Raw genomic sequence first — 46,642 nt, 5'->3', positions numbered from 1 at the left:
GATATTTATAGCTTCAGAGGGCTTTTTCATAGTTTTGAAGGTTGCTATACTGGCACAAATTATTATACCTTAAAAAAACCTCAAATGATTGCTATGCAATCATTTGAGGTTTTGGCAATTCTCAATTTATTTGAATTTAAATCTGCTTGAATATCTGCGGAATGTGGGGTTAAACTTATATCTTGCACCATTCTCAATTAGCGTTTTAGGAACAGGCAAGATGCCTGTTTTACAAGAAAATCTACTCCTTGTGGAACGGGCATCTTGCCTGTTCTTGAGAATGGTGCAAGATGTGGGGTTAAACCTATCTATAGGATTGTTGCCTGAGTCCTAAGAATTTTCTTTGAGTATTATTAAAAAACTTTGCGATTTCAGGGTTGAAACTTTTTCCATAGATAAGATATACCTATTGAGCTGACCAGGAGCATCTGATGATGAGTAGTTCCAGCAGTGACGGTAATTTTTTAGATCTAACTCCCAATTCTGATTACTTCAGGCTAACCCCAGGACTTTTAAATCCCATCAGCGGAGGACTGCGGGCTTTACAAGGTAATGATACTGTGATTGGTTCGGTATCTCCAGAATCGAGCGATGGCGGTGGCGGTCAGAATTTCCTGTTAGGAGGTAGCGGTAACGATTCTCTATTGGGCGGGAACTTTGATGACTTCATCTCTGGCAACTTTGGGAACAATACCCTCGTTGGAGGTCAAGGAACAGACTCGCTGCACGGTAGTCAAGGCAGCGACATACTTACAGGTTCTGATGACCAAGATAGTTCGGTTAGCAATGTGGGTGGAGACACGCTAATTAGTGGTAGTGGCAATGACTCTTTTGTACCCCAAACCGAACGAAAAGCAGCAGTAGGATTAACAGACCTGGGTACTCTGAAAAATTCAATTAGGCTGAATGGCTTCGTAGGTGAAAACAACTTCCAAGATATTTACACTTTCACCACTGACACACCCAGTAGTATCACATTAGAACTCAATGGTTTAAGTGCGGACGCTGATTTACGGTTTGCGAGAGATGCTAATCAAGATGGTAGCCTGAGTCCAGAGGAAATCTATGACTCCCAGAATTTGGGAATTGAGCCAGAAGTAATGATAAGTAGGTTTTCTTTACCAAGTACATACTCTGTCTTAGTTCGACAAGGTGTACGGGGAGCTAACACCAGCTACAACCTGAATATAACTTTCAAGCCAATTCAGGTTTTGCTGAATCAAGTTACTTCTCTTGGTACATTCAGCAGCGGAGTCAAGGGTTCGGGGGATGGCTTTGTTGATGAGAACCAACCTGCGAAACTCTACAAATTTGATCTCCCACAGCCCAGCAACCTTCAAGTCAACTTGCGGGGAATGTGGACAGGTACAGATGCGGATTTAATGCTGTTTCAAGATGTCAACAATAACAACAAGGTTGATTTTGGTGAAATTCTTGGCGTTCCTCAACAGCAAGGCAACAATTCAGAGGAAATTTTCTTTAGGGGTTTATCAGCAGGTACTTATTATCTCGGCGTCAACCCTTTTGTAGGCAGCACACCCTACAACCTCAGCATCTTAGCTGCACCGGCAACAGATAAGTTCAACAGCTTGTTTGGCTACGGACTGGTGGATGCAGCAGCGGCAGTTGCGGCTGCCACTGGTAAACCGCAGTTGGATGCTGCTAACCCGCTCACCAGTGCTGCTAAATTGAATAACATAGGAGACTTAAACCTCCTCAATGTTGCCCCAGCCTGGAAAGCAGGATACACGGGTAAAGGTGTGGTGGTTGCGGTACTGGATAGTGGCGTTGACTTGAGTCATCCCGATTTACAGAGCAATATCTGGCGGAATCCTAAAGAAATTCCGGGGAATGGTATTGATGACGATCTCAACGAAAAAACTGATGATGTAAATGGGTGGGATTTTGTAGATGGCGATGCTACTGTCTCCCCAGATTCAAACGATCAGCTTGGGTTTCACGGAACTCACGTAGCAGGAATCATTGGGGCTAAAAGAAATGGAATTGACATCAATTCTCCCAATCCTACACTGGAAATGAATGGGGTCGCTTATGATGCTCAGATTATGCCGATTAGGGTGGGAAGTGTTGGAGGTGATGTATCTGGTCCAAATCTTATTGACGGCATTCGCTATGCGGTAAACAATGGCGCCGATGTGATTAATATGAGTTTGGCCGGAGCAAAGTTCCTCGATCCAAATCTACGGAAAGCCTTAGAAGATGCTAAGGAAAAAGGAGTTTTTGTGGTGATGTCAGCGGGAAATGACAGGGACAAGTTCAACCCTAGCGAACCAAATTTTCCAGCATTTTATGCTTTCGATAATTTGGGAATAGCTGTCGGAGCAGTAACAAGTTTTCCAGGCAAACAGGTAACAGTTTTTTCCAATCCTGCTGGTTCGATACCAACAAATTTTGTGGTTGCTCCGGGCCGTGAAGTCTTATCTACAATTCCGATTACGCTGGGAAACGTAGGTTATGGCTTTCTGCCGGGAACGTCTATGGCTGCTCCCTATGTTGCAGGTGTAGTTGCTCTAATGCTTCAGGCGAATCCAAACCTAACTCCTGACGAAATTTTGGAATTTCTGACTACAACAGCAAAACCTGAAGGAATTACCCCGGAAGTTCGTGAGACTAATTAACAACTACTGGGTAATTTATTGAACCCCGGTTTCTCCAAGAAACTGGGGTTTTGAAGATGTACATTATTTTTATGCAACTACTTACACTTTAGTTAAAGTTGAGTGAGAAATGCCGATCGCACTTTGAGTTTACCAGGGCGATCGCCTGACGGTCAAACTCACGTTACTACAAACAAGTTTTTATACTCTTCTTCCCGTTTATTCGAGCAATTCTACAGTGCCGAGATACCCATCTACTCTGACTTTTTGACCGTTTCGCAAGCGAGTTGTAGCTTCAGAAATATTCATGACTGCGGGAATTTTGTACTCGCGGGCGATAATTGCTCCGTGAGATAGTTGGCCGCCAACTTCGGCGATAATTGCTGTTGCTCCTAATAGCAGCGGCGCCCAACCTGCATCAGTGTAAGGAACTACTGCGATCGCATTTTCTCCTAAATCTGTGCTCGCGGTGCGGCAAATCTTGACAAAGCCTTCGACACGGCCAATACTCGCCGGAATTCCCTGGAGGATATTAGTTCCCGATGTTGCGGAGTCGATCGCCCTTGTCTGAGAATTGGGCAGCAAATTGCCGTAGACCACGGGGGGAATCGGGCGATCGCGATCGGCTACCAGGCGATCGCGCCTTTCCCTAATTGTATCCTTAAACGAAACACTCGCACCGCTACGAATCCACTCCTGAATTTCCCCAAATTCCAGATAAAAAATATCCCCGCTTTCCTGAAACACCTCCATTGCCAATCCGCAAGCTTCAATCTCCAAAAAAGTCCAGCGCAGGTGAGCCAACAACCGCGCGTAAATTTCGCTAATTTGGTTTTTGACAAGAGTTCTTTCTTGACATTTATCTAATCGCCACTTCTGCAAAAAACTCAATCCTATTTCACGTTTTTCCACTAAATTAGTTTCGGCTTTTTGAGCCATAGTTATTAGCAACTTTTGAAAAATTTCCGGTTGTTCTCGCCAAGTAGGAACAGCGATATCCGTTCCCACCTCGCTCAAATATCCGTAAGTATCAAGCCACTTTTCAAACTCTGCTTGTAAACCCGGAGTTTCTGCAAATGTCTGTGCTAAATCTGCGACTGAAATAGTTTCGTCAGGCTGCGAAAAAGCAGCTTGCCGCAATTTCTGAGCCAAATGCTGTAAAGCTCGCACCGAAGCAATTTCAGGAGCGCTGTCATTAGCCAGCCAGTCATCATTAACGCGAAAAATAGCCTTGCGAATAGCCAGCCCGATCGGCCCTAATATATTGTAGTAAGTAATCGGTTTCAGCCACTCCTGAATTTGCTCCGCTCTCTCCAACAATTCCGTTAAATATTGATAATCTGGCATTGGGCATTGGGCATTGGGCATTAATATTTCTTCTTCGCTCGAACCTCTTCCTTCTTCCTTCTTCCTTCTTCCCTCTTCCTTATCCAGACTTTGCAGTGCCGGGAGGAAAATAGAACTACGATCGACCTTAAATTCTGCATTGAGCGCCCTCTCTCGCTGCACCAGACGCCACAAACCAGGCAAATTGGGCAAAATCTTCCCCAAAGGCGGCTTGCCCATCTTTTGCCCTCTGAGCAAAAATTCCAAACCCTGTTCCGGCAATCCCATCATCCGAAAAATTTCGCCCAACAAAGTGGCATTAAAATAGGCGTGAGAACCCAGCAAAGTTGCCGTTTCATTAAAGTTTAAGCCGATCGCGCGATCGCCCAAAACCACCTTAAAAATCTCTCCCCAAACCCCGCAAGTTAGCGGCCGATTAATCGACCAAGTTAGGGGGCGAATTGCACCTGGAATCACTTCTGCTGCAATAGTGCGCGTCCAAAAAGGCTGTAAATTAGTAATTGGGCGGCTTTGCAAAATCCAAACTTTTTCCCCATCCCAACTCCACTCAATATCCTGCGGGATTCCGTGAAAAAATGCTTCAATCGCTTGGGCTTGTTTTACCAATTCTGCTAAAATGGGTTGAGCAATAATTGAATTACTTTGAAGTTCAGTTAATTTGTTTTCTAATGATTCAGGTTTACTAAAATCAATTTCTAAATGAACCGGAGTAATTTGTCCGCCGACAACAGCTTCTGCTCCTCCCGGTAAAGCTTCTATAATTACCTGGGAACCGCCATCTAAAGGATTGCGACTGAACATGACTCCCGCAAATTCGCTGTCAATATAAGGCTGAATTAATACAGCCATTTGGGTATCGGGGAGTTGTCGCTGGCGGCGGTAAGCAACAGCTTCGGAAGTCCAATAAGACTGGCGGCAGCGATTAATGCCGTCGAGTAATTCTGCTTCAGTGAAAACAGGGCCAATAGTTTGATATTGTCCGGCGGCTGAACTCGTATCGCCATCTTCTCCCGCAGCAGAAGAACGCACAATCATTCGATTTTGGATTTTGGATTTTAGATTTTGAATGAAAGCATTGGGAATTGACAAGTCATCACTATTTCCTCGATGCCCGGTGCCCGATGCCCGATGCCCGATGCCCGCTTCTTGTGATAATACCCAACCAGAAGGTACGTTAAACCCGGCTCGTTTCAGTTGAGACAATTTAGCCGCTTTATCGCCACAGATTGCAGCATCTAACGAGTCGTCAAGAGAAAACAATTGCTCTGATTTAGATAAAGCCATATCATCACCCTGACGAAGACTAATTGTGAAGAGTAAAAAGGCTAATCCTGCTGCTGCTAAAAATTCGGGCATTGATTGTCGCCACACCCAAACCCAGATTGGGGTACACAGACACCCGCAACGGGAAGCAAAGAGTCTCGCCCGATCGCCCTTACCCCACCACCGCTGTGCCAAAGCCCACACCAGCAGCCCCCAAATGCCCGATGATACAGCCACCGGCGGCGAAAATACCAAAAGACCCCAAACAGCGTTGGTCACGCCTCCACCTCGGGCGATCGCATATCTGCCCGCAACTAGAGGAATTAACAGGGCGATCGCGATCGCAGGTGCATCCGGGAAGCAAAATCGCCCCGCCAAAACCGGCAAAATTCCCCTGGCAATTTCCGCCAACACCGCAGCAATTCCCGCTAATTTCCCGCCGTGAATGAAAGCAGCCGACACGCCCACATTCCCCGTGCCCAGGGCCCTCAAATCTCGGCGACTAAACACTCGCACCGCCCATCCCGTTAGCGGTAAAGCACCTAGGCTGAAACTCGCAGCCAACAGCAATGCTATTGTCCCCAACGGCATAAAATCTGCTCTCCTATTTTCAACCTCTAAACATTATGACCTCAATTCAGTTTTTTTTCAGTCTTGAGATATATCTATAAAACGGCATTAGCACTTAAGATAATGTAAAAGTAGAGTAGATAAGGATTTAACTATCATGACAGATGTCAGCTTGACGACCCCAATATTAGTTCTTGTTGCTGGCTTTATTGCCGCAGTTACGATCGGCTCGATCGCCTGGTACAACTCCAAGCGCCCACCCGGTTGGGAATCCAAAGAACGCCCTGATTTTGTACCGAAAGTTGATAAAGACGATTTGATTGCTGATGTTTCTGATTCAAAGAAAAAATAGAACAAAGCTGTTTTAGAGCGAAAAAAGCTTTGAGAGTAATAGGACTTACCCTTGCATATCTATTTTGTAGGGTGCGCTTTGGCGCGCCTTACGCTATGTAGAAAGGCTTTGAGTGAATAGTTTTAATTGACCGAAAGCACTAATGTCAATAAAGGGAGCGCTCATCCCGCGATCGATCGCTTTCTTTAGATTGATGCAAGATATCATTAGATAGATTTAATCATAGAAATTTAGAAGTTGACTACAGGTTTGGAGTTCTCTTGAGATTCAGCCTCTTTTGGGGGGTGGCGTTTGAGATATCTCACCACCTCTTCGTAAATTTGACCGAAAGCATCCAAGATACAAGCCTCCACATTAATTTGTGGAGATATAAAAAGTTTTATCCGATAAATAAGCCCCCGAATTTATCCGTGGGGTCAATGCCTCAATCTAAAATCTAAAATCTAAAATCTAAAATCAATTGACTGCTAAGGCGATCGCCCCGGCGACAATTTTTCCGTTTGATGTCATCAGTTTATGGTTTCGAGGTATTGGCGATCGATCTCAACCAATGCGGCTGCTTGAGGCTGTGACTCTGTTTCGAGGCCTAATTCCGTCCGCTTCACAACCAACAGCGTAATATCATCAAATACTTTTTGATTGCCGATATGTCGCCGCACATCGTCAATCACCGCTTGCTTGATTTCCCCAGCCGATAAATGCCAGTTTTTGCTAATGACTTCACACATCGGCTCAACGCCATATTGTTTTTTGTTAATGTCTTTTGCTTCGGGAATACCATCGGTATATAGCACTATCCCCTCTCCTAGCTGTAGCTCAATTGAAATATGACTGATGAACTCAGCAATGTCATCGTGGAGGCCAATAGGAAAACCTAAATCCATCGTATCGATACGTTCAACCTGTCCACCGTTTCGCACAATAATTGTTTCTTCATGCTGACCGCTAATACTGACGAGTCCTTGGGAGTAATTTAAAATCCCTAGGGTGAGGCTTTTGTGAGATTTCATGCGCTGCACGTTTTTGTAAAGGGTGCGGTTGAGCGCATCTAGGAACCGAACGGGGTCTACTTCACGTATTTCCTTGAGGGTACGAACGGCGGTTTGCGCCATCAGCATCAAGATGGCACTTTCAAGTCCATGCCCCGTGACATCGCCGATGCCCAGAGTGACAACGCCATCGGTGTTTAAGACATCATAGTAGTCGCCGCCGACTTCATCGGCGGCCTCCATGTATGCGGCAATATCGAGTCCTTCAATTTTCAGTTCCTCAGCATTGGGCAGAATCATTTGCTGCATCTGACGCACGATATCCAATTCCGCACCCATGCGGAGATTGTCTTCCTTGAGTCTCTCGTTGAGGGCAATGATTTCTTCGTTAGCGGTTCCTAGTTCTGCGGTGCGTTCTTTAACTTTATCTTCAAGTGTTGCAAAAGACTCCTTTAATTGTCCGCTCATTTTGTTGAATGCAGTTGCTAGATCGTGCATTTCATCAGTCCCTTGGACATGAACAATTTGATCCCAGTTGCCAGTAGACAACGAAGATGCAGCCTCGCTTAATTGCAGCACAGGCTGAGTTAGTCGCCGCGATAACAGCAGGGCAACGATCGAACTGATTGTTAGCACCACGGCTGAAACTGTCAGCGACCATAACAGTTGATTCTGAAGCGCTGCCTGCACAGGTTTTGTGGAGAGTGAAACCAGAATTGCCCCTGTTATCTGTCCTGTCTCGTCAATTAAGGGCGTGGCAACTTTCAAAAAACCATCTTCTTGATAACTTTGGGTCAGTTTTTGAGCTATACTGTCCTTCAACCTTTGGGTATCTGTTGGACTCAGTTCTTGACTCAATCCCGAATTGTCTGCCACAGCCGTTGCATTGGTGGTGGCGTTGAGACCGACCACCCAGATCCCACCGATTTCTCCACTCGTTAACAATCGCTTGATCAAGCCATTGATTCCAACTTGTTGGCGCAACCGCTCAATAAACGAAGCGTTATACCCAACCTGCACAATCCGGGGACGATCGACCCCTGCTACTGCCACATATTTGTAGATTTGCTTATCGTACTCTCTCACCTGGGCATCCTGAACAACGGTAGATTTTGCTCCTGTTAGGAGGGGCCAAAACATAGACGCCTGGGGTTGTTTAGCCCGATCAGGACTAAACGTGAACGCGAAGGGAGCATTCTTCAAATAAGCCCGTCCAGTTTCATCCGTAATCCAGAACTCCTCCACGACGGATTTTTTGGCGATCGCACTTAACCGTTGATTGATTTGTTGGGGGCTGAGATTGGCTGCTTCAGCTATAGCAACCAGGTGAGCCGAGATCGTGGCTTGGGCAAGCATATGGTCTGCGATCGTATTTTCCACATCTTTGGGAACTTTCTCAACAAACTGAGCACTGCGAGCCAGGGATTGAGCGACTTGCTTACCTTGTGCTTCAGTCTGTGCCAGGAGAGCGTGTCGGGAAGTCCAGGTCAGCAGAGCAACGGTGGGAACCAGGGCAAGGGAAACCAGCCCGATCGTTGTTAAGAGGATTTGTCTTTGGAGTTTCATAAGATTTCCATGAGTGGGTGGGCTATTCAAAGGGTCAATGCTGGCTACAGAAAAATTTGCCCATTGCCGAAGGAAAGATAACCCACCAACGCCACCGCCGCGACGATTTGCAAAACGAAGGGAACGACGAGGGCAGTACGAAGCTGGAATTTACGAGAAGTATTTTTCCAAGATTTCACGGGTATAGCGATTAACTAAGAATAATTACGCCTTTAGCATCGCTTCCAGTTGTTGCGTGGCGTTATTAGAAGTTTCTACCTGTTGCTTCAAAACCCGCATTGTAATAAGCTGTTGTGCATTTAAATTGTATATTTCGAGTCCCGATCAAAAATCGTCAAATCCTCTCCCCCTCTCCCCTTCCCCCCCTCTTCCTCTCTAGTACCATAGGCAATCTAGATGCAACACAGCTTATCATCCCTGGCTTAGCGGGACAAAAACTGCGTTTTAAGCCCAAACAAAGCCTAAACAGGCTTTATATGAAGCTGTAGACATCCCTGTTTTCTTGCGACCCAGATTTCTGAGATTCGCTCTCAGCCGTTTACAGACAATATGCCCTGTACTATACAACTTTTTAGGTCGCATAGGAAAAAGTTTTCCCTCGCAAGCGACACCAATCTGTCGGGAGAGATACGGGCAAAACTTGTGATATAGAAATATTCAATAACACCCGGATGCCAATGAGTTCTCGCTATTGTAATAAAAACTCGGTCATTTTATAAAAAGCTTTCCAATCATGTGGGAGCTACCTGGTATTTTATCCATCATTACAATGCTTCTTTACGCCTAAAAGTGTTTAGGCTTTTTCCTGCATCGGTAAAATAATCTTAAAATTTAAGCTTTGTAACGGAACTTTCCTTGGCATCGTCAGCTAATTTACTCCGAACAAATGTCGAGTGTAGCACAGTTAGTCGCTGGAGGAGCTCACGAAATCAACAACCCAGTCAGTTTAATTTATAGTAAAATAGTTCATGTTAATTAATCGGTTTGAGAGTTCTTCAACCTGAGTGAAATTTACCAAAAATACTGTTGGGGATTCCAATCATAAATAACCTACAATGTAAAATATATTGCTCTGCATTATATCAAAAAAGCATAAAAACGTAAATATTGTTGAGCAGATGGCATATCTACAAGCGTTTATGTAGCTTCAATAAATTATATTATTTATGTAGGGGCTAATTTCAGACAGCCCCTACATCATTTTTGGTTCGGCTAGCTTATTTTTGCAACGGATTGAGTTTCGTAACCGAGCTTTCCTTGGCATCTTCAGCGCTATCTTTGAGGAAACCAGAAGCATCCTTAAAGGCGGCGCCTACTCTCTCTAAAATATTGGCATCGGGATCGCTGCGATCAAATACGGGTTGAGCCTTAGCCTGTTGTCCGTCTGGCGCTTCTAACAGACTTTTATCTCCGCCGAGTTCGAGGTCCAACTTGTCAGTTTCCATAGGTGCAGAACCCGGATAAAGCAGCTTTGAGGAATTAGATTCAGCGGTAGTCGAGGCCAGGAGACGATCGCCCACGATCGACAAATCAGCCCGATTCTTTTCTGCTTGAGCAGGCGACTGATTTACTTTAGGATCGGTGGATGTTTTATAATTCGTGTATCCATCACCGCCACCCTTGTGAGGGTTATTCATTCCTCCAGCTTGAACGGGAGGATTCTCAGGCCGAGCACCTCGAACATCGCCCGAATTGCAAGCGGTGCTGCTAAACAGCAACAAACCGGCCATACATACAGTCAAAAATTGAGTTAATAATTGACCGCTACGCAGTTTTTTCAAAAAAGAAGTTACAGTGTTCACAAAAAGTTTCCAATTTTTAACTACTACTTGTTAAGAGTAAAAGTAAACTACCCATGCCTGCCTCTAACGGCGGTGATATTTTGCTGCGGGTTGCTATCGACTTTTTTATAACTTTAGAGGGATTTCATAAACTGCGGAGATTTTTCCAAAGCAAAGCATAATGGTAGGGTTCGCCAGTGCCAATAGTTGCTGGAATTGAAGAGCTTTTTCGTTTCTGACACACCCTACAAGCTGCTAAGGAGCGCGAATTAAATAACTTACAATTTTAATTGTTATTGTGGGACGGGCGGGACGCCCATCCCACAAACTTGTGGAAGTTATTTAATTCTCATTCCTAATTAGGGAATTGTTCGACTTTCGCTTCAGCTTGCAAAGTCAGCACGCCCGGTTCCACATTTAGCTGCTGAATTCGCAGGGACATTCCCTCAATTTCAAAATTTCGCAAGTTTAAAACTTCACCAGCTTTGTCCGCCAAAGCTTCAGTTAACTCCGGCGAAAATTCCTTGTTTTCGGGATACTCGACATCCTGAAGAGAAATTGCCCAACCGCCCCCTGCGATCTGAGGTTTTGATGTAAAATAAATTTTTTCCGTGGAGGCAGTTTCCCGCACCAATACCTCAGCATTTAAAGCGATTTTTCCGGCTAGCAATTGGCACTCAATAGTTTTAACGTCTATTGTCTGCTGTTGTCCGTCAACAGTAACTTTTAAGTTTTTCAGTTTCCTGCTGATGTATTCGGAATTAAAAGCGCGGTTGATATCGCTTTCTGTTAAAACTGCGCGTGCCGCACCGAAGGCAGGCCCGTTCAGTTCAATTTTGCCAAACATAGCGGTCAGGGGATTGACAGCAATATCCTTGATATGAATTTGCAAATCTTCCACGCGCAAATCTTGTTGCATTACCAACCCTGTACCCTCAACCGCAACGGCCTCTACTGAACCCTGGGCTAACTGGATCGGATCGGTGTTAACTGTCACAGACAAAGTTTCGGATTCGTCTAATTTGCTCGAAATAGCAATCTCGGCCACTTTGTCGATCGCCTGTTCCCCTAAACTCCTATTTTCTTGAAGCACGCTCAGAATTCCTAATAATTATTGTTTTAAAAATAGTAGTTAATACTTAATTGAGTTAGCGTCTTCCTCTTGGCAGGTTTCTCGTCTTAAAAAAACTCAGCTAAAGACAGAGGGTTTCCAGAAAATTACTAAAATTAATCAGGTACTATTCGGCGCACTCTACATTGACTCGGTTGCGAAGCGGTGAAAACTCAAAAACTCGGATTTTTGCCAAAAGTCTTTTCTAGAAGTTCGATCGCCCGCTACAATAAGTAAGAGCCGGCACCGCTTTTTGCAATGAATTCAGAATCAACTCTCGCTAGACTACAAGCTACACTTCCCGACGGAAAACTGCCTTCTAGCTACGGGGTATACTTCAAAAACACCCTAGTAGCCCTATGTCACGCCCTAGAAGACCACATTTTGCAAACCAGTGGCGGGGACAAAAGTGAACTCCAACCCTTAGTTTTGGTAACGTTTCAGCAGGGTAAATGGTATTTACAGGAAGCCGATCGCTACCTAGATATTGCTAATGCCTCTCGGCGCGTTGTCATCGGTGCAGTAGCCGACAGCGGTTTCGCTACCCACAAAACGGGTCAATTAGAAAATGTATCTTTAATAAATCTCGATGAGAGCGACCCCCTAATCCAAGAATGGAATTTAATCATCGTCGCCCCCACATACAAAGCAATGGTGCTTTGCCGCGAACTTTCAGCCGAGGAATACTTGCCCGAGGGCAAACCAGAAGTCGATACAGAACGAAAGTTCTACGGTTTGTGGTCGTTTGACCAGTCTTTGGTGTCGGCCTCGGCAGAAATTTTTATAGAACAGACGCGACATTACAACTCTCCCCTAGCCGACAGTTTGCTGGAAATGTACCACGAAATCCTGGCAACCAAAGGCCCGCCCTTGGCAGATATTAGTGGCGTGGTATCACGGATAGTCACTTACCTGCAAAGTTCTCAGCAGCAAATGGTGGCAATTAACCGCCAAACCCGCGAATTGTGGGAATTGGAAGGTCAAGCTTTGCGTGTCAGCCGCAATTTGAACGCTAACAAACTTCAAGCTTTTCTGCGGATGGCGCAGCGCGTGGACGAACGCGATACCGCAAATCCCACAGCGTCTTTACAGGTGGCAGCTTTGTCGGAAACTTTGGGTCAACTGCTGGATTTGCCGGCTTTGCAGTTGCGGAGGCTGCGGCTAGCTGGATTGCTGTTTCGAGTTGGCTTAGTTTCTGCGCCGAATGAGGTGTTCGATCGCACTCCCGATGCTTTTGACCAAGCAACTTTCTCGTTTTGGCGCGATCGCAGTTTCATTGGTTCCCAACTGCTGCAAGCAATGCCGGAACTAGCACCGGTAGCGGAAATTGTCAAGCATAAACTCGAATATTGGGACGGCAGCGGCAGGCCAGAGGGTTTGCGAGCCGAAGCGATACCGATGACTTCGCGGATTTTGGGGCTGGTCGCTTATTTTCAAGAACTGACTCAACCGCGTGGCGATCGTGCGGCTTTGAGTTTGAGCGAAGCTTTGGAAGAGTGCCGCGAACTGTGCGGCACTCGCTTCGATCCGGCTTTGGTGGAAACTCTGGGTAACGTCGTCAGGCTGGCAGAAATGGGTTTGATGGAGTTACCAACTCGCCCGAGCCAACTGCCTAACGTGTGGTTGGAGGAGGGCGATCGAACGACCTCGGCCGCTCCGGCATTATAAAATAACTCGACTGTTGACTGTTGACTGTTGACTGTTGACTGTTGACTGTTGACTGTTGACTGTTGACTGTTAACCAACAACTGACAACCAACAACTGACAACTGACTAATGACTAATGACCTCGAAGCCATACGCAAAGGCAAAATTTTGATGTTGGCCGGCACTGATTTAGCCGGCAAAGACTTAGCGGGAGCCGATCTCGCCGGTGCTAACTTGTCTCAAGCCAACTTGAGTGGAGCTAATCTAGCGGGCGCTAACTTGCAGCGGGCCGTATTGCGAGCCAACCTCCGTGGCGCTGACTTGAGTGGCGCGGACTTGCGAGGCGCAGATTTTCGCAATGCCGATTTGCGGGGCGCTTCCTTCGCTAACGCTTTAGTCCGCGACGCAAGTTTTGGGGGTGCTTTTTTGACGGCGGCATCCATCGGCAATCTGGATTTGAGCGGTGTCGATTTGCGCGGTGCCGATTTGCGGGGCGCTGCTTTGGCTAGGGCAATTTTGCTTGGTGCCGATTTGAGCCATGCCAATTTGTCCGGCGCTGATTTATCGGGAGCTGACTTGGAAGAAGCGATCCTGAATGGAGCCGTACTGCGGGGCGCTAACCTGACGGGGGCTAATTTGCTTTGCGCCATGATGGAAAAAACCCTTTGGGATGGAGCTTTGCTCGATCGCGCCTGTCTCCAAGGCACCCCCCTGAGCCTTTAAATTTCAACAATGTTGTTTTGAAGACAGACAAAAAACAATATCTGCTTATGAGGTGAATAAGCACAAGCTATTTTTACATTTCTTAATATGAGGTTATAATGGCGACTGTAGATGAGCAAACGAATAAATGGTAGCAGCTTTGTTTAGCGGTACATCCTTTCAAGGTCAAAGTGGCGATCGCCTTGTTAGTAAAGTAGCAGGAGCTGCGATCGCAGCCTTATTCAAGCGTTCTGAAAAGGCCGAGGCCAACATCCGAGTCGAACCAGTAGCCAAACTCTTGCAGGGAAGCATCGACGGTTTCGACTTCGTTGGCAAAGGTATGTTGATGTACAACGGCCTTCGCATAGAAGTGATGGAACTCTATCTGCAAGCACTCTCCATTGATTTTGGGGCGATTTTTGCAGGTCAAGTCAAATTACGGCAGCCTACCCAGGCAAATATGCGAGTAGTCTTAAGTCGATCGGATTTAACCACCTCATTCAATACACCTTTTGTAGTTGAAAAACTCCAGAAGCTGAAGTACCAAGAGCAATCTCTGCACTTTCAAAACACTGAAGTCAGCTTCGGAACCGACAAATCAATTCGGCTTCAGTCCGAAATTACCGTAGGCGATGCCAGCGAACCGGTCAAAATAGATATTACTGCTCAATTGCAAGTTGAAGACAGACGCAAAATCCAATTTGTCAGCGTTACTTACGGCGGTGACGGGCAAGCAGTAGACTTGGGTCAAGCTATAATTGCCCACGTAAATAACTTGCTAGACTTAGACAAATTTGCCTTAGAAGGCACTCAACTGCGAGTAGACCGCTGCCGAGTTCAGAACGACGAGCTGGTTTTCTACGGTTGGGCTGGTATCGAACAGTTCCCCAAAGGCAAGCGCTAAACCTCAGCAGGCTGAGGTTTGCCCAGCCATCAAGTTTGGAAAAAGAGCATTTTTTAGTTAGCAAACAACCCGCACCGGCGGGTTTTGCTTTAGATTTTAGATGGCAAGAAAAATCTAAGATCTAAAATCTCGCATCTAAAGTCGATCCACGCAAAATCAGCACTGAGGTTGATTTGATTGGGCAAATTATTTTGATAGATTCAAATAATAAATTAAACCACTCTCAAGAATAAAGATGCTCGGATTTTATTTATTTTGTATCTACGTCGCAGTCTTGTCCGTGTTTGCCGGGCCGGGCCACCGCCGGTCTGAGAAATGGTGGGTAGAAATTGTCACCGATTTGCCCCACTGTACCTACTATTTTGGCCCCTTTGACACCGACAAAGAAGCTTCCAGCAATACTCCAGGCTACATAGAAGACTTGGAAAGCGAGGGAGCCAAAAGGCTTAGCATCCGCATTAAACGGTGTCAGCCTTCGCATCTGACCATTTGCGAAGAGGAAGTCTCAGAAAGTGTAGCGATTTAATGATTTTGAGTTTTGAATTAACTCAAATCTCAACAATAAGATAAAAAGGCTCTTTTTCTAGTCCTTGCCTTGCGGACTTTGTATGTCTAGCAGTGACTTACAGCCACCCAGCCTAAAACTCTTCTCCACCGAAATGCTGATTTTAGACAGCAGCTACTCTCAAAAACTACCTGCGTCAAATCAGCACTGAGGACGATCCGATCGATCCCCTGGCGTTGATAAATTGAGAAGAGTAAAAACTACTTAAGTATTCCCAGAGGTAAATATGTTTGAAATCTCTATGTTGGGTATGTTTTTCACGGCTTTTTGGCTACTAGCTCAACCTGCTAGCACTACTCGACGCGACGAATGGTGGGTAGAAGTTGATACAGATTCACCAAAGCGTACCTATTACTTTGGGCCCTATGACAGCAGAGAGGAAGCTTCTGACAGATCGACCGGCTACATCCGAGACCTGGAGAACAAAGGGGCTAAAAAAATTACCATCAACCTCAAACAAGGTAGCCAACCTACTCAGCTAAGAGCTAGCGAAGAGTCTTGAGAAGGTTGGAAAGTGCAAATTACGGGCGAAGAAAAGTTGACTTATTAACAGGGTTTTTTTCAAATGAGAGCGCGCTTGCATAAACTAGGGACACAAGAATGCTGTGTCCCGATGAAATAGTGAAGAAAGAATCTTATTTGCGTCCGAGAAATGCACGCTTTTTCAAAGCACCATCTGATTGAGATTACTGCGAGGATTAAAAGTGCGATTTGCTTTGAGTTTTTCATAGCATTCGCGTTCTACACTGCTAATTTCTTTCGGTGGCACGATCGCAATTTTGACCAACAAATCAGTCCGCTCGTTTTTCTTCGGTTTCGGCCATCCTTTGCCTCGCAACCGCAAAGACTGACCCGAACGAATCCCGGCTGGAAATTTCACAGTGATCATACCTTCAGGCGCCGGCACTTCAATTGAAGCTCCCAACACCGCTTCGTCAGGAGTTATCGGCACCTCGCAGACCAAATTCTCTCCCTCAAACTGGAAGAAAGCGTGAGGCAAAACTTCTAATTTTAGGTACAAATCTCCCTGCTGCTTCGTGTACGGGTCAACTTGACCTTTGCCTTTTATCCGGATTTTACTGCCGGTTTTCACTCCTGCTGGAATCGAAACTTCGCCCGTGGCGACTCGCTTAGAAGTTCCGCGAAATGCTTCCCCCAAAGTCAGGGAAACCACCACCTCGGTGTCGAGAGAGCTGACTGCGCTGCGGTTTTCGTACCCCGCGAAATCTTCAAATCCGCCAAAACCTGTGGGCCCGCCGCTGGTGGTGCGGTAGTTACTGTAATTCCATTTGGCGTTGCGGGCATTACCCGGACTACTACCTGCGCGACCTAGCAAGGCATTGATAAATTCGTCAAAACTGCCGTACTCGCTGAAGTCAACCCCGCCAAAGTCTACATTCGTACTGCCCCCGCCGGGCCATCCGCCTGGAGTTGTGGCAGCTTGCTTCCAGTATTGACCGTATTGATCGTATTTTTTTCGTTTTTCAGGGTCTGAGAGCACTTCGTAAGCTTCGTTTACTTCTTTAAAACGAGCTTCTGCTTCTTTGTTGCCGGGATTCATGTCCGGGTGATATTTGCGGGCTAGTTTGCGGAAAGTTTTTTTAATTTCGTCAGAACTGGCAGTTTTGTTGAGTCCCAAAATAGCGTAATAGTCTTTAAAATCTGTTGCAGCCATTAAGCAATCCCCTCTTTATTAGTTGTTATTTGTTAGTTGTTAGTTGTTAGAAAGAATAAATCCCAAATTACCCGCAGGATGGCGCATTAGTATAATGCCAGGAGCCGAAGTGCCTGCGGCATCTCATTCAAATTATAGGTTATCAAAGGTTTGGACTCGATCGAGTTCGGTTGTTGCTTGGCATTCGATCGCAATTTCCGCACTCCGCTGCTGTTTAAGATTTTATAGCATTCAGCTCTCTCGTGCCCAAGGGAGCTGAAGCACCAGCCTCTAGAAATGCTTTTGGCATTCGACAACACAAACAATAGCTTTCATCAATTAAGAACGTCCTTACCCTCTAGGGCGTTGCTATACCTGTGAGCTTTAAGACGGTGAAACTCCTGCGGCGAATACTTTTGGGCAGTTATGAGGCTTACGACTTTCGGGAGGCTGCAGCCCCGTTGAGGTGAGGGGGGAAAGCTGCTGCTGTTGCGGGTGCGAGCCTAGGAGGGTTGACTGGCGTGGACGATCAATCTTTTTTTGGTCTTTTTTTCCGGGGCGCGGTGCGATGGCTACGCCCCGGCTTACGCCTACGAACTTCTCGATATGAGCTTGATCACCCAATCCAAATCTTAGCAGGTTTCCATCAGCAAGTTCTGTCAAATCTGGTTTATGAATTGTGACTATATAATACCCTAAATTGCGCCGTTTTTACACAAAATTTCTAGATATTTTTTATTCACCGCACACCCCTGCTAGAGAATTTTATTTTTACAACCTCTGAATACATTTAAGTCAAAGTAATATAACATAATTTCTCCGCTGTCTGTTAGCTAAATCACACATTTTTATAAAACATTAAGATAGGATAGTAGAGCGATAAGCTTTTAACGCTACTAGGGTGCTAACATTATGAATTATTTGCTAAGTTGGCCTTGTGGCTGCTGCGACGATTGGAAAGATAGTTCCGAGAGTGCTGTGGTACTAAGAAACGGGCAGCGCATTTGTCAGTCGTGCTACCAGCGCAAATACAAGAATCAGAAGCTATTCGCCAGACGCAGGCGAGCGGACATATCTGTATCGCGGCAGACAGTAACAGAGACTGTCGCTTATTAATAATGCGCGAGCCTTTGAATAAAGCCAAGTATTTCGACAAACTCGCATTAGCGGTGGGAATTAATAATCAACAAAAAAAAGAATGAATTTCGTCATCAGTCATCAGTCATCGGTCATTGGTTATCTGTCACTAATTTCATTATTTATCATCAGTCACTTGAAAAGCAGGTAACAGATTTTAACTTAAAAAACTAATGACTGACGACTAATGACTAATGACTAATAACTAAATGATAGTTCCATCAGGAATCGTGGCATTTTTCAGAACTACGATAATGCCACTGCGGATGTAAAAACCTTGGTTTTCGCGGTTGGCTTCTTCCACTCGGTCTTTATTAATTATTTGAACATTGCGGCCGATGCGAGCATTTTTATCCACAATCGCGCGGCGAATTGTAGTATCTGCACCGATACCAAGGGCGACGCCGCCGTTGTCCAAACTCGAATGCCGTTCTGCGTCGGGTTCGTAGAAGTCAGCACCCAAGACCAGGGTGTCTTGAATCGTACATCCAGCTTCAATGCGCGATCGAACTCCCAACACAGAATGGTCGATCCGGCACTCTTTGAGAATGCAGCCTTCAGCAATAATCGATTCAGTCACGTGAGTATTTAAAAGCTTAGTCGGCGGCAAGAAACGCGGGCGAGTGTAAATTGGCGCCTTTTCATCGTAGAAACTGAAAGGCGGCTGAGGCTGTTTTGTCAGAGCCAAGTTAGCATCGTAAAAAGCCTCAATGGTTCCGATATCTTCCCAATAATCGTCAAACAAATAAGCTTGAACGTTGTGGTCTTTTGCAGAATTCGGAATTATCTCTTTACCAAAATCAGTTTGGTTTGGAGATTCTTTCAGGAGTTTAATCAGAACTTCTCTTTTGAAGACGTAAATCCCCATCGAAGCAATGTAAGGACTTTCCTGAGCCTGCTGCGCTGTCAATCCCAGTGTAGTAGTATCCACCTGCATTTGTTTGAGCGCATCGCCTTTTGGCTTTTCGCTGAAAGAAACAATGCGGCCGGTGTCGTCGATTTTCATCAAACCAAAATCCGACGCCCGCTTCTCGTCCATAGGCAAAACCGAGAGGGTGATATCCGCGTTGGTTTCGCGGTGTCTCTGCACAAACTTCTGGTAGTCCATGCGATAGAGGTGATCGCCCGAAAGAATCAAGTATTCATCAACGTCCCACTGTTCTAGCAGCGAGAGATATTGGCGAACTGCATCGGCTGTCCCTTGAAACCAGTTGGGGTTTTCCTGAGTTTGCTGGGCGGCGAGCACCTCGACAAATCCCTCGGTGAAGCCGGAAAACTGGTAGGTGCGAGAGATGTGACGGTTGAGGGATGCCGAGTTGAATTGGGTGAGGACGTAGATTTTGACTATTTCCGAGTTTATGCAGTTGCTGACAGGAATATCGATGAGGCGATATTTGCCTGCGAGGGGAACTGCGGGTTTGGCTCGCAGTTTGGTTAGGGGGTAAAGGCGGGTGCCTACACCGCCACCGAGGATGATGGCTAAAACTTTTTTCAAGGAACTTTCTCCCTAGGGTCGATTAACTCTCCAAGTACAGTGTCGGATGGTGAGGGCTTCTTGACAAGGGGGGGGAGCAAGGAAGTTTTGAGTTTTGAGTTAGGAGTTGAGTCGTTTACACAAAAACCAGGTTGTTTAATCCAAATACTTCTTCAAACTCTCAATAAGAGTTAAAAAACCCGGTTGATCAGAGTTGGAGTACGTCCTGGATTGGAGTTAGGAGTTTTGAGTTGTGAGTTAAAATACCCATCAATCCATAATGGATATTTAAAAAAGTTTTGAGTTGTTAGTTAAAATACCTTTCAATAAATAAAGGCAGTTTAAGGAAAGAATAAGGTTCGGGGTTTTGGCTGTTAATAACAAGTTTTTTGGGTAAATTCCCCGTTTTCACAATTTCTCGATCGAGGCTCATGGTGCTGTTGTTCTTTTTCAAGGCAGGTCGATCGCACCACCACGGGCGCTGACACTCTGTGTGAGCCCTTCCTCACATGGTTCTGCTTGCGATCCGGTTCTTTTTGCTGGCGTTCCTGTTATTCAGAGTATGTGCGACTCCACAGCACTCAGGAAGCGTCGCCCATCGGGACGATAAATTGCTAGGTAGAGTCTGTTTTCCATCTTAGATTGACTGCAAATTTGTGTAATATTTTACAATTTGTCGATCGATCAAATGGGATAAAAGATCTATTCTCTACCAAAAGCTAGATCCGCAACAAACATCTGCTACTGTAGCCTAAGCCGTAAAATCTAGAAAAAGTGTATGCAAATTCAAACGCCGGACTGGGTTAAACACGCGGTATTCTACCAAATATTCCCCGATCGCTTCGCCAAAAGCAAACAGCCCCGCAAACGCATGCTGCAAAACTTCATGTGGGAAGAATGGCACGCAATCCCCACCCTGCAAGGCTACAAAGGCGGCGACTTGTGGGGCGTGATGGAAGAGCTAGACTACTTGGAAGACTTAGGCATTAACGCAATTTATTTCACCCCCATATTTCAGTCGGCCAGCAATCACCGCTACCACACCCACGACTACTATCAAGTCGATCCGATGTTGGGTGGCAATCCGGCTTTTAAAGAGCTTCTAGACGCCGCCCACGATCGCAATATCAAAGTTGTCCTCGACGGCGTATTCAACCACGCCAGCCGCGGCTTTTTCTTCTTCCACGACATCCTCGAAAACGGCCCGCATTCTCCTTGGGTAGATTGGTTTAAAATTGAAGGCTGGCCGCTATCTGCCTACGACGGCAATTTTCCTGCTAATTATGCCGGTTGGGATGGGAATCGAGCCCTTCCTGTATTCAATCATGACAATCCAGAAGTGCGAGAATACATCATGGAAATCGCCGAATATTGGATTAAATTCGGCGTTGATGGCTGGCGGCTGGACGTTCCTTTTGAAATTAAAACTCCGGGATTTTGGCAAGAATTTCGAGAACGAGTTAAAGCAGTTAATCCCGAAGCTTACATTGTGGGCGAAGTTTGGGAAGATGCGACAGAATGGCTCGACGGTACTCAATTTGACGGGGTGATGAATTATCTTTTTGCTGCACCGACTATTGCTTTTGCAGCGGGGGACAGGGTTGATTTAACTCAAATTGAAGGCCGTGCTTACCATCCCTATCCGCCGCTTTTTGCTAAAGAGTACGGCGACAAAATTCAGCAGGTTTTGGAAATGTACCCGTGGCCCATACAGCTAACTCAACTTAATTTGTTGGCCAGTCACGATACTGCGAGGTTGTTAACAATTGCAGGAGGCGATAAAGCTAGTGTCGAACTCGCAACTTTGCTGCTGTTAACTTTTCCCGGAGCTCCTAGCATTTACTACGGCGATGAAGTTGGTTTGCCCGGTGCTCTCGATCCCGATTCTCGCCGCGGTTTCCCCTTACAAGCTCGCTGGGAACTTGATGTTTTAGATTATCACAAGCAGTTGATAGCTTTGCGGCACAAATACGCTGCCCTCCGCACTGGTTCGTACCAAGTTCTGTTTGCTGAGGGAACGGTTTACGTTTTTGCCAGAATTTTGGGGGATGAGGAAATAGTTGTTGCTGTCAATGTCGCGACCGAAGAAGCTAATATTAGCTTTGAGCCAGCTAGTTTGAAATCTCCTCACGATAAATTGCTGTTCGGTAAAGGCGAGTTTGTTTGGAAAGGTGACGGGGAAACTCGCCTTTTAGAATTGATGCTGCCGGCGCGATCGGGATTGATTTTAGGTTCTGATAATTAGTTCAGCAATTACGTAAGTGTCACGATCCAATCGACTTGTAGGGTGCGTCAGACCGAGTTATGGAGGGATGAGCGATGGCTGGGATCTGACCCACCTTACTAAGTGTGACACTTGCGTAAGTTCTCTAGTTTAAAATGTAAGGTGCGCCCATAAGCACCCTACTAAATTTAGAGAGGCCGCAAGTTTGATTATGCTGCAACCAATGCTGGTATTAGCACCGCATCAATGATATGGATGACGCCATTGTCGGCAAGAATATTGGAAGTGAGAACTTTAGCATCATTCACTTTAAGTCCGTCAGAAGTATCAATTCCTACCACAGAACCTTCCACTGTTTCAGCAGAGCTTAACTCAAGCAAGTTCTCAGTTAGTACCTCGCCAAACAGAATGTGATAAGTCAGAATTTTCTTGAGCTTGGGTATGTCTTCCAGCCAAGACGTAATAGTGTTCGTAGGAATTTTGGCAAATGCCTCATCAGTTGGTGCTAAGACGGTGTAGGGGCCCGGACTTTGCAATAAATCTAACAAACCAGCCGCTTCAATAACAGTCACGAGGGTTTTGAAAGAGCCGGCATTGGTGGCAGTCTCGACAATATCAGCCATGATGTTTTTCAGGAGTGCAAATAGCAGAAATTGAATCAGAGGCGACAATCATTTTAGCAATTTACAAATAGCAGAAAATGGATCGGAGGGATGATGATTATTTTAGCCATTATAAGTTAATTGGGTTGCCGGCCCTGATGGCTCGGCGCGATCGACCTTGTGGGCTTATACTTGGGTCGCCTCCTCCCCCTTGCGGAAAAACTGCTTTAAAATCTCTCCGGGCTCTCTGTCCCAAGTGTCGATATGTTCGTAAATTAAGCCGTCTTTATCCAATTTATAAGTAGAGTAGCCGTTAAAAAAAATCCGAGCTTTCCAGGGAACCCGCAGTGTCCCGCGAACAGTCCAATTTGCCACAATAGTATCATGGGCTGTTTGACCTACGTCGTGCAGGTCGAAGTAAATCTCGTTAAAGAATAGCTGGCCGTGAAATCGCAGAGTCCAAAAGATAATGCGATAGTTGATTTTTCCTTTAAATTTGTTAACAGGGTCTTGAAAATAAACATCTTTTGTGTAGATGTCGTAGGAGATGTCTTTCTCAAACAGCGTCGGGAGATCCGCTTTGAGGGTGTCTACTGCTTGTTCTACCTGCATTTGATATTCGATCGCGCTCAAACTACCACCTTGTGACAGTATTAATTTATAACTTTAAATGAATAATCTCGATCGGCAGCGGGATGAGAAAAAAATCGATACTTCATCCAGCTCTAATCTTACCTCTAATTATATTGTCCGCGCCGGCCTTTCTGCTGGCCCGGACTTGCGACATCGAAACCTTGGCACAGATTTGACAGAACACCCCCACTCCTCTGATATTCTCGCAGAAATCAACAGCGGCAAGCTGTTGATGGTAGATAGCCGTCGCCGGAACGGTCTAATTTTGATTAAACGTTTCCACGCGGAGTTTGCCGGACCTGGGGCTGCGGTTGGCGGCGCTTTTGATGTTGACTCTCAGCAGGTAATTCCCGTGGGCGATTTTTGTTTGGTTTGCCCTCAATCTCCCGAAGAAATACAGAAAGCTTTTGGAATTCGGCGGCAGTGGGTGCGGTTAATGGAACAGTTAACGGCAAAGCCTACAGCTTTAGAACGCGCACAAATGGTTTTAACTCAGTTTGAACAATATTTGGATTCGGAAACGGTGGCACAAATTCCCGATGAAGCTTTGGCACTTTTAGTAGGCGTATTTCCCCAAACTATTCGGGCGGCGCGACAAGAAAATGATCAGTTATAAATTGGTGTAGATACCTTATGCTGCGATCGCGCTGCTACAAGCTCCACTCGGCATTCTGCAAAACGACTCGATAGCCATCTGGGTCTTCAAATGTAACTCCATCTTTGTCCCAGTATGGATTGTAGGAGTTTACAGGATCAAATCCACTTGCTTTCATTCGCTCAACAGCCTGCTGCCATTCTTGTTGGTTAGGAAGGTAAAAGACGATAAGATTGTCTTGAGTTGGAGCGCCACCTACAATATGTCCCCGTTGATGGATGAATTCAAAGTGGTGGCTTTCTCCTGGCATTCCAACCATTACTCCGTCAAAACCTTCATGGTTTTCAAAACGATCGAGGATTTGCAGCCCTAAACCCTCTGTGTAGAAATGAACAACTCGATCGAGGCAATCCGTTGGACGAGCAACCCGTAAAACCTTTGCTTGAAGCATATATACCTTCTCCAAAGTTATTTTGGTGTTAAGCAGAAACTGGATACCCAATATTATGAGTTGTCAAAAATTTCTCCTATTCGATCGACTGTTCGCTGATTTTCATCGGGACTGCCCACCGTAATTCGCAAACCTCCTCCAGTATGCCGAATTAAAGTACCTCGATCTTTTAGCTGCTGCATGATTTGTTTGTGTTCCTGTTCAGGAGATTCGCCATCGCCAGCTTTCACCCGCAGGTAAACGAAGTTAGCCGCACTCGGCCAAACTTGCAATTTTTGATGCTGAGTTAGCGCTGCAATTAATTTTGCTCTTTCTGACAAAATTTCGGGAATGGTTGCTAGCAATAACTGCCGCTGCGCTAGGGCTAGCTCGGCTGCCGTTTGCGAGAAACTGGGAAGGTTGTAGGGGAGACGGATTTTTTCTAAGGTGGCTGTGAGTTCGGGATGGGCGATCGCATATCCGACTCTCATTGAGGCCAGTCGAAATGCTTTGGAAAATGTGCGTAAAATAATCCAATTTGGATGCTGGTGCAATTGGTCTGCTAAAGTATTTTGGCTGAATTCAAAATAGGCTTCGTCAATTACTACTAATATCTGTTCCGGTAAACTTGACAACCATTCTATTTCATCGGTTGTCAAAGCATTGGCTGTGGGCGAATTGGGATGAACGACAAAGACGGCGCGCACGGGGGGATTTTGATTTTGGGCGATCGCCCTTTTAGCCGCCTCGATATCGATTTCAAAATTCTCCTCTTTCCGCTGAACACTGACAACGGGAATTCCGAGGGTTTGGGCGATTATTCCATACATCGAAAAGGTAGGATTCGCTACGAAAATAGAGCCGGTACCGCCTAAACAAGTAGCTATTAAAATGGAGCGAATTAGTTCGTCGGAACCGTTGCCCACAGAAATATTGTCGGCTGTAATAACGGTTTTGGGCAGTGTAACCCCCCCTAGCCCCCCCTTGTTAAGGGGGGGGACATTTAGGGATTCATTGACGTATTGGGCGATCGCCTCTTTGAGCGCTGCGTGGCCTCCATCGGGATAGCGATTTGTCTCAATTAACTGCTGGTAAGTCCAAGCTAGCTTTTTTTTTAATTCTTCTGGCAAGTCGTAGGGGCATTCGTTGGTATCAAGGCGATCTATCGCACTTTCGGAGTGCGCTGGCTCTCCTGATGTGCCGCTCGGATGGGGAGTGTATGCGGTAAGTTCGGCTAAATCTTTTCGGATAAAGGGAAGCATGGTATAGTTTACGACTTTTTATTTTAGATAATCTGCTTAGAAGCATCTGAACTTAGCATAGAGCTTGTTCTATCTCGAAAGCAAGAGGAGATGCGGGATTTAGTTTCTGTCGATCGATTGATGCGTCGGCTGTAGCCAATTGATTATTCTTAGAAAGTAACTGCTAATATGTGGAAACCCAGTATGAAAGTCAAGCCTTCCGATCTATCTAAAAATGCCGCCGCTACCCTCATAGCTTTGAGTTTGGCTGTTCTCCCTTCAGCTATGCCTGCTTCAGCTCAAACCGAATCAGCTCCGGCACAGAACAATACTGAGTCTAATGGAGTTGTTCTAGACAGAACTCCCTTTCAAGAAAGCAAGGAAGACAACAATCATTGGGGTGCTTTGGGCTTGTTGGGCATCCTCGGTTTGGCGAATCTGTTTCGCAAGGATGAACCCAAACGCTACCGCGATCCGATGGGCGAATAATTTTTTAAACTGTCATCGCACCAGCCAAAAAACCAAATCAACCGTCGTGGATTCAGAAACCGGGTTTTTTACCGAAAGACTGGATTATTGCCTTTAATCCGAGTAACAAATCCGGTTTCTTTGATATTTATGGGTATTTTGGCCACAAAGTTTGTTTATTCAATCACGCCACAAAGCAATTCCGCCCAATAAACCGCTCACATTTGGTACTATTTTAACCTGCGGCGGTAACTCAACAGCAATCTTTTTAGTATTGCCGCCGCCGATGTAAATGCGATCGCAGTTAAAGAGATTTTGCAGATAGGTGAGCGCTTTTTCCAAACGGCGATTCCATCTTTTGGAACCGACTGTATCTAATGCCGATCGCCCTAATTGCTGTTCGTAAGTTTCCCCTTTGCGAAACGGGTGATGCCCTAATTCTAGATTTGGCACCAAGATACCATCGACAAATAAGGCAGAACCGAAACCGGTCCCCAGGGTAATTACTAATTCTACCCCTGTCCCAGCAATTGCTCCCAATCCTTGAATATCGGCATCGTTAGCCACTCGCACAGGTTTCCCCAAGCGATCTTTAAGGATAGTTTCTAGGTCAAAATCTATCCAAGACGGATCTAAATTCACTGCGGTTTTTATGACGCCTAGACGCACGACTCCGGGAAAACCGACGGATACTCGGTCAAATTCTCCTTGTCCGCTGGCTAAAGAGGCGATCGCCTCTAGTACGGGTTCCGGTTTCGGTGGTTGAGGCGTTTCTAAGCGGCTGCGTTCCGTTTGGGGATCGCCTTCATTGTCCAAAACCATAACTTTGATGCCGCTTCCGCCAATATCCACGGCTAAGGTGCGAGTCGATCGATCTTGTTCAGTCATTTGATTGTTGAGACTTGCAAGTTGGTAAAATTTTAATTTTTGAATTGGCAAAACTTTTGAATCGCTTCCCAAATTTCCGCTAGGACATTTCCCAAAGAATGATCGTCTTCTAATTCGATTAATTGCACCCAGGGACGGTTAGCGGCAAAATTTCTGCTAGCTTGAATCGGTATTATTGTATCATGTTTGCCGTGAAGAATTAACGTAGGGACTGACCGAATTAATTTTTCTTCAGGGTATTGAGCCATATCTGCCACAAACTGATAATTCAGTGGCAGATAACGCTGTTCGCCGTAGTGGTAAACGGGCAAATATTTCTCCAACTGCCACTTTTCTAACTGTTGCTGTCCCAACAGCGGCAGCCAGTGGGAGATAAATTGAAAAGCCGGTGCTAGCAAAACTATTTGTTTTACTGACAATTGTCGCTGGGCCAACCAAGCCGCTGTCAGTCCTCCAAAACTCGACCCAATTATTGTAACTCCCCCTAATTGTTTTACCTTGTCGGTCGATGGGGAGGATGGGGTTTGCAGAAATTCTGTTTCTATTTGCTGTAACTGGCGGGTGAGGGTGAGACCGGAAAAATTGTTTTGATTGAGATCGGGAGTTTTTAGGTCAATTCCTAGGGACGAAAAGCAATCACGGAGATATTTTGCCTTAAGAGAATCGGGACTTGATGCAAATCCGTGTAAATAAATGTAACTAGAATGGTTTTTTAAATTCATTCAGTAATTGATATTTAACAACAAATATTAAGTATAACACCCAGAACCCCGGCTTCTTTAAGAAGTCGGGGCTCTAATAAGCCGTGAACAAAATGGCACTATTACTGTGGTTTTTGACCGTTTTGCATCCGATTTTTAGCATTTTGTCGGCGCTGCTGCATCATTTGAGCTAATTGGCTGCGCTGTTCGGCTGTGAGCACTTCTCGCATTGCGAGTGTACTTTCAAATTGAACCTCTTCCAACTGCTGCCTCAATCCGATTATTTGACGGTGTTTTTCGCGCATTTCGCTGGCATTTGCCGTGCCGGACATCATCGTTTCCAATTCTTGTCTCGCTTGGCGGATTGCTTGCATCCGCTGGGAAACTTGGTCTTTGTAGCGATCACGAACTGCTTGCATTTGCTGCTTTTGGTCAGCGCTTAAATTCAGTTTCTCGAACATCCCGCCTTCCTTGCCAGGTCGATTTGGTCGCTGATTTTGTGCAAATGTTTCCGGTTCGAGGGGATGAGGAACTGCTATTGCTGCGGCTGTACTACCGAGAGTCAGCATTAAAACTGCTAGGGCAGAAATACGACGAATTGACATGAAAATTACCTCTTTGATATTACTTATTTGTTGGCGGTTGGCTGCCAGCACCAGGGCTGACAGTCAACCAGTCTGTTTGCGAGCTATCGGTCATAGTTTCTTGGGTAGAATCATGGAGGACACCCTCCCAGTTAGTAACTAAAAATGCTTCTAACTTAGCTGTTTCCTCATCTGGCAATTGTGCAGTATTAAACGGACGGTAGCCAGACCAAAAAACTAGCAGAATAGCAGCAATTGCAGACGACAAAGCCCACTTAGAAACAGAGAATATTTTTAACCTGTTATCAGACTTTGCTGACGCAATGAATCGCGGTTTTTTGCGGTGATTTTCATGGGAAAAACTCGGCTGATTACTTTCGATTGCTGCTAGGAGTTTTCGCTCTAAATCTGGTGCAGCTTCAGGAAGATTTGGGCGATGTTGCTTCAAGAAATTAACTAACTCTTGGTCGCTGCTTGGGTGATTCATAGCTCGCTGACACCTTCTTTTTGCAAAAATTGCCGCACAGCATTTCGGGCATAAAACACGCGAGATTTGACGGTTCCTGCCGGCAGTCCCAAAATTTGAGCTACTTCTTTTTGCGGGATGTCTTCTAAGTCGTGCAGCACCAAAACGCTGCGGTGTTCAAAGCTCAATTTCTCCAATCCTCGCTGCACTAAATCTTGATAGTGCAACTGCATCAAGTCAGAGGTACGATCTGTGACAACAATCCGATCCATTTGTTCTTGATTTTTGAGTTTGGAATCAAAAGAATGCTGCTTAGCAACTGCTTGTCTTTGGTCAGAAGCCACATTCCAAGTGATTCGATAAAGCCAAGTAGAAAAGTTGTCTTGGTGCTTGAGTTTTGGCAATCCTTTCCACACTCGCAGGAATACTTCTTGCGTTAAGTCGTCAAGCAGCGAGGGCCCGCAGAGTTGGTAAAGGGTTGACCTGACTTTGTGTTGGTAGCGTTGGTAAAGGTGGCGAAAGCAGGTGCGATCGCCCTTTAAACATTCAGCAACTAAGTCCGAGTCGGAACAGTTATCTATTAAAACATTGGCTGACACAGCTAACACCTGTGAAGTCTCCCCCACCAGTTCGTTATCTGAAGTGTTTAGACAGGACGATCGCGAAAAAGGTTCAAATAATTTAAAATATTATTTTGAGCATGAATCCGCTTGGGGTGTAAAAATGCACCAATGTCAGCAACAGGCTTTCGGGCCTGTTCCACAAAAACTTAATTTTCTTGTGGGGTGGGTTCTAGCCCGCCCGTAACAGGCTTTCGGGCCTGTTTCACAAAAATTAAGTTTTCTTGTGGGCCGTAGGGTTGGCTATAGCGACCAGTCCCAAATATCGGTTCTAACTATTTACAGCATTTTTCCAATAAGTATAACTTTCTAAACCAATACTTTTTTTGTCTTCATTATAGAGTTCATCTAAACATTTGAAAAGAGCTAAAGCGTAATTTTTCAATCCCAACTCTGTCAAACTTGTGATAATCCTAGTCAGCCGCAGGTAGTTGTGATTAAATTTTTGAATCCACTCTCTTTTTCTTGACAAATATTCTGCGGATTTTGCAATTACAATTTCTGCGTTTTCCCCTTCGCGGCATTCCAACCCGTAAAATGCCAGCATGACATTGAACGAACGGAGTAAGCGATTTTTCAACTCTTCACTTGTTCTAAAAGCTTGAATTACCTCATCATTTAAAGTCGGAGCACTGGAATTAAAGCGACTCTTTTCTCTTAGGGGAAACAGCCATTGAATGTAATTGTGTACGGATTCCAGCTTCTGGTAATCCCACGACCAAATATCCTCGATCGCCCGGCCTTGTGAATCAGGCTGCTGACCGAGATAGAATGCTAAAATTGTGTTTTGTTTTGTTGAATCACTCATTAATAAGTTGTGTTGTATCTAAATTGTATTTTTGGGCTGGCGGGACGCCCACCCCACAACCAGAAAATTTAATTTTTGTGTGGAACAGGCATCATGCCTGTTTTTCAAAATAGTTTTCTTGAGTCATTTTTAACCGACTTTAGCTATTAGCCAGAGACTTAAGTCTCTGGCTACTTCGCCTTGTTTACCGTAGAGTCACAAACTCTTCCGCAGTCGATGGGTGAATGCCAATAGTCGCGTCGAAGTCTTTCTTCGTAGCTCCCATATTAACAGCGATCGCCATTCCTTGAATAATCTCGCCCGCGTCTTTCCCAACCATGTGCACGCCCAAAACTCTGTCAGTATTAGTTTCAACAACTAACTTGACAAAAGTCTTCTCGTCTGCGCCTGTCAAAGCGTGAAACATGGGCCTAAACTTGGCTGTGTAGCACTTAATTGAGTCGGGAAACTTTGCTTTAGCCTGCACTTCGCTTAAGCCGACTGTAGCTGCTTCCGGCTGCGAAAATACTGCTGAGGCAACATTTTCGTGACTGATCGATCTGGGGTTATTACCAAATTCAGTATCGGCAAAAGCGCGTCCTTCGGCGATCGCAACTGGTGTTAAATTGATGCGGTTGGTGCAATCTCCCACTGCAAAAATGTGGGGCTGACTGGTGCGGCTGTCTTTGGTAACTGCGATCGCACCTTTATCTGTTTCTACCCCCGCATTTTCTAAACCCAATTTTTCTAAATTAGGCTGACGCCCGGTAGCGCACAACAGCGCGTCTACTATTAGCGTTCCTTCGGCTGTTCCCGACAGAGTTAATTTTAAGCCTTCTGGGGTTTTCTCAATGTGGTTGATCGAGCTTTCTGCCAAAATTTCGATTCCGTGCTTAATCATTCCTTCTTGCACGTTGGTACGAATTTCTGTGTCAAATTCGTTCAAAATTAAGTCACGGCGGATGATTTGAGTTACTTGGCTTCCCAACCCGTTCATAATGCAAGCAAATTCGACGCCGATGTAGCCTCCTCCCCAAATTGCCAACCGTTTTGGCTGCTCTTTTAGTAGAAAGATTTCGCGAGAGGTAATCGCGTGTTCGATGCCGACAATTGGGACTCTTTGCGCTTCTCCGCCGACAGCAATTAAAATTTTGGCTGCGGTAAATTTTTTGTCACCAACTTCGACGGTGTGGGGGTCAATAAATTTGGCGTATCCTGAGATTAATTCGACTCCGGCTTTTTCAAGAAAGCTGATGTGCAGTTTGCTCAGCCGCCGCACTTCTGCATCTACCGTGGTGACAAGTTTTTCCCAGTCGAAACTGCTTTCTACTGGACTCCAACCGTAGCCCACCGCATCTTCATAAAGGTGCGAAAATGTTGAGGCGTACACCATGAGTTTTTTGGGGACACAGCCGCGAATTACGCAGGTTCCGCCTACTAAATCATTTTCGGCGATCGCCACTTTTGCGCCGTAGGATGCTGCTCGCTTGGAACTCGCCAATCCGCCGGAACCCGCACCTATCACAAACAAGTCGTAATCGTATGTCATAATTGTATTTACCAAAAATCCCCAACTTACCAAGTTTACGCTTAACTTTTCTTAATGATAGCTCAAAAAATTTGCCTTTGAGAACTTCTGAGCGCTACATATAGAGCTATTTCAGGGGTAAGAAAACGGGGGACGAGCCGGTCTTTGGCTATCCTATAGCCCCGAAATGCCATCTGTGATGAAAAGTTTAGCCGTATAATAGCAGGTGGCCTAACTCAACCCTACCTGCTTACTGATATTGTCAGATTTGTTAACTCTGCCCATACTTTGACTCGGTAGATTGAGCTGGCTCTGTATTCTGCTCTCTTGACCGTTTCTCATCTGGTTTTTGGATTTGCTTGAGATGAATCTCATTCACCTGAGTGATAAAGTTTTCTATTCCCATTTTTGCCATTTGTTGATGTTGGGCTTCGTCGGCATCATAGCAACGATAAGCCGGACTAACTCCCAATATAAATTTCTCCTGTTCCGCTTCTAACAATTCCACAGTCGTGTTAGCAGAAATCCAATTTTCCTGAAAAGGAAAAGAGGTAACGATACTGGCGACTATCGAGGCGACAGCGGGACAAATTACCGGCAGCCACTTGAGCAACGCTTGACTTGGTTCCAATTTGTCTACCAATACCAAAATTGGTGTGATTCCCGATAAAACAACGGTTGCCAATTGGAAAGTATAGTAAATATTTCTCGAAGTCTCTCTAGTGTTTTTATAGTCGTCAATCAACTCCTGGCAATATCGTAAAGCCTTTTCTCTCACTGGGGTTATCGGATTGTTATCCGAAACATTATTCGGGTTTAACAGATAATTATATAGTTCAGCTTTTCTTCGGATATCTAACTGATTTGCACTATTCGTAGAATTTTGAGCCAATTGCCTATTGGTCAGGAAGAGAAAAATAAAACTAGAGAGAAAAACAGCTCCTAAAATAACGATAAGTTGATTGTCTGGAAAAACTCTGGTAAGGAGGCACGCACCCACAAAAGCGGCTATGGATAAAGACTCAACAATTCTCAGGAAAGATAACATTTGTGGACTCGATGAGACTGTATTGGAAATCTCGGCCTGGTTTGTATCCGCAGCAGTAGTCATTGGTTTGTAGTCTGTTTGGCGATCGCACACAAGTTTAGCCTATTGGGGTGTCTATTCCACCCAAGCCCTGTCAACCTGGTGAAGAAGACTCTGAAACCCTTGAAAAGTTGTTGATGGCGATGTTAAAATTTCCTCCTTTAACAGGTGATTACCCATAAACTGGGTTTATTGCCGATCGCCCACGGCTAGGATGATGTAAAGCAGGGCGATCGTACCTTGACAGGGGTTGCCATAAGCACCCTACAGAGAGAGTCAATCGATTTTCGATTTTCGATTTTCGATTTTCGCATTGACCCCACGGATAAATTCGGAGGCAAGTTTATCGGATACAGGTTTTTTATTTCTGGACGCATGAATCCGGGGACTTGTATCCTGGATGCTTTCGGTCACTGCATAATAGTATAGATTTTTTGGCTCTGCTGAATTTATGTATGATTTTGCTTGTAGGGGTAATTCTAAGTCCTTACACTGTCAGCGGTGGGGCAATCACGGGGGGATTTCCCCTACAAATTTCATACCCAATTGTGCAACGCCGATTTTTTTTTCCACTCCGACTTTACCTCCAGGTCGGTGTCAAAGTATTCACTCTGACTTGAATATAGATGTTCTGTTCATTAGCATCGAAACAGCCCTCACCCCGATCGCGAAAACAGATGGGAAGTGTTAGCTTAGTAGTTAGTTGTGTCGATCGCACAGAAAAAAAATGCCTGAACTACAAACCGATACATACCAAGACCTCGACCCGCAAGTCCTCTCAAAGCCCGTTGTTGTCGGTCTGGAAGATGTAACAAAAGTTTACGGGATTGGCGACCTGGAAGTTCGCGCCTTAAACGGCGTCAGCTTGACCGTAAGACAAGGAGAATATTGCTCGATTATGGGCGCATCGGGTTCCGGCAAATCTACAGCTATGAATATTATCGGCTGTCTCGATCGACCTACGAGCGGCAGTTACTACTTAGACGGCGTAGATGTCGCCCAAATGCCCGAAGAAGAATTAGCGGGAATTCGCAATTTAAAATTAGGTTTTGTCTTCCAACAATTTCACCTGTTGCCTCAATTGACAGCCTTAGAAAATGTCATGTTACCGATGGTATATGCCGGCATTCCCGCAGCAGAAAGACGGGAACGGGGAGTAGATGCTTTAACGAAAGTAGGCCTGGAAAGTCGGCTGCAAAACAGACCGAATCAACTATCAGGAGGACAGCAGCAGCGGGTAGCCATCGCCAGGGCTATTGTCAACCGTCCCGTGTTGTTGCTGGCTGACGAACCTACAGGTGCATTGGATACAAAAACTACTCAAGAAGTAATGGATATTTTTACCGAATTCAACGAAAGCGGCATGACTGTTGTTATGGTAACGCACGAACCGGAAGTGGCGCGCCAAACTCGCCGCGTTGTCTGGTTCCGCGACGGTAAAGTTATTCACAATAATCTCAACCCCGAAGAGCTTTCACACGCTGTATTTTAGTATAATAGTCCGCGAAAAGTGAAAAGAAAATTGGGCGATTGAAATCGCTTCTAGACAAACGAAGTCCGCCTACGCGGACTGAAGAATCAAGAGGGTATCAGTCCTCAGAACGAGGACTTTAGCTATTAGACAGGGGTTTTCTACCCCTGGCGAACTAATAGACAAAACACCCGATATCTGCTTAATGAAAAGCACTGGGAAAAGCTTCCCAAACTCGATCGACAAAATCTCTAAGTTGCCGAGATGCGATCGCACCATCCTTTTTATCAGCATCCAGAGAGTGCAACTCAGTCAACAGTGAAATTACCTCAGTATCTAAAGCCGCGCGAAACAAGCTCAGCGGCCACAGCAAATCAGCACCATCTCGCAAATCGCATAAAGTGTATTCTGCCGATAAATCCTTCCCCGACGCCGATACAACTAACATCAAAGGGCGCACCCAACAAACTTGACGTGCCTCAACCACTTGGATTACCTCTGAATGCAGGCACGCATCTCCACATTCTAAACTAACAATTTGACCCGGCTTAAAGTTCAAAGCACAATTCATTAATGCTCACACTTAATACAGACATAACAAAGCAGCTAAATAAGTGCTGCATCTCTCCACAGCACCCGAAAATATTATATCATAATTCCTTCTTCCCTCTTGCCTCTTCCTTCTTCCTTCTTCCGACTGCCATCGGACTGACATCCGTTACATCCGTTAAATAATCCGTTGCCGAACTTCCTTCTGCCTGACATCCGTTACATCCGTTAAATAATCCGTTGCCGAACTTCTTCTCAACTTTCATCAAGCTTTTTAAGAGCCATTTCGAGCTCGGCTGTCAACAATCGTGCTTCTTTTTTGCCACCGCCACCATTGGCATAATCCGCCACGGAAATCGGAGAACCGATCGCAATTTTTACCTGAGCACCCCATTTAGGAATGCGCGGACGATAGCGGATACTCATCGGTACAATTTTCACGCCCAAACCCGGTTTGCTCAACTCAGCTTGCATTGCCAAACGCGCCAATCCCGGCTTAATCGGATGAACTTCCCCATCCTGAAAAATACCGCCTTCGGGAAAAATCACCAACATTTCCCTGTCGAGGAGTAGTTCCACCCCATAACGGAGACTGCCAATTGCCGGATGCTTGAGATCGACAGCAAACCCCCCCAAATGTCTGATGAACCAACCTTGCAGTCCTTTGACCTCATCAGCAGTTACCATAAACCGCAAATCGCGTCCAGTCACCTTCTGTCCAGTTGAATAGGGCATCATCAGGGCATCCCACCGGGAGCGGTGCGTAGGGGCTAAGATGACAGGCCCATCTTTCGGCAAGTGCTCCTGTCCGGTTACCTCAATCTTGCCAAAATGAAACGGTAGGACAACATAGTGACCTAGCGGATAGAGCAAGGAGGTTAACCAAGGAGAAACGCGAGAGGTATTAGATGCTACCTTGGCAGGCATTGGCTTCACTAGAGATGATTTACTGGACTCAACGGCGATCGTGGCGGTGTGGGGCATAGCAATTAAGCTGCTTTATCGAGATCTAAAGTCTAAAGTAAGGTGTTGGCCAAATCTTTAGTTTTTAGATCGGGACACTTTTGCTATTGGCCTTGTGCCGATCGAGCGATCGCGCCCGCAAGAGATAATCTCTAACAGGTAAAACCTCAACCAACCGGACAGCACTAATGCAGAGCAGTCGGCCGCCTCGAAAGCTTGAGCGGGGAATTACGGATCTATTATTCCAGTTAAAGGTCAATTTCGATTAAACATCGCCCCGAAGAAAGTAAAAAATTTTACCTGTTAATTTTTCCGGCGCGCTTCAAACCAAGAAAGCAACTGATCGCGGCAAACAGACTCCATAATACCGCCGAGCACCTCTAAGCGGTGAAACGAATGCGCGCTATCTGGAATATTAGCCGCAGTCCGAATCGTGCCAGTTTTCGGGTCATCTGCTCCGTATACCAGCAGACCAATCCGAGCTTGGACGATCGCACCAGCGCACATCGGGCAAGGTTCCAGCGTTACGTAGAGCGTGCATTGGTTAAGATGCCAGTCTTGCAAAACTTGACCAGCAGCCCGCAAAGCCAAGATTTCAGCGTGAGCAGTCGGATCGCAATCTCGCTCTCGCCGATTTTGCGCTTCGGCAATTAATTTGCCAGTACCGTCAACAATCACAGCACCAACGGGTACTTCACCAGCATCACCGGCTGCTTGGGCCAATTCCACAGCCCTAGTCATCCAGCGTTTGTGAATAAAATAAGTAGTATCACGAATAGACAACGGCTCAGCTTTACAATTCACGTCATACCTAAGTAACAGAAAAACTTAAGATCGATAAAGAAAGTTACATTACAGCTTAATCGAGAGTCTTTAATTATGGACACCACTACGATTACCACTGAAATTGTTGAGCTGTTGTGCCGCATTAGTCGGCAAAAGCTGCGTGAACAAGATATCACTCCTTTGGTAGTGTTTCTGACTGCTCTGATTTCCATCCTGCGCGGAGTGATGATTATTGACAGGACGATCGCAGTTGAAGAAGAAGAACGGCTGCAAAAGACTCTCAAAGCCTTTGCTAGCGGCGACCGCGATCGGGTAGAACTAATTCAGCGCCTTGTCAAAGGAGTATCGAAACAGCAGGTTTACTTCAACCCCACGGAATTGCTAACCCTGACAGCTTTGTTCTCAGAATCTGAAAAACTGTTGCTCATCGGTTCCGGCTACGAAATGTCAGCGGCCGACGGACACATCGACCTGCGGGAGCAAATGTACCTACAGTCGATCGCAAATCGGCTCGGCCTCGACTCCAGACACATTGCAGTCATAGACACTTTATTTACTAAAGAAGGAACCCTCGACTCACAAGCTTTTGCCGAAGTTCAAGCTTTACTCGATCCCAGCGAATTCGAGTCCCGCGATCCGGTATTTGGCAAAGCAGCAAAGCACTTGCTGAGTATTTTACTCCGCAAATAGTCCAGCGCATATAAATTTTGGAGCAGTAAAAGTCGTGAGAAGAGTTCGAGGATTTGACGCTGTTTCCAATTGAGATGCGACTGGGGCGCTCTTACCCTCAAAAACCGAGTTGTTTAACCCCTACCAAGAGCGCTGCACGGCGTATGTTCGTAAAAAACCTGGTTTCTCCCTAAATCCCGCTTTATTTTTTTTTCCAGAGTCGATCGACCCTTGTATCCCATTGAACCGAATGCCTCTAAAATCTAAAAGCGACTTGTCGCTGCCTTGATTGACTCAGCTCAATCTCAAATCTCAAATTGATTGATTATGCAAATTGAATGGCAAACCGCCAAAACCTACGAAGACATTCTCTATCACAAAAGTGGTGGCACCGCCAAAATTACCATCAATCGACCTCACAAACGGAACGCTTTCCGTCCCAAAACAGTTCTGGAACTGTGCGATGCCTTTACTGATGCCCGCGAAGACACAAAAATAGGCGTTGTCCTTTTCACCGGTGCGGGGCCTCATACAGACGGCAAATACGCCTTTTGCGCCGGCGGCGACCAAAGCGTGCGGGGTTCGGCGGGATATGTAGACGAAGGTGGCATACCCCGGTTGAACGTGCTCGACTTGCAGAAGTTGATTCGCTCTATGCCTAAAGTTGTAATTGCTTTAGTTGCAGGCTACGCAATTGGAGGGGGTCACGTTCTGCACTTAATTTGCGACTTGACGATCGCTGCTGACAATGCTATTTTCGGACAGACCGGCCCCAAAGTCGGCAGTTTCGACGGTGGTTTCGGAGCTAGCTATCTTGCCAGAGTCGTCGGCCAGAAAAAAGCCAGAGAAATTTGGTTTTTGTGTCGCCAGTACAGCGCACAGCAAGCCCTAGAAATGGGTTTAGTCAACTGCGTCGTGCCCGTCGAACAACTAGAACTAGAAGGGATTCAGTGGGCTGCGGAAATTCTCGAAAAAAGTCCGATCGCGATTCGCTGCTTGAAATCTGCTTTTAATGCTGACTGCGACGGTCAAGCCGGTTTGCAAGAACTGGCAGGAAATGCCACTTTGCTGTACTATATGACCCAGGAAGGCGCCGAAGGCAAACAAGCCTTTTTGGAAAAACGGCAACCTGATTTTAGTCAATATCCTTGGCTGCCATAGCGGGATGCAGAAATCAGTTTTTTTTATGCGCTCATATTAAAGTAAATGCTGATTTTTATGAGTTAGTAAAGCCAAATGCACCCGATCGTCCAAAATTGTGACTATTGATACCAGTTCCCAAAAAGAATGAAACTGCTTTGTCAGATCCCAACCATGATAATGATCAGTGATTTCCCAATCGAAAATCGAAAATGGTATGACCTATCCTGCTGCCGACTAACTAAACCGAAACTGCGGCAGCGGATTTTTCGGTTAATGTTGTGCCTGTAAGCTGGCAGGCATGGCGCTCGGAAAGAGTGACGGTGGCATCCTGCAGCGTCAGAGTCGATTCTTGCCACATTCCAATTTCTTCTATGTTTTCCCAAGATGACCTAAAAGGCGAAACCGCTAAAGCACAAGCTTTCCAGTGGCTTTGAACCGGGCCGCTTAGTAGAGCGCAAACACCCCCGCGTCTGCCCTCAGGGGTATAGTGACGGCAGTGACCACAAGCTGAAGTTAAAGGTGAAGTTAATGAGGTTTGCATAAAAGTTCTTAGGGAAATCATTTTCATCTCTAATTCTCCTTTGTAGAGCTAGCAGGTTTTAGAGCATCCCAACCTTTATGCTGTCTGGTTTGTAGCGATCCCCGAAGTATAATTAAATTTTATAATTTATTTATAATCTCGTTATATATAGAAACAATTAGCTCGGTAGTTGCTCATTGTATAGGTAAAAACATAGGTTAAAAGTTTATAAAGGCGTTAGGGATCAAGAAAAAGTACAAATACCCAAGGAGTATGAAAGGTCACAAATAAGCGGTAGCTCAGGATACAAAAAGTGGCTGAGAGTGTCGGTAAGCAGCCTCCGGGAAACAGCAACAATTAAGTTTTTAAATGAAAATGAAAAATAGCTGCCGACGATCGACAGCAGGCGATCGGGCCCCTGTTGCATTGACGCCAAAAGTAGCTAATCATAAAATAGGCAAGTTTTCAAGCTTCTTGTTTATATCTACAATCAAAACATTAAAATTAATTCAGAGGCGGTAGGAGTTTTGCTAATGAGTAAGCGTTCTTCGGTTGAATCCCCAAATCATCAATCCTCTTCAACCCCAATCAACCCTGCTTTGCAAGCAGTCCTGGGGAGTCTAGATGTAAATCTAGAAGCAGAACTGACAACATACAGAAGGCACAGGAGGCGCGCCGAACAGTGGGTGTCGCCCTCAGTTCGTACCGGCAAGCAAACAGCCACAACCGAGCAACAGCTAGCCCAAAATTTGGCGCCAGAGACTGCGGAGGAAACCCAGCAGCCGCTATCGCTGCCCCTATCCCTTGCCGGCACTCAGGGCGATGCCCCGCTAGCAACTACCAGGGGTGGCACAAAATTATCTAGCAGTGCCTTCGCACCCAACAATTATCTCGAATCCAGCGAAAAACTCATCGAAAGTTTGGACGAGTCAAAAGCTGAGCCTACGGTAGAACGCAGTTTAGCTGCCAGTTTGTTAACTCCCTTGGGACTGAGTTCGATGCTGCTGTTTTTGCTGTCATGCACAGCTTTGGGCTACGCCGTCATGTACCCGTCAAATCTAGTTAAGATGGCCGGCTTGAACCGTTTGCTCCGCACCTCACCCTCTCCCAGCGACAGTCCCGCCTCTAATTCCACCTCAGATACCAGCACCAAGGAACTGCCGAAAGCTCCAAATCTGGTATCCAAGGAATTTGTAGAGCTAGATTTGAGCACTCTCAGCAATGTCCAGCCGACAGTCAGCCCGATTCCTTCCCCGTCACCAAAAGCATCAATCCCGCCAACTCCGCCAGCGCCTCCGGGCCCCAGCGGGGCTGTGCCGATTCCTACAGAAGACGGCAACCCGGCCAGAGGCAGGGAACAAGGACTCAACAATCTGAGTACAGCTTTGCTTCCCACTCCCAGCCCCAGCGCCGCCCAGCCAGTGCCGACACTGCCGACACTGCCTCCAACACCCTCCCCAGCCCAGCCTGCCGCCGCATCCCCGGCGACCGCATCCCCAGCAGCCGCATCCCCAGCAGCCGCATCCCCAGCAGCCGCATCCCCGCTGGGAAGGCCTGCACGGGCCGCCGACGGTTTCTATTACGTTGTCACCGATTACACCGACGAAAAATCGCTGCAGCAAGCCAGAACCGCTGTTCCCGATGCCTACGTGCGAAACTTCTCAAAGGGTGTCAAGATCCAAATGGGGGCTTTGAACGATCCTGCCTCAGCAGAACGTTTGGTGAAAGAACTCCAAGAAAAAGGGGTGAAGCCACAATACTATCAACCATAAATTAGGTAAAGGGTGAAAAACTTTAACTAAATTGTTAGACAAAGCTAGACAATGATGAATGTTTTGTCTAACACAAAATTGGTTTTGTAATTGTCAATTCCCAGTCCTAAATCTAAAATTTAATAAAATCGGGAGACGGGCAAAATGGGATTATTCGATCGCCTATGGCGAGTGATTCGAGCCAATATTAACAGTTTAGTCGGGGCGGCCGAAGACCCAGAAAAAATTCTGGAACAGGCTGTAATGGATATGCAGGAAGATTTAGTGCAGCTTAGACAAGCTGTGGCAGGAGCGATTGCAGCTCAAAAACGCACTGAACGCCAGTGTTCCCAAGCTGAGTCTACAGCAGCAGAATGGCATCAGCGGGCGCAGCTAGCTTTGCAAAAAGGCGAGGAAAGTTTGGCGCGGGAAGCTCTGACGCGCAAGAAATCTTATCAAGAAACGGCAACGGCGATGAAAGCCAGTCTGGGACAACAGAACGCTGTTGTGACTAAACTTAAAGAAAATATGCGGACTCTCGAAAGTAAAATTTCCGAGGCAAAATCTAAAAAAGATATGTACATTGCCCGAGCTCGATCGGCCGCATCGTCGGAAAGGCTGCAAGAAATGATGGGCAATCTCAGTACCGGCAGCGCTTTGAGCGCCTTTGAACGGATGGAAGAGAAAGTCATGCAGCTAGAAGCTCGCTCCGAAGCAATCGCGGAACTCGGAACTAACGATTTAGAAAAGAAGTTTCTCTCTCTCGAAGGTGCCGACGATGTGGATACCGAGTTGGCGGCGATGAAAGCACAAATGCTTCCGGGCAACAATACACCCAAATTGCCGTCGGGCGAGCCGCCCGCATCCTGAACCCCAGGCAATAGAAGAAGAGTCGGGACGAGCAAAAACTTCTCAACAGCCTAGCTAGAGATGGCTCGAAGCCTGTTGGGGAATTCCCGGATCGAAGTTAAACTCAATAGATATGTGCATGAATAAGCTTGCCTGCATCACATTACTCGATCGCTTTAAACTGGATTTATCTGTCTGCAAAAATTGCCAAAAACTAAATCGCACTAAAAATCTGACAAGAGTGAATTTCACAACTGCGGGCTAGGGCTATCAAGCCTGCTTTCCGCCTACTTCGTACACCTCACCCAGGAAAAATAGCATTATGGGATTATTTGACCGTATTAGCCGAGTCGTCAAAGCCAATCTTAACGATCTGGTCAACAAAGCTGAAGACCCGGAAAAGATTTTAGAACAGTCCGTTACGGATATGCAGGAAGACTTGGTGCAGTTGCGTCAGGCAGTTGCCAGCGCGATCGCCACTCAAAAGCGTACCCAGACTCAGTACAATCAAGCTGAATCTCAGTCTAACCAGTGGCAGCAGCGCGCTCAGCTAGCCCTGCAAAAAGGAGACGAGACTTTGGCGAGGGAAGCGCTAGTTCGCAAAAAGTCTCACGCTGAAACGGCGGCTACGCTGAAAGCCAGCCTGGATCAGCAATCGGCTCAGGTGGAAAGTCTCAAGCGTAACTTGATCGGTTTGGAGAGCAAAATTTCCGAAGCTAAGACTAAGAAGGATATGCTCAAAGCGAGGATATCCGCTGCTAAAGCTCAGGAACAGCTCAACAATACCATTGGCACCTTGAATACTGGCAGTTCAATGGCGGCTTTCGATCGCATGGAAGAAAAAGTTTTGCAGATTGAAGCTCGCGCGGGGGCTTCGGCAGAATTGGCCGCCGGCGGCAGCAATTTAGAGGAACAGTTCCGCTTGCTCGAAAGCGGCGGCGATGTTGACGACGAGTTGGCTCAGATGAAAGCTCAACTGACCGGGGGTTCTGTGTCTCAAGGTCAATTGCCGGCAGCGGGTAAAACGGCAGCAGCTAGTAGCTCGGAGTCGAGCCCGGTGATTGACGCTGAGTTGGAAGAATTGCGATCGCAGCTCAATAAAATGTAGTAATCTGTATCAAAATTTACCTATTTCTCAGATCGCAGGTTTGATAGAATGCTCCGCCGACCTACAGGGCTAGCTTGGGAGGTCGGAGTTTTTTTCAGCAATTGTCTAACACACAAAACCTATGTTTTGTCAACTATCTTTATATTGACTTAAGGAATTAAGTGTTTAAAAAGTGAGAGAGTAATTTTATTCCTTGCAAGATGGCTAGCTTGGGAGGTCAGAGTTTTTTTCAGTAATTATTTAGTACATAAAATAAGAGTGCTGTCAACTATCTTTATATTGACTTAAGGAATTAACTCTGTCAAAAGTGATAGAGTAATTTTATTCCTTGCAATTGCGCCGGCCGCGCCCGATCGTAAGTGTAAATAACTATCAAATATGGCTAATCTGTCATGCCCGTGCAATTTTCGAGAGGCTTTTGTAAAATCAAGTTTTTCAAGGCATTAGCACTTGGTTTTTCAATTGCAGCTATTTGCCCCGCACTGCTATCAGCTTTAAGTGTGGGTGAGTCGATGGTTGGTACCGACTCAGGGGTGCAAGCGCCAATTTTGCATGATAATTTACCGCCTCAATTCAAACTAAATCAAGAAACAGCAGACGATCGCGATCGGCTTCGTGATTTATACTCTGGTTCAGAATTAAATAGAGGCAGTAAAGAGCTAGAAAATAGCATCCCGGAATTCGATCAATCGACCCAAAGTGAGGCTCCAGAAACTCTCCCTCAATTGCCGAACCGAGGAGAAAACAGACACGAATTTCCGATTCCCAACCCGCGGCTGTCAAATTCGGCTCCCCTCCCATAACCCGCGCGGCCAGCACCCTTGCTTTCAGGCGAACAGCTTTTGCCGCCTGCTGTTCCCGCGTCGGCACAGCCAGCAGAATTGCTAACATTGCCGGTACGATCAAAGTCGATCGATGGGAAGTAGTTGGCAGTTGATTTACCGCGAGCCGATCGTGCAAAATCCGAGAAGAGAAATCGCGATCGGTATTGGTACTCGCAGTCGAGAAAGCGATACATCTTTGCTGGGAAAGGATTTTCCACTATCGTCGGCAGCAGATAATCGGGGAAGAAATCGGGTTGCGGTGCTGAGGCTGTTTCAGGATTTTACTTAAAGGGGAGAGAGAGATGTCTTGGTGGCGCGATCGCAGTTCTGTTAGGGAGTTGCAGCATTTGGCGCTACGGTGAGCAGCAGCCCTGACAGTTGATTTTTGACCTCGTGGTCAATAGCAGTACGTGCGGTTTTTGGCTGCTGAGAGGCTGCTGGTGGTACGATCGGATGGGGAATTGGCTGGGGCAGGGGCAGAGCTTTTGGCGATCGAACAATTCGCTAGAGGGGGCTCAGATATCTTGCGGGGTTACTGTCAGGATGCAATGCTTACCCCTAGCGGGATTTTTGATTCAGCCGATTTGCGGTATCCGATGCCAGCGCACCCGCGACAAGCAAGGAGTTTTGCAGGTGACGCCATTTGTGGATTTTGGCAATGTTTGGAATCCCAGGGAAAGCGCGGTTTTGGAAGCTAATACTTTACTGTCAGCGGGATTGCGGTTGCGGTAACTGTACGGCGAAAGGTGGAATGCTCGCGGAGGCTGGGGAATTCCTTTGATTGATATTAAGTCGAGCAACAGGAGTTTACAAGAGCGTGGGCTGTATTTTTCTGTATAATTCAAACCTTTTTAGGAAAGCAGTCGTTTTGCCCTTGGCGGAACTGAGCAATTCCGCTATATAGTAATAAGTATCATTTGGCACTCATCGTTAGGTGCCAAGAGTGCATTTTACTGATAATCTTTAAATTAAACTATGTCTAAGGTGCGGTTGCTGCTTTTAAGTTCTTTTGCTGCCGGTTTTGGGCTTTGCTCAATCATTTTGGCGATGTTTACGATGACTTCCCGACTGTCGTTTACGTCTTTTTTTACCTTTGTTTTAACTTTGGTGTTTTTTGGCATTAATCTGATTTTTGCTTTGCATTATTATACATCTATTACCAAGCAATTGAGTGTTAAAAATAAAAGGAAAGCGAGAATTTAGCGGTTGTGAAGCAGAATTGGAAAAAGGCATGGAGAGTTCTTTAGGGAATTTGAATGGAATTCAGAAAACGCCTCTGGGTTAGGAAAACTATCTAGCTCTAAGCCATAATTATTTAAGGTCTAATTATTTACGAGGTGCGATCGTGGTTATTGCTTCAACCAACCCGCCAAATCTTCCCGATGCGACAAAGACTCGCTTTACTCCAGATGAATACCGGGCGATCGAGGAAACAGCCGAAGAACGTCACGAATACTTTAACGGAGAGATTATCGCTATGCCAGTAGGTTCAGAAGTCCACAGCGCGATCGCCTGTAACCTGTTAATTTACTTGGGACTTTTGCTCAGAGACACCGAGGATCGAGAGCTTTGTGTTGAAGGTCTAATTGAGATTGTGCTTAATATTAATGCCTATATGGGTGTGAATCGGCTTTTCATCCCATGAGGGGGGGGTCGAGATTGTTGAAGACGTGCGATCGCAATTTGATGGTCAATAAATTTAGTGTTTAAAAAGTGATACCCACGTTAAAAGAATTAAAAACTATTTCTCTTGCAACTCTTCTGGTATTAGGCATAGCTAAACTGGGTTCTACTGCACCTCTCCCTAGTCCTAATAATCAAGGGGATTATACGGGAAGATATTATCATACTTATTGGGAAGTAGTAGACCCAGATCCAAAGGGGTTAAATTGTCGTATGAATTCTTCTTTTGAAGAATTTATGCGTGTTAACAACCCCACTCCATTTGATGTTTTTAATTGGTCTGTAGTTGGTGTTTTAAAACAGGGACAGCGTTTTGAAAGCTTTCCTGGTAATGCTGGTGTTACTTTCCGTGATACCAGGGCTTTACCTTGGCTTTTTGTAGGAAAAACCTACACTGCTGGTGCGGCGCAAGGTTGTTTTATTCGCGCTAATAGTCAATTTGTCAAACCAATACAGATGTCATCGACTCGCGTACAACCCCAAGCGAGTCAACCGCTTACAAGTTCCACAGCGCTGCCGGTGAAGCTTGGTTTTGACGAAGGATTTGGATCGATTGTAGTACCAGAAAGCGATACCACAGCATCGGCGTATGGAGGACGGTTAAGGCAATATGACGTTCACATTGCCAAAATGTTTGAAGTCACCCACTTTATGTGTCAACAAGAAAATTTAACACCCGGTATTACTTGGAATTACGAGGCTGGGGGTGGCACGATTAATATGGGAAGTTTTGTAATAACCTGCCGACTTGCTAATCAAATAGCTAGTGCCTATGGTTTAGGTAAGTCGGAACCTACGAATGTGACTTTTTCGGCTGGTGAAGTCGGTCGCCCCGCTGTCAGAAGTTTCAACATTCCCATCCTAGATATTACAGGTGATAAATTACTACGCTGGGTGAGTTTTGTGCAGGGATTTCAGCCAGTGAGGAGGTAGGGCGAACACAGATCATATGCTCTACTGTAAACAAAAAGCGCCCATATTACTAGGAGCGCTATTGGTCAATCAAAAGCTAAAACTTAGCCATTGATAGAAGGAGCAACCATTGCTACAGGAGTTGTTTCGCCAGCAACCAAATCAAGCGGGAAGTTGTGAACATTGTGTTCGTGCATCATTTCCATACCCAAGTTAGCGCGGTTAATCACATCAGCCCAAGTATTGATCACACGACCTTGCGAGTCGATAATGGATTGGTTGAAGTTGAAGTTGCTAGTACAGCTCGGCGTAAGTAGACAGACTATATTTGTGGTAGAATAACATAGTTAGTTTAGACCAGTTTCGGTAGGTGATAAAGGAGTCATATATGGCATTATTAATGCCTAAAACATTAAAATTAAGCGATGGCGAGCGTCATCAACTTAACCAGTTGAGCAAGAGACACAACACGCCGCAACAGATCGTGCTACGAGCCAAAATCATTCTGATGGCATCGGATGGTCAAAACCATCGTGGAATAGCCCGAAGCCTAGAGATTAACCGGCAGATGGCTAGTTTATGGCGAAACCGATGGTTGGAGAGCGAGGGAAAAGACTTATCGATTTTGCAAAGATTACAAGATCGAGAGCGTGTTGGTGCACCAGTAAAATTTAGCATGGAACAAGTAACCGAGTTATTTGCACTCGCCTGTTCCTCACCGTCCGATTATGGACGACCAATAAGTCACTGGACAGCTAGAGAACTGGCGGAGGAAATAATGAAACAAGGCATTATTGAAAGTATATCAGTCCGCCATGTTGGCAGATTATTAGAAGAAGCAGAAATTAAACCACACGCCTCGCGCTACTGGTTAACCCCC

The 46,642-nt window shown here is 45.9% G+C and carries 47 protein-coding genes and 1 pseudogene; 21 read left to right on the top strand and 27 right to left on the bottom strand.

All coding sequences use genetic code 11. The features are described 5' to 3' along the window. The first annotated feature begins 431 nt into the window (after nucleotides 1-431). On the top strand, nucleotides 432-2,639 hold the full coding sequence (locus tag QT979_RS20640; protein WP_333311538.1) for a S8 family serine peptidase: 2,208 nt from the start codon (nucleotides 432-434) through the stop codon (nucleotides 2,637-2,639). Nucleotides 2,640-2,837: 198 nt separating this feature from the next. Here QT979_RS20640 and QT979_RS20635 read toward each other — a convergent pair whose 3' ends face one another. Further along, on the bottom strand, nucleotides 2,838-5,819 hold the full coding sequence (locus QT979_RS20635; RefSeq protein WP_333311537.1) for a glycerol-3-phosphate acyltransferase: 2,982 nt from the start codon (nucleotides 5,817-5,819) through the stop codon (nucleotides 2,838-2,840). Nucleotides 5,820-5,955: 136 nt separating this feature from the next. Between QT979_RS20635 and psb35 the strand changes: the two genes are divergently transcribed. Then, nucleotides 5,956-6,150 (top strand): photosystem II assembly protein Psb35, encoded by a 195-nt coding sequence (gene psb35 / locus QT979_RS20630; RefSeq protein WP_333282262.1) that lies wholly within the window; start codon nucleotides 5,956-5,958, stop codon nucleotides 6,148-6,150. Between the two features lie 509 nt (nucleotides 6,151-6,659). Here psb35 and QT979_RS20625 read toward each other — a convergent pair. The 3 genes from QT979_RS20625 to QT979_RS20615 form a co-directional block, all read right to left on the bottom strand. Beyond that, nucleotides 6,660-8,705: a SpoIIE family protein phosphatase gene (locus tag QT979_RS20625; RefSeq protein WP_333311536.1), complete on the bottom strand. Its 2,046-nt coding sequence runs from the start codon at nucleotides 8,703-8,705 to the stop codon at nucleotides 6,660-6,662. Nucleotides 8,706-9,922: 1,217 nt separating this feature from the next. Continuing rightward, nucleotides 9,923-10,507: a DUF6658 family protein gene (locus tag QT979_RS20620; RefSeq protein WP_333216006.1), complete on the bottom strand. Its 585-nt coding sequence runs from the start codon at nucleotides 10,505-10,507 to the stop codon at nucleotides 9,923-9,925. A gap of 334 nt (nucleotides 10,508-10,841) precedes the next feature. Beyond that, nucleotides 10,842-11,579: a DUF2993 domain-containing protein gene (locus tag QT979_RS20615; protein WP_333216007.1), complete on the bottom strand. Its 738-nt coding sequence runs from the start codon at nucleotides 11,577-11,579 to the stop codon at nucleotides 10,842-10,844. 276 nt (nucleotides 11,580-11,855) lie between these two features. On the opposite strand from QT979_RS20615, the gene QT979_RS20610 reads away from it, so the two are divergent. The 5 genes from QT979_RS20610 to QT979_RS20590 all read left to right on the top strand — a co-directional run bounded on the left by QT979_RS20610 (nucleotide 11,856) and on the right by QT979_RS20590 (nucleotide 15,917). Then, on the top strand, nucleotides 11,856-13,265 hold the full coding sequence (locus QT979_RS20610; protein WP_333216009.1) for an HD domain-containing phosphohydrolase: 1,410 nt from the start codon (nucleotides 11,856-11,858) through the stop codon (nucleotides 13,263-13,265). Nucleotides 13,266-13,373: 108 nt separating this feature from the next. Then, a complete protein-coding gene (locus QT979_RS20605; RefSeq protein ID WP_333311535.1) occupies nucleotides 13,374-13,967 on the top strand; it encodes a pentapeptide repeat-containing protein in 594 nt (197 codons plus the stop codon). 127 nt (nucleotides 13,968-14,094) lie between these two features. After that, nucleotides 14,095-14,850 carry a DUF2993 domain-containing protein gene (locus tag QT979_RS20600; protein ID WP_333070977.1) on the top strand — a complete coding sequence of 252 codons (756 nt, stop codon included), beginning with the start codon at nucleotides 14,095-14,097 and terminating at the stop codon, nucleotides 14,848-14,850. 235 nt (nucleotides 14,851-15,085) lie between these two features. Then, a complete protein-coding gene (locus QT979_RS20595) occupies nucleotides 15,086-15,376 on the top strand; it encodes a DUF1816 domain-containing protein (protein ID WP_333311534.1) in 291 nt (96 codons plus the stop codon). Nucleotides 15,377-15,641: 265 nt separating this feature from the next. Further along, nucleotides 15,642-15,917, top strand: a complete 276-nt coding sequence (locus tag QT979_RS20590; protein WP_333214935.1) for a DUF1816 domain-containing protein — start codon at nucleotides 15,642-15,644, stop codon at nucleotides 15,915-15,917. Between the two features lie 162 nt (nucleotides 15,918-16,079). On the opposite strand, the gene QT979_RS20585 is transcribed toward QT979_RS20590, so the two are convergent. After that, nucleotides 16,080-17,090: a J domain-containing protein gene (locus tag QT979_RS20585; protein ID WP_333214933.1), complete on the bottom strand. Its 1,011-nt coding sequence runs from the start codon at nucleotides 17,088-17,090 to the stop codon at nucleotides 16,080-16,082. A gap of 1,321 nt (nucleotides 17,091-18,411) precedes the next feature. Then, a complete protein-coding gene (locus QT979_RS20580; RefSeq protein WP_333084485.1) occupies nucleotides 18,412-19,701 on the bottom strand; it encodes a glucose-1-phosphate adenylyltransferase in 1,290 nt (429 codons plus the stop codon). A 757-nt stretch (nucleotides 19,702-20,458) separates the two neighbouring features. Between QT979_RS20580 and QT979_RS20575 the strand changes: the two genes are divergently transcribed. Beyond that, complete coding sequence (locus QT979_RS20575) at nucleotides 20,459-21,925, top strand: glycoside hydrolase family 13 protein (protein WP_333214931.1); 1,467 nt, start codon at nucleotides 20,459-20,461, stop codon at nucleotides 21,923-21,925. Nucleotides 21,926-22,113: 188 nt separating this feature from the next. Here the strand turns inward: QT979_RS20575 and QT979_RS20570 are convergent, their stop codons facing one another. Together QT979_RS20570 and QT979_RS20565 are read right to left on the bottom strand one after the other, a co-directional pair. Then, on the bottom strand, nucleotides 22,114-22,527 hold the full coding sequence (locus QT979_RS20570) for a fasciclin domain-containing protein (RefSeq protein ID WP_333107900.1): 414 nt from the start codon (nucleotides 22,525-22,527) through the stop codon (nucleotides 22,114-22,116). Nucleotides 22,528-22,692: 165 nt separating this feature from the next. After that, the gene (locus QT979_RS20565) at nucleotides 22,693-23,118 is read right to left on the bottom strand and encodes a DUF2358 domain-containing protein (protein WP_333180032.1); all 426 of its coding nucleotides are present in this window, start codon (nucleotides 23,116-23,118) and stop codon (nucleotides 22,693-22,695) included. A gap of 58 nt (nucleotides 23,119-23,176) precedes the next feature. Here QT979_RS20565 and QT979_RS20560 point away from each other — a divergent pair, with 58 nt between their 5' ends. Then, nucleotides 23,177-23,755, top strand: coding sequence for a hypothetical protein (locus tag QT979_RS20560; protein ID WP_333214929.1), 579 nt, complete (start codon nucleotides 23,177-23,179; stop codon nucleotides 23,753-23,755). 34 nt (nucleotides 23,756-23,789) lie between these two features. Here QT979_RS20560 and QT979_RS20555 read toward each other — a convergent pair whose 3' ends face one another. Both QT979_RS20555 and QT979_RS20550 read right to left on the bottom strand, forming a co-directional pair. Then, nucleotides 23,790-24,185, bottom strand: coding sequence for a VOC family protein (locus QT979_RS20555; RefSeq protein WP_333214928.1), 396 nt, complete (start codon nucleotides 24,183-24,185; stop codon nucleotides 23,790-23,792). Nucleotides 24,186-24,238: 53 nt separating this feature from the next. Continuing rightward, the gene (locus tag QT979_RS20550; RefSeq protein ID WP_333311533.1) at nucleotides 24,239-25,426 is read right to left on the bottom strand and encodes a histidinol-phosphate transaminase; all 1,188 of its coding nucleotides are present in this window, start codon (nucleotides 25,424-25,426) and stop codon (nucleotides 24,239-24,241) included. A 183-nt stretch (nucleotides 25,427-25,609) separates the two neighbouring features. Here QT979_RS20550 and QT979_RS20545 point away from each other — a divergent pair, with 183 nt between their 5' ends. After that, the gene (locus tag QT979_RS20545; protein ID WP_333311532.1) at nucleotides 25,610-25,894 is read left to right on the top strand and encodes a WGxxGxxG family protein; all 285 of its coding nucleotides are present in this window, start codon (nucleotides 25,610-25,612) and stop codon (nucleotides 25,892-25,894) included. Nucleotides 25,895-26,053: 159 nt separating this feature from the next. On the opposite strand, the gene QT979_RS20540 is transcribed toward QT979_RS20545, so the two are convergent. The 8 genes from QT979_RS20540 to QT979_RS20505 form a co-directional block, all read right to left on the bottom strand. After that, the gene (locus tag QT979_RS20540; RefSeq protein ID WP_333214923.1) at nucleotides 26,054-26,761 is read right to left on the bottom strand and encodes an ROK family protein; all 708 of its coding nucleotides are present in this window, start codon (nucleotides 26,759-26,761) and stop codon (nucleotides 26,054-26,056) included. A 32-nt stretch (nucleotides 26,762-26,793) separates the two neighbouring features. Next, a complete protein-coding gene (locus tag QT979_RS20535; protein WP_333311531.1) occupies nucleotides 26,794-27,483 on the bottom strand; it encodes a YqiA/YcfP family alpha/beta fold hydrolase in 690 nt (229 codons plus the stop codon). A 101-nt stretch (nucleotides 27,484-27,584) separates the two neighbouring features. Next, nucleotides 27,585-28,067, bottom strand: coding sequence for a Spy/CpxP family protein refolding chaperone (locus QT979_RS20530; protein ID WP_333214919.1), 483 nt, complete (start codon nucleotides 28,065-28,067; stop codon nucleotides 27,585-27,587). A gap of 19 nt (nucleotides 28,068-28,086) precedes the next feature. After that, a complete protein-coding gene (locus tag QT979_RS20525) occupies nucleotides 28,087-28,533 on the bottom strand; it encodes a hypothetical protein (RefSeq protein WP_333311530.1) in 447 nt (148 codons plus the stop codon). Beyond that, on the bottom strand, nucleotides 28,530-29,120 hold the full coding sequence (locus QT979_RS20520; RefSeq protein ID WP_333311539.1) for a sigma-70 family RNA polymerase sigma factor: 591 nt from the start codon (nucleotides 29,118-29,120) through the stop codon (nucleotides 28,530-28,532). Before QT979_RS20520 ends, QT979_RS20525 begins: the two co-directional genes overlap by 4 nt. 283 nt (nucleotides 29,121-29,403) lie before the next feature. After that, a complete protein-coding gene (locus tag QT979_RS20515; protein WP_333311529.1) occupies nucleotides 29,404-29,940 on the bottom strand; it encodes an opioid growth factor receptor-related protein in 537 nt (178 codons plus the stop codon). Between the two features lie 184 nt (nucleotides 29,941-30,124). Continuing rightward, nucleotides 30,125-31,468 carry a glutathione-disulfide reductase gene (gor, locus tag QT979_RS20510; RefSeq protein WP_333214911.1) on the bottom strand — a complete coding sequence of 448 codons (1,344 nt, stop codon included), beginning with the start codon at nucleotides 31,466-31,468 and terminating at the stop codon, nucleotides 30,125-30,127. A gap of 250 nt (nucleotides 31,469-31,718) precedes the next feature. Continuing rightward, nucleotides 31,719-32,339 carry a DUF4231 domain-containing protein gene (locus tag QT979_RS20505; RefSeq protein WP_333311528.1) on the bottom strand — a complete coding sequence of 207 codons (621 nt, stop codon included), beginning with the start codon at nucleotides 32,337-32,339 and terminating at the stop codon, nucleotides 31,719-31,721. Nucleotides 32,340-33,261: 922 nt separating this feature from the next. On the opposite strand from QT979_RS20505, the gene QT979_RS20500 reads away from it, so the two are divergent. Further along, nucleotides 33,262-34,026, top strand: a complete 765-nt coding sequence (locus tag QT979_RS20500) for an ABC transporter ATP-binding protein (RefSeq protein WP_333311527.1) — start codon at nucleotides 33,262-33,264, stop codon at nucleotides 34,024-34,026. Nucleotides 34,027-34,207: 181 nt separating this feature from the next. On the opposite strand, the gene QT979_RS20495 is transcribed toward QT979_RS20500, so the two are convergent. The 4 genes from QT979_RS20495 to tadA all read right to left on the bottom strand — a co-directional run bounded on the left by QT979_RS20495 (nucleotide 34,208) and on the right by tadA (nucleotide 36,321). Next, on the bottom strand, nucleotides 34,208-34,576 hold the full coding sequence (locus QT979_RS20495) for a hypothetical protein (RefSeq protein WP_333214906.1): 369 nt from the start codon (nucleotides 34,574-34,576) through the stop codon (nucleotides 34,208-34,210). 79 nt (nucleotides 34,577-34,655) lie between these two features. Continuing rightward, nucleotides 34,656-34,820: a hypothetical protein gene (locus tag QT979_RS20490; protein WP_333311526.1), complete on the bottom strand. Its 165-nt coding sequence runs from the start codon at nucleotides 34,818-34,820 to the stop codon at nucleotides 34,656-34,658. Continuing rightward, on the bottom strand, nucleotides 34,810-35,538 hold the full coding sequence (locus QT979_RS20485) for a lysophospholipid acyltransferase family protein (RefSeq protein ID WP_333214902.1): 729 nt from the start codon (nucleotides 35,536-35,538) through the stop codon (nucleotides 34,810-34,812). The genes QT979_RS20490 and QT979_RS20485 overlap by 11 nt, the downstream gene beginning before the upstream one ends. Nucleotides 35,539-35,820: 282 nt before the next feature. Further along, on the bottom strand, nucleotides 35,821-36,321 hold the full coding sequence (gene tadA, locus QT979_RS20480) for a tRNA adenosine(34) deaminase TadA (RefSeq protein ID WP_333311525.1): 501 nt from the start codon (nucleotides 36,319-36,321) through the stop codon (nucleotides 35,821-35,823). Nucleotides 36,322-36,396: 75 nt separating this feature from the next. On the opposite strand from tadA, the gene QT979_RS20475 reads away from it, so the two are divergent. Both QT979_RS20475 and menB read left to right on the top strand, forming a co-directional pair. After that, nucleotides 36,397-36,993 (top strand): TerB family tellurite resistance protein, encoded by a 597-nt coding sequence (locus QT979_RS20475; RefSeq protein ID WP_333233117.1) that lies wholly within the window; start codon nucleotides 36,397-36,399, stop codon nucleotides 36,991-36,993. Between the two features lie 306 nt (nucleotides 36,994-37,299). Beyond that, nucleotides 37,300-38,133, top strand: coding sequence for a 1,4-dihydroxy-2-naphthoyl-CoA synthase (gene menB, locus QT979_RS20470; protein ID WP_190733148.1), 834 nt, complete (start codon nucleotides 37,300-37,302; stop codon nucleotides 38,131-38,133). Nucleotides 38,134-38,353: 220 nt separating this feature from the next. On the opposite strand, the gene QT979_RS20465 is transcribed toward menB, so the two are convergent. Next, a complete protein-coding gene (locus QT979_RS20465) occupies nucleotides 38,354-38,656 on the bottom strand; it encodes a hypothetical protein (RefSeq protein WP_333085038.1) in 303 nt (100 codons plus the stop codon). Nucleotides 38,657-39,168: 512 nt separating this feature from the next. On the opposite strand from QT979_RS20465, the gene QT979_RS20460 reads away from it, so the two are divergent. Together QT979_RS20460 and QT979_RS20455 are read left to right on the top strand one after the other, a co-directional pair. After that, entirely contained in the window at nucleotides 39,169-40,407 is a 1,239-nt protein-coding gene (locus QT979_RS20460) for an SPOR domain-containing protein (RefSeq protein WP_333214896.1), read from the top strand. 144 nt (nucleotides 40,408-40,551) lie between these two features. Further along, nucleotides 40,552-41,256, top strand: coding sequence for a PspA/IM30 family protein (locus tag QT979_RS20455; protein WP_333214894.1), 705 nt, complete (start codon nucleotides 40,552-40,554; stop codon nucleotides 41,254-41,256). A gap of 54 nt (nucleotides 41,257-41,310) precedes the next feature. Here the strand turns inward: QT979_RS20455 and QT979_RS20450 are convergent, their stop codons facing one another. Then, nucleotides 41,311-41,487, bottom strand: a complete 177-nt coding sequence (locus QT979_RS20450; RefSeq protein WP_333167716.1) for a hypothetical protein — start codon at nucleotides 41,485-41,487, stop codon at nucleotides 41,311-41,313. Nucleotides 41,488-41,557: 70 nt separating this feature from the next. Here QT979_RS20450 and QT979_RS20445 point away from each other — a divergent pair, with 70 nt between their 5' ends. Further along, on the top strand, nucleotides 41,558-42,343 hold the full coding sequence (locus tag QT979_RS20445; protein ID WP_006635936.1) for a PspA/IM30 family protein: 786 nt from the start codon (nucleotides 41,558-41,560) through the stop codon (nucleotides 42,341-42,343). Between the two features lie 573 nt (nucleotides 42,344-42,916). Here the strand turns inward: QT979_RS20445 and QT979_RS20440 are convergent. Further along, nucleotides 42,917-43,234 (bottom strand): hypothetical protein, encoded by a 318-nt coding sequence (locus QT979_RS20440; protein WP_333311524.1) that lies wholly within the window; start codon nucleotides 43,232-43,234, stop codon nucleotides 42,917-42,919. 24 nt (nucleotides 43,235-43,258) lie between these two features. Between QT979_RS20440 and QT979_RS20435 the strand changes: the two genes are divergently transcribed. Continuing rightward, on the top strand, nucleotides 43,259-43,456 hold the full coding sequence (locus QT979_RS20435; RefSeq protein WP_333214890.1) for a hypothetical protein: 198 nt from the start codon (nucleotides 43,259-43,261) through the stop codon (nucleotides 43,454-43,456). Nucleotides 43,457-43,545: 89 nt separating this feature from the next. Continuing rightward, nucleotides 43,546-43,899: a hypothetical protein gene (locus QT979_RS20430; protein ID WP_333214888.1), complete on the top strand. Its 354-nt coding sequence runs from the start codon at nucleotides 43,546-43,548 to the stop codon at nucleotides 43,897-43,899. 236 nt (nucleotides 43,900-44,135) lie between these two features. Here QT979_RS20430 and QT979_RS20425 read toward each other — a convergent pair whose 3' ends face one another. Further along, nucleotides 44,136-44,288, bottom strand: coding sequence for a hypothetical protein (locus tag QT979_RS20425; protein ID WP_333214886.1), 153 nt, complete (start codon nucleotides 44,286-44,288; stop codon nucleotides 44,136-44,138). Between the two features lie 224 nt (nucleotides 44,289-44,512). Between QT979_RS20425 and QT979_RS20420 the strand changes: the two genes are divergently transcribed. Further along, nucleotides 44,513-44,812, top strand: a complete 300-nt coding sequence (locus tag QT979_RS20420) for a Uma2 family endonuclease (protein WP_333214884.1) — start codon at nucleotides 44,513-44,515, stop codon at nucleotides 44,810-44,812. Between the two features lie 251 nt (nucleotides 44,813-45,063). Beyond that, nucleotides 45,064-45,783, top strand: coding sequence for a hypothetical protein (locus QT979_RS20415; RefSeq protein ID WP_333311523.1), 720 nt, complete (start codon nucleotides 45,064-45,066; stop codon nucleotides 45,781-45,783). Nucleotides 45,784-45,866: 83 nt separating this feature from the next. Here the strand turns inward: QT979_RS20415 and QT979_RS20410 are convergent. Beyond that, a pseudogene (locus tag QT979_RS20410) lies at nucleotides 45,867-46,058 on the bottom strand (photosystem II q(b) protein); the annotation flags it as partial. A gap of 92 nt (nucleotides 46,059-46,150) precedes the next feature. On the opposite strand from QT979_RS20410, the gene QT979_RS20405 reads away from it, so the two are divergent. Further along, on the top strand, nucleotides 46,151-46,642 hold a 492-nt coding region (locus QT979_RS20405; protein ID WP_333311522.1), incomplete at its 3' end, for a helix-turn-helix domain-containing protein.

The sequence above is a fragment of the Microcoleus sp. w2-18bC1 genome (assembly GCF_036700365.1).
In the GTDB taxonomy this organism is placed as follows: Bacteria; Cyanobacteriota; Cyanobacteriia; order Cyanobacteriales; family Microcoleaceae; genus Microcoleus.
This window is presented reverse-complemented; position numbering and strand designations above follow the sequence as displayed.

What these genes read in the sequence shown, in the direction of transcription:
- QT979_RS20495 (WP_333214906.1), bottom strand. Translation starts at nt 34,576, where the DNA reads ATGAATTGTGCTTTGAACTTTAAGCCGGGTCAAATTGTTAGTTTAGAA.
- QT979_RS20460 (WP_333214896.1), top strand. Translation starts at nt 39,169, where the DNA reads ATGAGTAAGCGTTCTTCGGTTGAATCCCCAAATCATCAATCCTCTTCA.
- QT979_RS20595 (WP_333311534.1), top strand. Translation starts at nt 15,086, where the DNA reads ATGCTCGGATTTTATTTATTTTGTATCTACGTCGCAGTCTTGTCCGTG.
- QT979_RS20640 (WP_333311538.1), top strand. Translation starts at nt 432, where the DNA reads ATGATGAGTAGTTCCAGCAGTGACGGTAATTTTTTAGATCTAACTCCC.
- QT979_RS20585 (WP_333214933.1), bottom strand. Translation starts at nt 17,090, where the DNA reads ATGGCTGCAACAGATTTTAAAGACTATTACGCTATTTTGGGACTCAAC.
- QT979_RS20605 (WP_333311535.1), top strand. Translation starts at nt 13,374, where the DNA reads ATGACTAATGACCTCGAAGCCATACGCAAAGGCAAAATTTTGATGTTG.
- QT979_RS20555 (WP_333214928.1), bottom strand. Translation starts at nt 24,185, where the DNA reads ATGCTTCAAGCAAAGGTTTTACGGGTTGCTCGTCCAACGGATTGCCTC.
- QT979_RS20485 (WP_333214902.1), bottom strand. Translation starts at nt 35,538, where the DNA reads ATGCCCCACACCGCCACGATCGCCGTTGAGTCCAGTAAATCATCTCTA.
- menB (WP_190733148.1), top strand. Translation starts at nt 37,300, where the DNA reads ATGCAAATTGAATGGCAAACCGCCAAAACCTACGAAGACATTCTCTAT.
- QT979_RS20445 (WP_006635936.1), top strand. Translation starts at nt 41,558, where the DNA reads ATGGGATTATTTGACCGTATTAGCCGAGTCGTCAAAGCCAATCTTAAC.
- QT979_RS20625 (WP_333311536.1), bottom strand. Translation starts at nt 8,705, where the DNA reads ATGAAACTCCAAAGACAAATCCTCTTAACAACGATCGGGCTGGTTTCC.
- QT979_RS20550 (WP_333311533.1), bottom strand. Translation starts at nt 25,426, where the DNA reads ATGCTTCCCTTTATCCGAAAAGATTTAGCCGAACTTACCGCATACACT.
- QT979_RS20490 (WP_333311526.1), bottom strand. Translation starts at nt 34,820, where the DNA reads ATGAAAGTTGAGAAGAAGTTCGGCAACGGATTATTTAACGGATGTAAC.
- QT979_RS20610 (WP_333216009.1), top strand. Translation starts at nt 11,856, where the DNA reads ATGAATTCAGAATCAACTCTCGCTAGACTACAAGCTACACTTCCCGAC.
- psb35 (WP_333282262.1), top strand. Translation starts at nt 5,956, where the DNA reads ATGACAGATGTCAGCTTGACGACCCCAATATTAGTTCTTGTTGCTGGC.
- QT979_RS20525 (WP_333311530.1), bottom strand. Translation starts at nt 28,533, where the DNA reads ATGAATCACCCAAGCAGCGACCAAGAGTTAGTTAATTTCTTGAAGCAA.
- QT979_RS20575 (WP_333214931.1), top strand. Translation starts at nt 20,459, where the DNA reads ATGCAAATTCAAACGCCGGACTGGGTTAAACACGCGGTATTCTACCAA.
- QT979_RS20565 (WP_333180032.1), bottom strand. Translation starts at nt 23,118, where the DNA reads ATGCAGGTAGAACAAGCAGTAGACACCCTCAAAGCGGATCTCCCGACG.
- QT979_RS20515 (WP_333311529.1), bottom strand. Translation starts at nt 29,940, where the DNA reads ATGAGTGATTCAACAAAACAAAACACAATTTTAGCATTCTATCTCGGT.
- QT979_RS20500 (WP_333311527.1), top strand. Translation starts at nt 33,262, where the DNA reads ATGCCTGAACTACAAACCGATACATACCAAGACCTCGACCCGCAAGTC.
- QT979_RS20570 (WP_333107900.1), bottom strand. Translation starts at nt 22,527, where the DNA reads ATGGCTGATATTGTCGAGACTGCCACCAATGCCGGCTCTTTCAAAACC.
- QT979_RS20415 (WP_333311523.1), top strand. Translation starts at nt 45,064, where the DNA reads ATGAATTCTTCTTTTGAAGAATTTATGCGTGTTAACAACCCCACTCCA.
- QT979_RS20600 (WP_333070977.1), top strand. Translation starts at nt 14,095, where the DNA reads ATGGTAGCAGCTTTGTTTAGCGGTACATCCTTTCAAGGTCAAAGTGGC.
- QT979_RS20635 (WP_333311537.1), bottom strand. Translation starts at nt 5,819, where the DNA reads ATGCCGTTGGGGACAATAGCATTGCTGTTGGCTGCGAGTTTCAGCCTA.
- gor (WP_333214911.1), bottom strand. Translation starts at nt 31,468, where the DNA reads ATGACATACGATTACGACTTGTTTGTGATAGGTGCGGGTTCCGGCGGA.
- QT979_RS20530 (WP_333214919.1), bottom strand. Translation starts at nt 28,067, where the DNA reads ATGTCAATTCGTCGTATTTCTGCCCTAGCAGTTTTAATGCTGACTCTC.
- QT979_RS20560 (WP_333214929.1), top strand. Translation starts at nt 23,177, where the DNA reads ATGAATAATCTCGATCGGCAGCGGGATGAGAAAAAAATCGATACTTCA.
- QT979_RS20475 (WP_333233117.1), top strand. Translation starts at nt 36,397, where the DNA reads ATGGACACCACTACGATTACCACTGAAATTGTTGAGCTGTTGTGCCGC.
- QT979_RS20465 (WP_333085038.1), bottom strand. Translation starts at nt 38,656, where the DNA reads ATGCAAACCTCATTAACTTCACCTTTAACTTCAGCTTGTGGTCACTGC.
- QT979_RS20435 (WP_333214890.1), top strand. Translation starts at nt 43,259, where the DNA reads ATGGGAAGTAGTTGGCAGTTGATTTACCGCGAGCCGATCGTGCAAAAT.
- QT979_RS20545 (WP_333311532.1), top strand. Translation starts at nt 25,610, where the DNA reads ATGAAAGTCAAGCCTTCCGATCTATCTAAAAATGCCGCCGCTACCCTC.
- QT979_RS20440 (WP_333311524.1), bottom strand. Translation starts at nt 43,234, where the DNA reads ATGTTAGCAATTCTGCTGGCTGTGCCGACGCGGGAACAGCAGGCGGCA.
- QT979_RS20535 (WP_333311531.1), bottom strand. Translation starts at nt 27,483, where the DNA reads ATGAATTTAAAAAACCATTCTAGTTACATTTATTTACACGGATTTGCA.
- QT979_RS20540 (WP_333214923.1), bottom strand. Translation starts at nt 26,761, where the DNA reads ATGACTGAACAAGATCGATCGACTCGCACCTTAGCCGTGGATATTGGC.
- QT979_RS20455 (WP_333214894.1), top strand. Translation starts at nt 40,552, where the DNA reads ATGGGATTATTCGATCGCCTATGGCGAGTGATTCGAGCCAATATTAAC.
- QT979_RS20425 (WP_333214886.1), bottom strand. Translation starts at nt 44,288, where the DNA reads ATGCCAAAAAACACCAAAGTTAAAACAAAGGTAAAAAAAGACGTAAAC.
- QT979_RS20590 (WP_333214935.1), top strand. Translation starts at nt 15,642, where the DNA reads ATGTTTGAAATCTCTATGTTGGGTATGTTTTTCACGGCTTTTTGGCTA.